Annotated in this window: 50 protein-coding genes (1 of these 50 running past the window's edge); 9 read left to right on the top strand and 41 right to left on the bottom strand. The window is 38.6% G+C overall.

Annotated elements, in window-relative coordinates; translation table 11 throughout:
• The 3 genes from J6O61_RS05510 to thrC all read right to left on the bottom strand — a co-directional run.
• On the bottom strand, positions 1–406 hold the 5' end (the start) of the coding sequence (locus J6O61_RS05510; RefSeq protein ID WP_292210570.1) for a citrate/2-methylcitrate synthase. 968 nt of this gene lie to the left of the window's left edge; only the first 406 of its 1,374 coding nucleotides appear in the window; it begins with the start codon at positions 404–406; the stop codon falls past the left edge of the window.
• 121 nt (positions 407–527) lie between these two features.
• Positions 528–869 (bottom strand): hypothetical protein, encoded by a 342-nt coding sequence (locus J6O61_RS05505; RefSeq protein WP_292210569.1) that lies wholly within the window; start codon positions 867–869, stop codon positions 528–530.
• Between the two features lie 4 nt (positions 870–873).
• A complete protein-coding gene (thrC, locus tag J6O61_RS05500) occupies positions 874–2,367 on the bottom strand; it encodes a threonine synthase (protein ID WP_292210567.1) in 1,494 nt (497 codons plus the stop codon).
• Positions 2,368–2,514: 147 nt separating this feature from the next.
• On the opposite strand from thrC, the gene J6O61_RS05495 reads away from it, so the two are divergent.
• Together J6O61_RS05495 and J6O61_RS05490 are read left to right on the top strand one after the other, a co-directional pair.
• Entirely contained in the window at positions 2,515–3,303 is a 789-nt protein-coding gene (locus J6O61_RS05495) for a hypothetical protein (protein WP_292210565.1), read from the top strand.
• A 208-nt stretch (positions 3,304–3,511) separates the two neighbouring features.
• On the top strand, positions 3,512–4,879 hold the full coding sequence (locus tag J6O61_RS05490; RefSeq protein WP_292210562.1) for an MATE family efflux transporter: 1,368 nt from the start codon (positions 3,512–3,514) through the stop codon (positions 4,877–4,879).
• A gap of 86 nt (positions 4,880–4,965) precedes the next feature.
• Here J6O61_RS05490 and J6O61_RS05485 read toward each other — a convergent pair whose 3' ends face one another.
• From J6O61_RS05485 to J6O61_RS05450, 8 genes are all read right to left on the bottom strand, one after another.
• Entirely contained in the window at positions 4,966–6,276 is a 1,311-nt protein-coding gene (locus J6O61_RS05485) for an MBL fold metallo-hydrolase (RefSeq protein WP_292210560.1), read from the bottom strand.
• 441 nt (positions 6,277–6,717) lie between these two features.
• Positions 6,718–8,040, bottom strand: coding sequence for an ABC transporter substrate-binding protein (locus tag J6O61_RS05480; protein WP_292210556.1), 1,323 nt, complete (start codon positions 8,038–8,040; stop codon positions 6,718–6,720).
• Between the two features lie 108 nt (positions 8,041–8,148).
• Positions 8,149–8,988: a carbohydrate ABC transporter permease gene (locus J6O61_RS05475; RefSeq protein WP_292210553.1), complete on the bottom strand. Its 840-nt coding sequence runs from the start codon at positions 8,986–8,988 to the stop codon at positions 8,149–8,151.
• A 16-nt stretch (positions 8,989–9,004) separates the two neighbouring features.
• Positions 9,005–9,877: a carbohydrate ABC transporter permease gene (locus tag J6O61_RS05470; protein WP_292210551.1), complete on the bottom strand. Its 873-nt coding sequence runs from the start codon at positions 9,875–9,877 to the stop codon at positions 9,005–9,007.
• A gap of 26 nt (positions 9,878–9,903) precedes the next feature.
• Positions 9,904–10,947 (bottom strand): ABC transporter ATP-binding protein, encoded by a 1,044-nt coding sequence (locus tag J6O61_RS05465; RefSeq protein ID WP_292210549.1) that lies wholly within the window; start codon positions 10,945–10,947, stop codon positions 9,904–9,906.
• A gap of 156 nt (positions 10,948–11,103) precedes the next feature.
• The gene (rhaB, locus tag J6O61_RS05460) at positions 11,104–12,531 is read right to left on the bottom strand and encodes a rhamnulokinase (protein WP_292210547.1); all 1,428 of its coding nucleotides are present in this window, start codon (positions 12,529–12,531) and stop codon (positions 11,104–11,106) included.
• A 12-nt stretch (positions 12,532–12,543) separates the two neighbouring features.
• Entirely contained in the window at positions 12,544–13,392 is an 849-nt protein-coding gene (gene rhaD, locus J6O61_RS05455) for a rhamnulose-1-phosphate aldolase (protein WP_292210545.1), read from the bottom strand.
• 30 nt (positions 13,393–13,422) lie between these two features.
• The gene (locus J6O61_RS05450) at positions 13,423–14,673 is read right to left on the bottom strand and encodes an L-rhamnose isomerase (protein ID WP_292210543.1); all 1,251 of its coding nucleotides are present in this window, start codon (positions 14,671–14,673) and stop codon (positions 13,423–13,425) included.
• Between the two features lie 188 nt (positions 14,674–14,861).
• Between J6O61_RS05450 and J6O61_RS05445 the strand changes: the two genes are divergently transcribed.
• Both J6O61_RS05445 and J6O61_RS05440 read left to right on the top strand, forming a co-directional pair.
• Positions 14,862–15,839, top strand: a complete 978-nt coding sequence (locus tag J6O61_RS05445) for an AraC family transcriptional regulator (RefSeq protein ID WP_292210541.1) — start codon at positions 14,862–14,864, stop codon at positions 15,837–15,839.
• A gap of 94 nt (positions 15,840–15,933) precedes the next feature.
• Positions 15,934–16,815 (top strand): YitT family protein, encoded by an 882-nt coding sequence (locus J6O61_RS05440; protein ID WP_292210540.1) that lies wholly within the window; start codon positions 15,934–15,936, stop codon positions 16,813–16,815.
• A 38-nt stretch (positions 16,816–16,853) separates the two neighbouring features.
• Here J6O61_RS05440 and J6O61_RS05435 read toward each other — a convergent pair whose 3' ends face one another.
• From J6O61_RS05435 to J6O61_RS05385, 11 genes are all read right to left on the bottom strand, one after another.
• Positions 16,854–18,224: a DUF4832 domain-containing protein gene (locus tag J6O61_RS05435; RefSeq protein WP_292210538.1), complete on the bottom strand. Its 1,371-nt coding sequence runs from the start codon at positions 18,222–18,224 to the stop codon at positions 16,854–16,856.
• A complete protein-coding gene (locus J6O61_RS05430) occupies positions 18,217–18,888 on the bottom strand; it encodes a DUF4956 domain-containing protein (protein WP_292210536.1) in 672 nt (223 codons plus the stop codon). Before J6O61_RS05430 ends, J6O61_RS05435 begins: the two co-directional genes overlap by 8 nt.
• Entirely contained in the window at positions 18,885–19,613 is a 729-nt protein-coding gene (locus J6O61_RS05425; RefSeq protein ID WP_292210534.1) for a polyphosphate polymerase domain-containing protein, read from the bottom strand. Before J6O61_RS05425 ends, J6O61_RS05430 begins: the two co-directional genes overlap by 4 nt.
• A gap of 23 nt (positions 19,614–19,636) precedes the next feature.
• A complete protein-coding gene (locus tag J6O61_RS05420) occupies positions 19,637–21,430 on the bottom strand; it encodes a CotH kinase family protein (protein WP_292210532.1) in 1,794 nt (597 codons plus the stop codon).
• Positions 21,431–21,477: 47 nt separating this feature from the next.
• Positions 21,478–22,923 carry an exopolysaccharide Pel transporter PelG gene (gene pelG, locus J6O61_RS05415; RefSeq protein ID WP_292210529.1) on the bottom strand — a complete coding sequence of 482 codons (1,446 nt, stop codon included), beginning with the start codon at positions 22,921–22,923 and terminating at the stop codon, positions 21,478–21,480.
• Positions 22,924–24,339: a GT4 family glycosyltransferase PelF gene (gene pelF, locus J6O61_RS05410; RefSeq protein ID WP_292210527.1), complete on the bottom strand. Its 1,416-nt coding sequence runs from the start codon at positions 24,337–24,339 to the stop codon at positions 22,924–22,926.
• A 3-nt stretch (positions 24,340–24,342) separates the two neighbouring features.
• On the bottom strand, positions 24,343–26,166 hold the full coding sequence (locus tag J6O61_RS05405; RefSeq protein ID WP_292210525.1) for a DUF2194 domain-containing protein: 1,824 nt from the start codon (positions 26,164–26,166) through the stop codon (positions 24,343–24,345).
• Positions 26,163–27,056: a hypothetical protein gene (locus J6O61_RS05400; RefSeq protein WP_292210522.1), complete on the bottom strand. Its 894-nt coding sequence runs from the start codon at positions 27,054–27,056 to the stop codon at positions 26,163–26,165. Before J6O61_RS05400 ends, J6O61_RS05405 begins: the two co-directional genes overlap by 4 nt.
• Positions 27,053–29,155 (bottom strand): NAD-dependent epimerase/dehydratase family protein, encoded by a 2,103-nt coding sequence (locus J6O61_RS05395; protein ID WP_292210519.1) that lies wholly within the window; start codon positions 29,153–29,155, stop codon positions 27,053–27,055. The genes J6O61_RS05400 and J6O61_RS05395 overlap by 4 nt, the downstream gene beginning before the upstream one ends.
• Positions 29,156–29,192: 37 nt before the next feature.
• The gene (locus J6O61_RS05390; RefSeq protein ID WP_292210517.1) at positions 29,193–30,482 is read right to left on the bottom strand and encodes a glycoside hydrolase family 3 N-terminal domain-containing protein; all 1,290 of its coding nucleotides are present in this window, start codon (positions 30,480–30,482) and stop codon (positions 29,193–29,195) included.
• A 696-nt stretch (positions 30,483–31,178) separates the two neighbouring features.
• Complete coding sequence (locus J6O61_RS05385) at positions 31,179–31,763, bottom strand: NAD(P)H-dependent oxidoreductase (protein WP_292210516.1); 585 nt, start codon at positions 31,761–31,763, stop codon at positions 31,179–31,181.
• Between the two features lie 251 nt (positions 31,764–32,014).
• Between J6O61_RS05385 and J6O61_RS05380 the strand changes: the two genes are divergently transcribed.
• Positions 32,015–33,016 (top strand): diacylglycerol/lipid kinase family protein, encoded by a 1,002-nt coding sequence (locus J6O61_RS05380; RefSeq protein ID WP_292210515.1) that lies wholly within the window; start codon positions 32,015–32,017, stop codon positions 33,014–33,016.
• 161 nt (positions 33,017–33,177) lie between these two features.
• On the opposite strand, the gene glyA is transcribed toward J6O61_RS05380, so the two are convergent.
• The 17 genes from glyA to argC form a co-directional block, all read right to left on the bottom strand.
• Positions 33,178–34,416, bottom strand: coding sequence for a serine hydroxymethyltransferase (gene glyA, locus J6O61_RS05375; protein ID WP_292210513.1), 1,239 nt, complete (start codon positions 34,414–34,416; stop codon positions 33,178–33,180).
• A 154-nt stretch (positions 34,417–34,570) separates the two neighbouring features.
• Positions 34,571–36,559, bottom strand: a complete 1,989-nt coding sequence (locus J6O61_RS05370; RefSeq protein ID WP_292210512.1) for a glycoside hydrolase family 31 protein — start codon at positions 36,557–36,559, stop codon at positions 34,571–34,573.
• Between the two features lie 72 nt (positions 36,560–36,631).
• Complete coding sequence (locus J6O61_RS05365; RefSeq protein WP_292210510.1) at positions 36,632–37,342, bottom strand: serine/threonine protein phosphatase; 711 nt, start codon at positions 37,340–37,342, stop codon at positions 36,632–36,634.
• Between the two features lie 145 nt (positions 37,343–37,487).
• Complete coding sequence (locus J6O61_RS05360) at positions 37,488–38,513, bottom strand: glycosyltransferase family 2 protein (protein WP_292210507.1); 1,026 nt, start codon at positions 38,511–38,513, stop codon at positions 37,488–37,490.
• 5 nt (positions 38,514–38,518) lie between these two features.
• A complete protein-coding gene (locus J6O61_RS05355; RefSeq protein ID WP_292210504.1) occupies positions 38,519–39,187 on the bottom strand; it encodes a DUF1653 domain-containing protein in 669 nt (222 codons plus the stop codon).
• 162 nt (positions 39,188–39,349) lie between these two features.
• A complete protein-coding gene (gene holA, locus J6O61_RS05350; protein ID WP_292210502.1) occupies positions 39,350–40,363 on the bottom strand; it encodes a DNA polymerase III subunit delta in 1,014 nt (337 codons plus the stop codon).
• Positions 40,364–40,423: 60 nt separating this feature from the next.
• Complete coding sequence (locus J6O61_RS05345; RefSeq protein WP_292210500.1) at positions 40,424–42,694, bottom strand: DNA internalization-related competence protein ComEC/Rec2; 2,271 nt, start codon at positions 42,692–42,694, stop codon at positions 40,424–40,426.
• 35 nt (positions 42,695–42,729) lie between these two features.
• On the bottom strand, positions 42,730–43,677 hold the full coding sequence (locus tag J6O61_RS05340) for a GerMN domain-containing protein (RefSeq protein WP_292210498.1): 948 nt from the start codon (positions 43,675–43,677) through the stop codon (positions 42,730–42,732).
• A complete protein-coding gene (locus J6O61_RS05335) occupies positions 43,674–45,188 on the bottom strand; it encodes a sensor histidine kinase (RefSeq protein ID WP_292210496.1) in 1,515 nt (504 codons plus the stop codon). The genes J6O61_RS05340 and J6O61_RS05335 overlap by 4 nt, the downstream gene beginning before the upstream one ends.
• Positions 45,189–45,203: 15 nt before the next feature.
• Positions 45,204–45,884, bottom strand: a complete 681-nt coding sequence (locus J6O61_RS05330) for a response regulator transcription factor (protein ID WP_292210495.1) — start codon at positions 45,882–45,884, stop codon at positions 45,204–45,206.
• A 23-nt stretch (positions 45,885–45,907) separates the two neighbouring features.
• Positions 45,908–46,525, bottom strand: coding sequence for a ComEA family DNA-binding protein (locus J6O61_RS05325; protein ID WP_292210494.1), 618 nt, complete (start codon positions 46,523–46,525; stop codon positions 45,908–45,910).
• 115 nt (positions 46,526–46,640) lie between these two features.
• Positions 46,641–48,011 carry a sugar ABC transporter substrate-binding protein gene (locus J6O61_RS05320; protein WP_292210493.1) on the bottom strand — a complete coding sequence of 457 codons (1,371 nt, stop codon included), beginning with the start codon at positions 48,009–48,011 and terminating at the stop codon, positions 46,641–46,643.
• The gene (locus tag J6O61_RS05315; protein WP_292210491.1) at positions 48,008–49,207 is read right to left on the bottom strand and encodes an aspartate aminotransferase family protein; all 1,200 of its coding nucleotides are present in this window, start codon (positions 49,205–49,207) and stop codon (positions 48,008–48,010) included. Before J6O61_RS05315 ends, J6O61_RS05320 begins: the two co-directional genes overlap by 4 nt.
• A gap of 30 nt (positions 49,208–49,237) precedes the next feature.
• Complete coding sequence (gene argB, locus J6O61_RS05310; RefSeq protein WP_292210490.1) at positions 49,238–50,128, bottom strand: acetylglutamate kinase; 891 nt, start codon at positions 50,126–50,128, stop codon at positions 49,238–49,240.
• 19 nt (positions 50,129–50,147) lie between these two features.
• A complete protein-coding gene (gene argJ, locus J6O61_RS05305; RefSeq protein WP_292210488.1) occupies positions 50,148–51,371 on the bottom strand; it encodes a bifunctional ornithine acetyltransferase/N-acetylglutamate synthase in 1,224 nt (407 codons plus the stop codon).
• A gap of 102 nt (positions 51,372–51,473) precedes the next feature.
• Entirely contained in the window at positions 51,474–51,917 is a 444-nt protein-coding gene (locus tag J6O61_RS05300; RefSeq protein WP_292210486.1) for a GNAT family N-acetyltransferase, read from the bottom strand.
• A 27-nt stretch (positions 51,918–51,944) separates the two neighbouring features.
• Positions 51,945–52,997, bottom strand: a complete 1,053-nt coding sequence (gene argC / locus J6O61_RS05295; RefSeq protein WP_292210483.1) for an N-acetyl-gamma-glutamyl-phosphate reductase — start codon at positions 52,995–52,997, stop codon at positions 51,945–51,947.
• A 197-nt stretch (positions 52,998–53,194) separates the two neighbouring features.
• Between argC and J6O61_RS05290 the strand changes: the two genes are divergently transcribed.
• The 4 genes from J6O61_RS05290 (at position 53,195) to J6O61_RS05275 (ending at position 56,414) form a co-directional block, all read left to right on the top strand.
• Complete coding sequence (locus J6O61_RS05290; RefSeq protein ID WP_292210481.1) at positions 53,195–54,421, top strand: argininosuccinate synthase; 1,227 nt, start codon at positions 53,195–53,197, stop codon at positions 54,419–54,421.
• A complete protein-coding gene (locus J6O61_RS05285; RefSeq protein ID WP_292210479.1) occupies positions 54,421–54,714 on the top strand; it encodes a DUF1294 domain-containing protein in 294 nt (97 codons plus the stop codon). Before J6O61_RS05290 ends, J6O61_RS05285 begins: the two co-directional genes overlap by 1 nt.
• 26 nt (positions 54,715–54,740) lie before the next feature.
• Entirely contained in the window at positions 54,741–55,484 is a 744-nt protein-coding gene (locus J6O61_RS05280; protein WP_292210476.1) for a hypothetical protein, read from the top strand.
• Positions 55,485–55,577: 93 nt separating this feature from the next.
• On the top strand, positions 55,578–56,414 hold the full coding sequence (locus tag J6O61_RS05275; protein ID WP_292210474.1) for a DegV family protein: 837 nt from the start codon (positions 55,578–55,580) through the stop codon (positions 56,412–56,414).
• A gap of 62 nt (positions 56,415–56,476) precedes the next feature.
• Here J6O61_RS05275 and J6O61_RS05270 read toward each other — a convergent pair whose 3' ends face one another.
• Positions 56,477–57,427 (bottom strand): hypothetical protein, encoded by a 951-nt coding sequence (locus J6O61_RS05270; RefSeq protein ID WP_292210471.1) that lies wholly within the window; start codon positions 57,425–57,427, stop codon positions 56,477–56,479.
• A 12-nt stretch (positions 57,428–57,439) separates the two neighbouring features.
• Positions 57,440–57,610, bottom strand: coding sequence for a hypothetical protein (locus J6O61_RS05265; protein ID WP_292210469.1), 171 nt, complete (start codon positions 57,608–57,610; stop codon positions 57,440–57,442).
• Positions 57,611–57,671: the final 61 nt, after the last annotated feature.

The following is a 57,671-nucleotide window of genomic DNA, read 5'->3' as shown; positions in this document are numbered from 1 at the left end:
GAACAAAGCTTGGTGGAAGGCTCTTATATATTCCCAATAGTTTTTCAAATTCAAAGAGCTCTTTTCCTGACGGAAGCTTATCAAAAAGCAGCAGATAAGTACATTCCTCAAATGCAAATCTGTTCTCTTTTACTGCTGCATTTATCAGTTCATGGACATCATATCCTCTAAAATAAATCTCGCCGTCTTTTGGAACCTCTTTTCCATCTACTACCTCCTTGGCAACAATCTCTGAAATTCGTGTAAGACCGGTAAGCACGCCTTTTCCGTTTAAATCTCGAAGGCCTCTTTTTACATCATATTTGATGAAAAGATCATTCTCGATCATGTCCGCTGTTTTCGAAAGCTTAGATAATTCAATAATCTCCGGTGTGTTTTCTGCGTAATATCCTTTTCCTAAATCCATCCGCACCTCCTCTAATAACGCAATTATATTATTTGTCTTATTCTAGTCGGATGCGGATACCGCAAAGGCAAGAAATACATGCTCAAGCGGTAACCAGCTCCTATTATATTATATAATTATTTTAATAAAATTTCTTTTTTCCTTTCTCAATGAAAAGATTACCAATGATATAAAAGGCGAGAACAATGATGTAAACAATCGCATGAAGATCTGCTCTTCCATACAGATCGCACCCTATTCCAACCATACCAAGGACAACGAGTACAAGTCCCTGCAAAAAATGTCTTGGGAAAGCATAGTTTTTAAAGCCTTCCCTATCCTTCATTTTCTTTACATTAACTGAAGGTGGCACCATTATCCCAACTTTGATAAGATCATTGGCCCTCATCTGCTCAGCGTAGTAAATAATCATCGCCCCGCCAAAAATAATCAAAATATCAAAAATATTGCTAAATGAATCCATTTTCTTACAGGCCAAGGAAATCCTTTACAGCCTTCTCCATTTCTGTTTTGTCTACTACTGTATTATGTAAAACTTCTGCTGTTCTGATGGATGTAACAGCTTCAGGTATTTCTACCTTAGATACTTCAGACAATTTATCTGCAAGTTCAAAATCATCTTTGCTGTCATCTCCCATAGAAAGAGCATTCATGACACTTCTGGTAAATTTGTAAGGGCTGGCAGTAGAAGCTATAACTGTAACTGTCTTATCTCCTGTCTCCTTTACATATTTATTATATACACAGCTTGCAACTGCCGTGTGAGTATCAATGAGATATCCTGTCTTATCAAAAAGATTTTTGATTGTTTCAAAGGTCTCTTCTTCTGTTGCATATCCGCCAAAGAAATCTACAAGTCTGTCTCTCATCTCATCAGTTATATCATATTTTCCATCCTTTGAGAGTCTGTCCATAAACTCTGCATCTTTTACTGCATCATCACCTGAAATATGATAGATAAGTCTCTCCAAATTTGATGAAATAAGAATATCCATTGAAGGCGAAGCTGTAAGTACAAAATCACGATTTCTGTCATACTCACCTGTCTTAAAGAAATCGAAAAGTACCTTATTTGAATTAGATGCACATATCAGTTTTGCAATCGGCACACCCATATTTTTAGCATAGTAAGCAGCAAGGATATTTCCAAAGTTACCTGTTGGAACCACTACATTTATGCAGTCACCATCTGCAATTCTGCCCTCTTTAAGGAGTTTTGCATATGAGTAAACATAATATACAATCTGCGGAACAAGTCGTCCAATATTGATAGAATTTGCTGAAGAAAACTGAAATCCCTTTCCATCCATCACTTTAGCAAGCTCAGGATCGGTAAATATCTTTTTTACGCCTGTCTGTGCATCGTCAAAGTTACCCTCAATACCAATAACACAAGTGTTTGCACCCTTTTGAGTTACCATCTGCTTTTCCTGAATAGGGCTTACGCCATGTTTAGGATAAAAAACAATAATCTTTGTACCGGGAACATCTGCAAATCCGGCAAGGGCTGCTTTACCTGTATCTCCACTTGTTGCTGTAAGAATAACGATCTCATTTTTGACATTATTCTTTTTGGCTGCTGTTACCATAAGATAAGGTAAAATTGATAACGCCATATCTTTAAATGCTATAGTTGAGCCATGATACAACTCAAGATAAAAAGCCCCGTCAGATTCAGATAAAGGAGCTATCTCTTCGGTATCAAATTTAGAATCATATGCATGTGAAATGCAATATTTAAGCTCTTCCTCTGAATAATCGGATAAAAACAGTTTCATTACCTCATAAGCTGTTTCCTGATAGCTTAATGCTGCGATTTCTCTAAGCGTTTTTTCAAGATGTGGAATATGATCCGGAACATATAGACCTCCATCACCCGCAAGACCTCTAAGGATTGCTTCAGACGCGTGAATATTCCCCTGCTCTCCCCTGGTACTACTGTACAAAACTTCCTTTGCCATTGCCTTCACTCCTTAATTGTTGGTAAAATAGTTATGTGATTTATAGTATAACATACTGCCAAACAGTATATCCATAGTAATTTAACACTTTGAATTAGTAAAGTAAATAGCGGGGGACTAGTTTTGAAGCAAGAAGCACACACAGGAGTGTATAAAACAGCTTTAAAAAACGGCACGATATCTTACAGAACTTCAATAGTTTACAATGGAAAACATATCTCACTTGGTTCCTATGACACTCTAAAAAAAGCCAGTGCAGTTTATGATGAGAGCTACTACATTCTTCACAGTGATAATTTTTCTATTACATCATATAAAAAGGGAATGAATATCCCCTTTGAAAAATGTGTTATACTCATAAATTTCAGGGATAAAGGCATATATATACCTACTCCTATTTATCTTGAAAAAAAATACTTTCTGTATTATTTATCCACTGACAAAATTCTTAAATTTGATATTGATGATTTATTTTACTACTCCTCTCATAAAATAATGCAAAGAGGAAGTCATTTATTTGTGGCAGATTACGGAAGTCAGCTTTCTGTCCTCCAAAGATATGGGATTAAAAGCTACGCTGTCCCCGGAAGAGACTATAGATTCGCCAATGACGATCCAAACGATCTTCGTTATGAAAACATTATTGTTTTAAACAGATACCACGGAGTAAGACAATTTGCCCATAAAGGCTTTATAAAATACAAAACCTATATTCATATAAAAAGTAATTACGTTGTGGGTGTATATGATTCCGAAGCTGAAGCTGCCATTGCCTATAATAAAGCAGCTGATATTCTGAAAAAGAACGGAGTAAATAAAAATTATCAACAAAATTACATTGAAGATTTAAGTGCTTCGCAATACGCCGATTTTTATATTAAGATAAAAATCGCGCCAAAGATATATCAGTTAAAATCCTCAAAAAAAGGCAAGTAATAAAAACTGTCACTTGGTAAAATATTATCCGCACCACAAGAAATCATAATTTTCAGCTGAGAATTCGTACATTTCAAGTAGATTTCTTTCAATTCTTTTACTATACTAAATACGCTGCCTGGGTTTTTCTTTCTTTCCCCACGGCAGCGTTTTCTCACCGGAATTTGTAGAATTTATTCCGTTTTACTTAATTTGGGAGTACATATAAATGGCTCAGACTATTTCTAAAAAGTATGCAAAAGATATGACTTCAGGCGATACCTTTAGTCTTCTGATAACCTTCATGATTCCAATGATGATAGGAAATATTTTTCAGCAGTTTTACAACATTGTAGATACTATCATCGCCGGTAAGTTTATTGATGCCAATGCCCTTGCCGCAGTTGGTTCAACCGGACATATTACCAATTTATTTTTTGCCTTGGGTAACGGACTGGCCACAGGAATCGGTATAATTGTTTCTCAGTTTTTTGGGTCCGGAGACCACAAAGGAGTGAGAAAGACTATAACCAACGCTTTTTTCATGGTAAGCGCAACTTCTCTTTTTGTAGGATTTCTTGGTGCATTTTTATCCCGCCCGGTTTTGGCTTACGGGTTGAAAACACCTGATGAGATTCTTGAAGATTCTGTAGTCTACATGTCTGTAACATGCATAGGCTTTATAGGAACAGCACTTTACAATACAATTTCTTATATTATGAGAGGGATTGGTGACTCCAAAACCCCTTTGTATTTTTTGATTATCTCAAGTTTTCTTAATATAATCATGGATCTTGTTTTTGTACTTTACTTTAATCTTGGTGTAAAAGGGCTCGCCATAGCAACTATTACAGCTCAGGCTTTATCTGCTGCTTTGTCAATAGGATATGCTCTTTTAAAAAATCCCGTCTTTAAATTTGAGAAAAAAGATTTCACATTGGACAAAGACATCATTATAAAATGCTACACTTTAGGCGGTTCAATGGCGCTTCAAAGCGGACTTATCGCACTGTCTTTCGTTATCCTGCAAAGAGTCATAAACTCCTTTGGAGCAGTTGTTATCGCAGCCTTTACTACCACCAGTAAAATTGAAAACCTTGTAAATATGCAATTTAAAGCTCTGGGAGATTCCCTGTCAACTTACTCAGGTCAGAACATAGGCGCCCAAAAGGTAGACAGAGTAAAAAAAGGCTACAAAATCGGAATGACCATGATGGGAGTATATGCACTTCTTATGATTCCTCTTATGTGGATATTCGGAGATTTCCTGATGAGAGTCTTTGTCAATGAACCTGAAGTAATAGCCTTTGGAAAAACAGCCATGAGGATTCTTTCAAGTTTCTATCTTCCGCTTGGGACTATATATGTTTGCCGCGGAATACTTAACGGTACAGGGGATGCCAAATTCCCACTTATTTCAGGAATATCTGAAATGGTCGGACGAATTGTTTTCCCTGCTTTGTTTTGCTCCCTTCCATTTCTTGGAGCCTGGGGACTATGGGTTGCTACAGGTGTTACATGGACTATTGTTGGTGTAACTGCATTCATACGTTACAGACAAAGAGCTCAAAAATCATGGCGTAAGGAAACAAATTAGTTCCTTACGCCATCTTTCCGGAGCATGTAGGGAGCACTACTCCCAAAACAGCCAGCTGGAAGTTTTTGATAATAACTCCAAAATTGTCAGAATTCTATCGTGTCTCCTTCATTTGGAAGTATAATCTGTCCTACACTCGCTGACTTAAACTGTTCAGGTCTGAAGCTGTGGAGTGGTATCAATGTCTTTGGTGCAATCTCATCTACAGTTTTTCTAAGGTAATAAGGCTCCGCATGTCCACCAAGACCACACTTTATACTTTTTAGTCCAAGAACAGATAAAAGATCATAGAATTTTTTAAATGAAGGATCGTAATCTCCAAGTGGTGCTCCATCCATATGCAGATATAAAGAAATGCACTCTTTAAGCTCAAAAAGTTCATATACGTTCTTATAATCCTGCTGAAGAATATATTTTTTAGGTGATTCCTTTATTTCTTTTCTGGTAACAACCTTTTTCCCCTTTAATAAAGGTGCTTTAAGCTCGCCGCCTTCAGGAAGATATACTTCAAAATAATCTTCAGGATAAAACGCAGCTACATAGTCTCCCTGCTCCGGTTCAAGAGCAAGAGTCCTACCGCGGTCTTTAAGCTCTGTGATCATGTGATGCACTCTTTCCACGTTGCGGTTGTAATTATTGATTACAATAAGTCCCTCTTCCTCGGCAGCATGCATCTTCATGTCCTCAAGTAATGTCCATTCACTTGTTTCCCTTACAGATCCCTCAAGAGAAAGCATATCTACATCACCAAAGCTTATGGTAACACCTTCGGTTATCATGTAATCAGCGCCTTTGCATTTCCTTGCAAATTCCCTGCTTATTTCAGGGTGATATCCATGATACCTGTAATCACCTGTATAGCACAGAGTTCCGTCCTCGGTTTCAATCAAAAATCCACATGCGCCTTTTACGTCATGGTCAACCTGAATGCATGTAACCTTAATGTCTCCAACTGTTACAGAGGCATCATAATCTATAGGAAGTACATTCTCATGTTCCCTGAGTTCAAGTTCTCCCATAACACCAAGTTCATGGTAAAGTATCTTTGATTCTCTGCTCATATAAACAGGAAGATTATTGGCAAGGCTCCCCAATCCGCCCATATGATCAATGTGCATATGAGATATTATTACAAAGACTTCCCTTTCTGTCTCCCCATAAGCTTTGAGTCCCAGTTCATGAGCATCTTTTTCTTCATATATTCCGTCAACTCTGTCAAGTACCCCAAGGTTTACCAGATCAGTAGTTTCCTTTCCGGGTCTGACTTTAACCTTGTCATCTATTCTGTCCGCATGAGCATAACCAAAATCAAAGATACAAATTGCCTTTTTGGTCTCAACAGCAACAACAGTACCGCCTATCTCACGTAATCCGCTATAAAACTTAAGTTTCGTCATACCACTTACTCCTTACCCTTTATACATGGCGCTTATACTCCACGAAGGCGCTCTCTAAAGAAAGCCTTTCTTACCCGGTGGAAGCAATTCCATCAGATAAGAAAAGCCTCCTACTACAAAGTAGAAGGCCTTGTTGATCATGTAATCATCTGCAATTTATTTCCAGGCAATCCCATTAATGATATGCGCCTTGGCTATCGCCAAGGCTACAAGAATTCGTAAATCGATATGCTCACTTTCGTTCGCATATCTTTTTTACTCATTCTGCAGGCAATCCCATTAATGATATGCGCCTTGGCTAACGCCAAGGCTACAAGAATTCGTAAATCGATATGCTCGCTCCGCTCGCATATCTTTTTTACTCATTCTTGTTATGGTCATGAAGTCACTAAGCGAAAAGCAAACAAGTTTGCCTCGCTTGTGACTTATGACCAAATATCATTAATACTGTGCGTTGATTGTGCTAAGGATTGTGTCAAACCATGTCTGTGCATCGGCCTTATCAAGAACAAGCTGCTCAAATGCAGGAGAAACACTGTTTCTGATATCGTTTGATGCATCAAATGTAGGTGAATAGAAGAAGTCCTTAGACTGCTCATAACAAGCTGCAGCACAGATATTTTCTTCCATGTAAGCCTTGTACTCAGCTGTCTCGTAAGCTGACTGTCTTACAGGAAGGTATCCTGTTGAAACAGCCCACTTTGATGTTGACTCTGTGCTTGTAAGGAACTTGAGGTATTCCCAAGCTGCAAGCTGCTTGTTTGTATCCTGTGAGAACATAACAATGTTTGTTCCTGCCATGTTTGCAGCATTTACTTTGTTTCCAGGAAGTGGAGCAACTCCAAGTTCCCAGCCTTCAGCTGTAATGTAAGAAACACCTGCTGAAGATCCAACGTAGCTGGCAATGTTCTGGTTGCTGATTACATTTGAAAAATATCCGTCCTCACCAACAAGACGAGCGTAGCCGTTGCTGTAAAGGTTTGAAAGGTACTCAAATGCCTCACGTCCACCGTCTGTATCGAATAAAGCGCCTGTCTCATCTACAAAGCTCTCACCATTCTGCTTAAGAGTAGCTTCGATTGCACCTGTGCTGTCATCATATCCGATGAAAGCAATTCCCTTTGCATCGCTTACAATCTTGGCGTCTGCTTCTACATCAGCCCATGTCTTAGGAGCTTCGATTCCAAGTTCATCGAAAAGAGTCTTGTTGTAGAAAAGAACATATGTTGACTTGTTGAAAGGTACTGCATGTACGAATCCGAATTCTGAGCACTCGCCACGATATGCTTCTACTATGTCATCCCAGTTATCGAAATCATTTGCTACAAAATCATCAAGGTGAACAATCTTATCAAGGTATGGTGTAAGCCAGTTGTTATATGCCTGTGTAAGATCCGGAAGTGCATCTGCTGCAGCACTTGCCTGAAGCTTTGTCTGAAGATCACTTGCATATCCCTGATTTACCAATGTTACTGTGATGCCATACTCATTTGTAGAGTTGAACTCATCTGTAAGAGCTGTAAGAGTCTCTTCCAGATTACCTGTCATGTAATGCCAAAATGTGATCTCTGTAGGCTCAATTGTCTTCTCGCCGGCTGTTTCACCAGCGGCTGTAGAAGCATCAGCAGCTACCTCTGTAGTCTCTGAAGCCTGTGCATCTGCTGAAGTTTCAGCTGTCTGGTTGCTGCTCTGTCCGCAGCCAGCAAGCATTGAAGCTGCCATGATAGTAGCAAGAATACTTGCACCTAACTTTTTCATTTTCATTAGAAAATTCTCCCTTCTTTGCCCATACGGGCGCTTAAAAATATATGTAACATTCTGAATCCTGACTCAGAATGTTATCATCAACGGCTTTTGCCAGGTTGACCGGTTTTATCCCTTAAGTCCGCTTCGAGTTACGCCCTCGATAATGTACTTTCTAAGGAACAGGTAAATAATAATAATAGGCATTACCAAAATACATGACGCTGCCATAATAAGCTCTGTAGATGATCCTGCTTCAGTCTGGAAACGAACAAGACCATTGGAAAGGACTCTCATTTCCTGTGAGTTAGTTACAAGCAGTGGCCATAAAAATGCATTCCATGAACTGATGATATTAAGGATGGCAATAGAGAAAATCGCCTGTTTGTTCATAGGAACCATAATCTTTATCATGTATTTGAAATCTGAACACTTATCAACCTTTGCTGCAAGATAAAGTGATTCAGGTACCTGCATAAAGAATCTTGTAAGCAGATAAATATAGAAAGCACTTGAAATCCAAGGCACTATCATCGCTCTGTATGAATCAATCCATTTAAGTTTAATGATTGTTTCGTAGTTTGTGATAATAAGCATTTCACCGGGAATCATAAGTGTAGCCAAAAACAGTGAAAATACTGTTTTCTTTCCCGGAAAATTAAGTCTTGAAAATGCAAATGCAGAAAGAACTGTTGTCACAAGTACTCCCGCAGTTGTGCAGATTGTAACGATAATTGTATTTACAAGGTATCTGGCAAATGGTGCTGCTTCCCAGGCAGATTTATAGTTAAGCCACTGCGGTACCTCAGGGAAAAGAGCCGGTGGAACCTGAACAAGTTCAGCAGGTGTCTTAAGTGATGATGAAATCATCCATACGAATGGAAGAATTGTAAAAACCGAGCCGGCAATCAGGATTACATACTTAAGAACTTCAGCTATTATATTTGCTATTTTTCTATTACTCTTCATGGCGTCCTCCTTAAAATTATTTCTTACGTCCACCGGTTACTTTGAGCTGGATCTGCGTAAGTGCAAGTATTATCAGGAACAATACAACACTACCTGCGGCAGCAACGCCATATTTATAGCTGTTGTAAAACTTATCGTAAATGTAGTAAACAATTGTCATCGCACTGTTCGCAGGACCTGCTTTTCCCTGGAAGAGTGAAAATACTTCATTGTAAACTTTAAATGCACCAATCATTCCAATAACACTTGAATAAACGATCATAGGCGCAAGTGAAGGAACTGTAATTCTGGTAAATACACGAAGACGTGGTGTTGAATCTATTCTGGCTGCCCTGTAGAGATCTTCCGGAATTGTCTGAAGCCCCGCAAGGAATATCAGAATGTTAAATGCCATGCTCTTCCAAATAGCAAAGATTATAAGGGCAGGCATCGCATATTCGGGAAGATTGAGCCATTGGATAGGTTCAACTCCAAAAATGCTAAGTACATAATTGATAAGACCGTAGTTACTGTTAAACATCCATCTCCATACAATACCTATGGCAATAACGCTTGTAACATACGGAAGGAAATAGATAGTCTGAAATAATGCCTTAAGCTTTTTACAGCTGTTAATAAGAACTGCAAAAAGAAGTGATAAAATAATTGAAGCAGGCACTACGCATACAACATAAATTGCTGTATTTATAAGTGACTTGCCAAAATCAGGATCTGAAAACAGAGCCTTGTAATTTTCAAAGCCAATTGAATTATAGCTGTCATTAATAATACTGTAATCGCCCAAAAAGCTCATGATGATTGCTCTTACCAATGGATATAAAGTAAAGCAAACCATAATGATTATTGACGGAAGGAGATAGAGATACCCCTTAAAACTCTTTTTGTCCATGATATTGATATTCTCCCTTCTCCAAATCAGAATCTGCCAATAAGTACTTCTTTATCGTCAAATACAAGGATATGCTCATCACGAACAGATACACCGAGTTTATCACCAACACCGATCTGCATATATGAATGCACCAATACTCTTACATCTGTGCTTCCAAGCTTTGTAAAAAGAAGAAGATCACGACCTGTCATACGAATGTTGCTGACTTCAAGCGCCGCTCCGTTTTCATCTACATAGAATGATTCAGGTCTGATGCCTGCTTTGTAATGCCCATCAGCTAAAGATGCACCTTTTCTGAGAATATTTCCGTCTGCTGAAATTACTCCACCCTTAACATCAATCTCTATATTGTTGATCTCAGGCATACCAAGGAAATTAGCAACAAAAGTATTAGCAGGATTTAAATACATTGTCTGAGGAACTTCGTACTGCTGAAGGACTCCTTCCTTCATAACGGCAATACGGTCTGAAATACTCATAGCCTCTTCCTGATCATGTGTAACGAAAATTGTTGTTATCTTAACTTCCTGCTGAATACGTCTGATTTCTTCTCTGGTAGCAACACGAAGTTTAGCGTCAAGATTGGATAAAGGCTCATCCAAAAGCAGAACCTGTGGTTTCTTAACAAGAGCTCTTGCAATAGCAACTCTCTGCTGCTGTCCACCTGAAAGCTCACTTGGACGTCTCTTCATATACTGTTCAATTTTAACAACCTTGGCAATCTCAAAAGCCTCTTCGCGGGCCTGAGCTTTTTTCATGCCTCTGTTTATTAAAGGAAATGTGATATTATCCTCTACTGTCATATGCGGATACAATGCATAGTTCTGGAACACCAGACCAATTTCACGATCCTCCGGAGGAATTGATGTAACATCCTTATCACCAAAATATATTTTTCCTTCTGTTGGAGTTGTAAGTCCGGAGAGCATGAAAAGAGTTGTTGACTTACCGCAGCCTGATGGTCCTAAAAGACCTACGAGTTCACCGTCATTAATGCTTAAATTCATGTGATCTACAGCATTAAGGTTGCCATATGTTTTTGTTAAGTTTTCAATTCTAATATCCATTTCTACCTACCCTAATTAAACTAAATTTACAGTGCAGCCTTTCATTATACATTAAAACCTATAAAAATAAAAACTTTATTAATAAAAAATTAAAAAAATATTTAGTGGCAAATTTAAAGCCCATCATAAAAGCTGATGGGCTTTGAAAAAAATTGATCATTGATATTTAGTTACGCCAAAGGACTGATATACACACTTCCTAAACTCTGAAAGGCTTGTAAATACACCATCTGAAAGCATCTGTGCACCAATGTTACCTATAGCAGTGGCTTCTCCGGGGCCGGCATTAACCTTTCGCCCTGTTTCTGCAGCTGTAAGTTCATTGAGATAAACTGCATTGGATCCACCTCCGACTATATTTACAGATTCAAATTTCTTACCTGTTATTTTTTCTATCTCTTCAGTAGTCTCTTTATAGCAAACAGCAAGGCTTCTGTAAATTACTCTTGCTATCTCCCATGGAGTCTGCGGAACCTGCATATTGGCTTCTTTGCAGGCGTTTTGTATCTCGCCTGTCATGGAAGCGGGATTTAAAAACCTGTTATCATTGGCCTGAACAAGTGATGATATCTTTTCATTTTTTGCTCTGTCACAAAGATTTGCAAAAGAGTAATCATCATCCGGCTGCTTTCCCGGATACTCGAATCCTGCTTCGAACTCTTTTTTCACAGACTGTATCATCCAAAGACCCATGATGTTTTTGAGGAATCTGTACCTTTTTTCATAGCCACCCTCATTGGTAAAGTTGGCTTCTTTGGCTTCTTTTGAACAATTCGCCTTGGAAAGTTCGCATCCCATAAGAGACCATGTTCCGGATGAAATATAAAGAGTATTCTCTTCTGTGCAGGGAACGCTCATTACTGCGGATCCTGTGTCATGAGTCGCAGGAAGTACTACTTTAAGGTCATAGCCCACCTTTTCTGCAATATCTTTTTTCAGAGGTCCTACAACTGTTCCGGGCATTGAGAGTTCTCCAAAAAGCTCATCGGGAAATCCAAGCTTTTTTATCAGGTCATGATCCCAATCACCGGTGGTCGCATCAAGAAGCTGGGTTGTTGATGCATTGGTATATTCCTGTTTTCTTACGCCTGTCAAAAGGAAATGGAAATAATCAGGAACCATCAGAAGTGTTCTTGCTTCTTTTAATTTTTCCGGCTCTTTGGTCTTAATAGCCATCAGCTGGTAGATAGTGTTGAAAATCGCTTTCTGAATTCCTGTTCGTTCATAGAGCTCATCTTCTGAAATGATCTTGTATACTTCCTCATCCATTCCGGATGTCCTGTCATCACGGTAAGCTACAAGGTCTCCGATTCTTTTGTCATCTTTATCCAAAAGACAAAAATCCACACCCCAGGTATCGATTCCCATAGTTGCAGGAATCTTTCCGATTTCTTTACACTTCTTCATTCCCTCCAGAATGTCTTCAAACAATTTCTCCGCATTCCAGACTTTATGACCATTTTTATCTTCCATTCCATTGTAAAAACGGTACACCTCTTCAAGTACTATCCTGCCGTTTTCCATGTGCGCCAGAATATGCCTTCCGGATGACGCTCCGATATCAACTGCTAAATAGTATTTCATAGTAAGTCTCCATTAAACTTCGCCGATTATATTGCTCTTTTTAGTATAAAGACATTCTTCATTAACCTTGATTCCAAAGGGTTCATTTAATGCTCTGAAATCATCAGGTTCAATTGTCTGTCTCTTTTTATCTGTCATGGACATAACTTTAACAAGAACCTCTGCAGCCTTTTCAACTGTGTGCATAAGTCCAAAGGCAATGTCAAAATCTGTTCCGCAGGCAAACATTCCATGATGAGCCCAGATAGCAACATCCTGCTTTTTCATGATCTCAGAAGTTGCAACGGCAATCTCTTTTCCGCCCGGAACCATCCACGGCACAACACCGATTCCATCAGGGAATACTACCGGACATTCGGTTGCCATTTCCCAGATTTCTCTTGTAAATACTTTTCCATCGAGAGGAAGTACATATGTAAGTGCAATCGTATTTGCAGGATGGCAATGGTATACCACTCTGATTTCAGGATTTCTTTTCTTGCATACTTCCAGATTCATAAGATGTGAAGGAAGCTCTGATGTAGGTCTTCCGCCTTCCACAAGTCCCCACAGGATTTTGTAATTCTCACCCTTATCGTCAACCTTGATAATGCAAACATTAGCTGCAGGATCAATCTCAACATTTCTGAAATACTTGCCTGATCCTGTAACCATGAAGTACTCACCTGCAAGATCCTTTACTGTTGTTCCGATAGGCTTCCACTCTGAAGACTCATCGAGTTCTTCCTTTACAGATTCAATTTCTTCATCCTTGATTCTGTAGCTTAAATTACCGCCGTTTCTCTCATGCCATCCCTGATAAAAACCGTCTACGCACATGCGGCAGAATCCTTTGGCAAATTTAGCATCCAATACTTTCATTTCTAAAATCTCCTTAATTCAAATATTTACTTATGCTCTCTTAGAAAGAACATTTTTCTCATATTCCATGCAGTCTTCAAACCAGTCTTCTTCAAGAGCCACACCGTTTTTCTCGCAGTAATAATTCCATACATCGCCAACAGGAAGCATCTTGATCTGCTCTGTAAGAGACATAAGTTCTGTGAAGTTTCCGGCATTTTGAAGTTCTGTAAACTTCTCCGTTGGCTGAAGTTCAGCATATAAAAGTGCCTTCAGGAAGTTTCTCATACCATTTGTCCATGCAGAAATACGGTTAATGCTTGCATCAAAATAGTCCATTCCGATGTAGAATCTGTCAGCACCGTTTCTTACGATTTCCTGAGCAAGATCTCTTGCATCATCATTGAAGATAACTACATGATCTGAATCCCAGCGAACAGGACGTGATACGTGAAGAGCCATCTTATCATAGAAAAGAAGCATTGAGCTGAGCTTATCCGCTACATTTTCTGTCGGATGGAAATGTCCTGTATCAATAAGGCACATTACATTATTTTTGGCAGCATAATTCATATAGAATTCATGGCTTCCAACTGTATAGGACTCTGCGCCAATTCCAAACACCTTTGACTCAACGGCAACAGCGACCTTATTCTTGTCATATGGTGTTGCAAGGATTTCATCAAGAGATGCTTTAAGTCTTTCTCTTGGAGCTTTTCTGTCTCCCGGAACATCCTTAAGTCCGTCGGGAATCCAGATGTTCATCATACATACCTGACCGGTTTCAGAAGCAAGATACTCTGAAATCTTAAGGCAGGCCTGACCGTGTCTTATCCAGAATTTTCTTACGTCCTCATCTGCAGCTGAAAGTGTTCCGTTGTCAGACTTTGGATGACTGAAATATGTTGGGTTAAAGTCAATTCCAAGTCCTCTTTCTTTTGCAAATTCAGCCCATTTTTTGAAATGCTTTGGTTCAAGAGCATCTCTGTCAGCCCACTCTCCGTCTTCAAAAATTGCATAAGAAGCATGAAGATTAATCTTGTGCTTACCGGGAACAAGGCTTAATGTCTTGTCTATATCAGCCATAAGTTCCTCAGGTGTTGTTGCCTTGTAAGGATAGTTACCTGTTGTCTGGATTCCTCCTGTAAGAGGTCCCTTCTGATCAAAACCGATAACATCATCTCCCTGCCAGCAGTGCATTGAAAGCTTTATCTTTGATAGCTCATCAATTGCTTTTTCTGTATCCACGCCAATTTTTGAATAGCGCATTTTTGCTTCTTCATATCTTTCTTTTACTGTCATTTCCCCTTCTCCTTTTTGCTCTTTTAAAAGTGCTGTTTCGATATTGAATTTATTGTTTCAATACCGCTTTAGCACAACATTTACACTAATATTACGATACACGTAATCCATTTTAAAAATAAGGTCGTCATAAAACAAAAAATACGTCCTTTGTTGCAAATAACCGTCTTTTGTTTTAAAGTGTAACTATGGATAAAAAACTGATTGAAACCCTAAGTAAGATAACAGAAGAAGAGCAGGCTATTTTAAGCGGTGAAGAGCATATCAACCGCAATTTATATTACAGCGACGAAAAGACTTCTTCCCCACATAACGAAATAGATTCCTCCAGAGTTCTGCAGGACGGAAAATTAATAGATATGCGTCCTCATGTGCGCTTTATTCATTTCCCGCTCCACACTCATAATTATGTGGAATTTATTTATATGTGTCAGGGTGAAACAACCCATATAATTGACGGTCAGCGAATTGTCCTAAAAGAAGGAGACCTCCTTTTCATGAACCAGCATGCCAGACAGGAAATCCTTCCGGCCGGCGAGAATGATATAGCAGTGAACTTCATGATATTACCTGAGTTTTTCACCACTGCTTTTTCCATGATGGAGCAAAGCAAAAGTCCTTTAAGAGATTTTTTGATAAGCTGCCTTACCAAAAAAGATATGGATGGCAACTTTCTGTATTTCAAAGTATCCGACATTCCTCAGATACAGAATATAATGGAAAACATGATTTGGAACATGCTAAGAACAGACAGCCTTGATTTTCAAAATATCAATCAGGTGACTATCGGTCTTTTGTTTTTAAATCTTCTAAAACATACTGAATCCATCGGTGTATCAAGAAGTTCCTACGATCAGGAAATAATGTTCAGGCTCTTAAGCTATATCGACACAGATTACAGGGAAGCTTCTCTGACAAAATTTTCAAAAACCGTAGGTGAAGACCCTTATGTTTTAAGCCGCATAATAAAGAAAAACACAGAGAGCACTTTCAAAGAGCTTCTTCAATCAAAAAGATTAAATAAGGCAAAGGAGCTTTTAAAAAATACCGATATTTCCATTGCGGACATTTCAGTAATGGTCGGATATGACAACACAAGTTTTTTTCACAGGCTCTTTAGGAGAAATTTTGGGTGTAGTCCAAGAGATTTCAGGTTGAACTCGTAGATTTTTATGTATATACTATCTATGGCAATGTTATGTAAACCAAATTCATAAATCTATTTTGCTACATAATAATATACGTAAAGGGATTTCTTTCATGGCAGAGAAAAAAAAGAAAATTGTTTCCACTTTAAAATGGGACTTTATCAGACTTGTTGTGGTGCTTCTTGCAGCATTTCTAATGGCTGTAAACATCCAGACTTTCATCAACGGAGGAGAGCTTATACCGGGAGGCGCCCAGGGACTTACAATTGTCATCCAGAGAGCTGCCATTAAGTATTTTAATCTTCAGATTGCCTATACTCCTATTAATATTTGTTTAAATGCAATTCCTGTTTATATCGGATTCCGCTTTATAGGCAAAAAATTCACCATGTTCTCTATGGTTATGGTTCTTGCAAACGGTATATTTGTAGATCTCATTCCAATTCATGCAGTAACTCATGATACTCTTTTGGTTGCTGTTTTCGGCGGCATATTAAATGCCGTTGCTATAACAATGTGTCTTGAAGTTGATGCTACAAGCGGCGGAACCGACTTTATCTCTATATTTTTGTCCCAGAGAAAAGGAATCGACACATTTCCCATTATCCTTGCGGGAAACGTTATTGTTCTTACTATAGCCGGTGCTATGTTTGGATGGGAAAAAGCTCTTTATTCCATGATTTTCCAGTATGTTTCAACTCAGACACTGCATGTTCTTTACAGAACATATCAGCAAAGAACACTGTTCATCATAACAGATATGCCTGATAAGGTATGTTCAATGATCTATGCAACATGTAGTCACGGTGCAACACTTATTGATGGTGAAGGCTCATATGCCCACAAAAACAAGAAAATTGTTTATTCAATTGTAAGTGCATCTGATACCAGAAAGCTCATTCCAAAAATAAAAGAAATTGATCCAAATGCCTTTATCAATTCCATAAGAACAGAGGAAATAATGGGAAATTTCTATATGAGGCCAAGGGATTAAAAAAACAGCTCACACGAAAAAATGTGAGCTGTTTTAATTTACTTACTCCATAAAAGAGATTTGGTTTCTTCCCTCTCAGCCTGCATTGTCAGATAAACCGATGGTTCATCTTCCCCCGGCTCTTCTATTCCGACATATATTTTTGTTCCACTTTCTTTTAGCATATCCCCGGAAATTTTTACGCTAAACTGCTCTTCCCGGTCCTGACAAAGCTTCTTTAAATCTATAGAGATTAAGTGTTTCTCCAAAAGATTGCCATTTTCATCTTCTATATAAATGTACGGCATCAGATCAAAATACACAGGAGCAACACCGTCATTTACCATAGTCACAGTAATTTCAGTAGTTCCAAAACCTGCATTTTTCATACTAAAAGAGCTAACTCTATATCTATAGCCCACTCTTTTCAATACTTCCTGTATGCCTTCAGTCACATCTCCTGCCCTATTGCATTCAGGAACCATAGGGCCAATAAAGCTCATATGAGATTTTTCCAATAGCTCAAGTGTTTTATCAAGATCACTTCCAAGCATTGTGCTCATAGGAATTGAACTGGTAAACTCGCCGCCAACCGGTGCTATATTCCAAATGTCTTTAGCACTTCTAAGTCCGTTTTCTTCCTTGGTCTCATTGTAGATGCCGCCCTGTTCTATCCATTCAAGCCATGTATTAGTATCTTCCTCTGCCCCGGTCATATCATTGAACACACCGAACTCTTCCGGCATTTCAGCAAAAGGCCTTCTCATCAAAAGTCTGGCATAGGGAAAAGCTTTTGCATACTGCTTAACATAAATTCTTCTTGTTTCTTCAAGGGGCATTTTGGGTATCCCCGCCGGATAATAAGTATGCCATTCTCCCCAGTGTCCAAGGCTTCCAAGTTCTACATAAGAAAGAAAATCATCATCGGAAAAATGTCTTCCTATCTCATTTAACACATTCTCATGTGCACTGATAAAATCCTCATTGTTATAATCAGGACAGTAACCACATCCATACTCTATTTCATAAAACTCACCGTCTCTTGTTTTTTCATAGAGCCAGTCCGGAATATCCATATGCTCTTCTTCCCCGGGATAATCGCATACAAACCTAAGGACAAGGTGCTTGCCTAAAGCTCTGTAGTCATACAGATGTCCCTCACTTTCTATTTTATCCCAGTCATAGACACCTTCTAAAGGCTCAAGATCCCGCCACTTGATGTTCATGTAAACAAGCGTGCTGTCACTGCATAATTGCACACTGTCACAATCAGGCGCAAAACCCACATACGGGTTGGGATATACACCTTCATCTGCCTTATATGTATAAACTTTTCCTTTTCCGAAACAAAAGAACATATAACATGCTCCAACTAAAACCATCGCTGCCAATAGTGTAATCAGCAATGGTATCAGCTTGATTTTACGCATTATATTCCCCATTATACTGAATGAGTGTTACATCTTTTACTTTGTCGATATTTCTTATCTTCTCTTCAAAGAAGAAATCATCACCTTTGACATTAACTTCAACTGCAAGCTCTGTCACATCGCCTCTCATAGTTTTTGACTTAACAAAGTATTTCTTTTTACCAAGTGCTCTTAAAATTTCATCACCGGCCTCTGTTCCCTCATAATGAATAACAGCAATGTAAATCCTGCCATTTGATGATTTTGAATAAAAAATAGCAATCATTATTATCATGATAACAGCTGCTGCCAATGTAAGTGCATACATTCCGGCACCTGCTGTAATACCTGTGGTTATTGACCAAAACAAATACAGCAGATCCAGCGGATCTTTTACGGCAGTTCTGAATCTCACGATAGAAAGGGCACCTACCATACCAAGAGAAATAACCACGTTAGTGCTGATTGCCAGTGTAACCATGCACGTTAATACACACATACCAATTAATGTAACAGCAAAACTCTTGGAAAAAATAACACCTGCATAAAACCTTCTATAAACAAGATAAATAAGAATTCCAAGTAAAAGTGCAATAAAAAGTGCTATTGCAATGCTTCCAACGTCGTAAGTTGAATACGCATCGGAATTTAAAATTGATTTTTTTATCATGTCTTTAACGCTCATATAATGTACCTCTCATCTACATAATTATCGCTTCCGTTAAGGTAAGCGGTCTTATCACAACACAAAACATATTTGGATGCCGCTGTAAACTCACTTGTAGCCGGCGGACATAAATCCCTGACAAGCTGTGGCAAAAACTCCGTATACTTAACTTCCATTATAAGTTTATCCGCAGGAAGTGCATTTAATATAGGCAGATCCTTGTCAAAAATATCAAAGCCACCTACAGCCGCTCTTACTTTTTTATCAAAGGTAACTCTTACAGTACCTTCATCAAGGATGTATGGGGTTCTGTCATAATCGACAATAACTCTGGGACGCATCACGTTGCTCACACACTCAAAATAGAACTCCTTTAAAAGATTATTGTCTTTTTGCAAAAGGAAGTCTATGTCACCTTCAAGGATTTTATACACTTCATCTCTGGTAAGGCCTGCAGCTTCTTTATAAATATATTTATCGTTTTTTATTTTTCGTTCAAGCTTAATACTGCTGTCAGAATAATTGTAAATCCTGATTCTGTACTTTTTTCTAAAATACACACCCATATCTTTTTCTTCATAGGCACTGTTAAAATAATCGTCAAAATACAGGCTTCGTATTACGTACTCACCGTTTACAGCATTGGAATCAAGCTTAAAATACGGATGAAGCCTTGGCTTTAAAGCTTCAAATTCTCCGTAGCTTATCAAATACTTCCATTCATGTCTAAAATTCTTTTTCATATAAACACCACTTTTAATACCGGTCACTCTACGACAGTATACTCGTCTATTGTACCATCTTCGTTAATATAAAAACACATCACTCCATAAATTTTCCCCGAAGCATCATCTGTGTAATAATCAAAACAATCTTGAGAATTGCCGCTTTCATCATAAGCCTCTACCCCAAGAAAATATTTTCCCGGTTCAGGCATATCCGTGCTGAACTGCGACCATATTCCCTCATAGGTATCCACAACGTTTATCCCATCGTCATTTTTGGAAAGTACAGCCTTGTAAGTAATATCTTCATTTTGAAAATCATAGGAAGTATCCCATCCCATCACGAGTTTACCATCTTCTACTGTCGGTGTTCCAACAAAGAACGGTAAAGGCTTTTCCAGAGAACTAAGATACTTTTCATAGTTTTCTTCAATCTGCTCCGGCAGTTCCAAAGCCACACTCTCATACTCATCAGGTGTAAGACGCTCATAAGTGATATCAGGTGCCTGCCAAAGATACTTATCTACCACTTCACTGTACCCCGATACCATATCTGTCAACCTGTCAACAGTCAGGACATTTTCCTTAAGATCTATGATTGCATCATCAAGCTCTTTTCTAAAGCTCTCTGACTTTAAACATCTCTTGAATAATACATTTCCCCAATAGTTGCTGACTCCGGACTCCCAGCTGCTATAGTCGGAAATGCTTAAAATTTCGTTTTCATAGGTTCTGAAAGAGCCATCCAGATCCCAACTAATAAAATACCACAGATTCTCATTCTTGGGGCTGTAAAGATAACAATTTCTACTCTGAGTATCTACGTTTCCGGTCAAAATATTAAAAGCGAGCCAATATGTAAGGTTTTCCCTGTCAAAATGCTTATCCAGCACCTCATCAATAGAAATGCTGTAATCATTTACATCCTCAAGCATATCTATAAGCTTCGTATGGTCAGTGTCACCTTTAATTTCAAGATACTGCTGAAATTTAGCAGCATCATATTCAGGATCAGTCTCAGGCATAATTACATCTTCATATCTGTAAAATTCAAAAAAATTGACTTTATACAGCTGACCATATCTATCTAGGCCATGGGCTCTTAATGCCTTCTTATTAAGCTGTTCAACCTGCGTATAAAGACCATAATCTTCAAAGCCGTCATCATATCCATCGGTAAGATCATTAACATACAGATGAACAAACTGGGTTCTTAGACTCATCAGCTGATCAACATTTTTCAGAATATCAAATCCAAGTTTATTTCTAAACCTAAGCCCATCAGTCTGATGCTTGTTAAGAGCAATAGTGGTTTGCCCTCTCCAATTCCCCTGATTTTCTTTTAGTTCAATCTTATAGTTCTTTTGAGAGTTTCTGCTGGATGTCTGTCCTCTTATCTGAACAGTCGCATTGGGAGCAGTCCTTCCATATCCCAGATTACCTGCGGGGATTCCCTCTTCATTTCCCACCTGCAAAAGAGCTTCCACCTTATACCTTGGTATTCCAAGCTCATCATAATAATATGCAGAGTGAGTATTTACCTCTTCCCAGGTGTGGTCTGTTCCTTCAGACGAATTCCCCTTCCTGACAGTAAGATACATTGTAACAACGTCCATTCCGTCCTCTTCATAAAGTGCATCAATATCCCGAATATGACTTCCGGCAGCTCCATCTTCAGAAGTCACCTTATTATCAATTACCTGAATCAGCGTATTTGTTTCTGTCTGCGCCTGATTATCCTCATCAAAATAATAATTGTACAAATTACTTCCGGCAATTGCAGCCATAGCCAGAATAAATGCCCCAAATATCCATATACCTGTTTTCTTTCTCATAAATAAATACCTTCCTTATGAAGATTTATAATACGAAGGATGCAACGCTATTTAGCATGCTTTTCCATGAATTCGTAAAGTCTGCTTCCAAATCCATATTTTCTTTCTGCAACAATAGGCTGAGAGCTCAATATATGATAAGGGAGCTTTTTTGTGTAGTCCATAAGTCTGCTTAATGTAAAAACAAGATAAACAATACTGCTTATGGCAAATGCAAAACCGTAATATTTTGATTCAAACATAAGTGAAACAGCACTAAGAACAGTTGAAAGAGTTCCAAAAACAAAAGCGCTTCTTCTGGCATCCGCATAATCAGTAAAATACATCAAAATCAGCATTAATACATTTCCTACAGCATATGCACCATATCCAACACTAAGTATTCTGAAATACCCTTCCATCAATGAATCAAATCCCAACGGAAGCCTTTCCAAAAAGACCAGACCGATTGATAAAATAAGCGCTGTTGCATAGAACTGTATTCTGGCCGTATATGCAAGTTCATGCTCCAACACAGTTATCATTTCATTTTCAGCTGCTTCAATCTCTATGATAGAACCTGTTCCGTTGAACAGATCATAATATTTCCTGTATTTGGGATAGAAATTAACTTCTACTGAAGCCACAAAATTTATAGTTGTTATAAGTATGGTAATAAAGGCAAAAAGTGCTGCAACATCATGCTGCGGCGCTCCGTAGTAAAGCCCTTTTATATTGACACCGACATCGCTCATCCACGCAATTACTATGTGTGAAAAAAGACCTAAATTAGTAAAAAAGCCTATAAACATAAGATCTCTATATTCATCAAACCACGGCAGGAAAGCAAAATGATTTTCCATTGAATTGGGAAAATATTCATACAAAAGGATCATGTCATAAACAATCATAACTCCGTATCCGGCGCTTACACTTAACATGAGAACATACAAAGATGCTCCAAAATAAGCACATCCAAAAAGTGCTGTCAGAACCGACAAAATAATTGCGTAAACATATGATAAAAGAATTCCTTTATAATCTTTTACCGCCGTAAGATAATTCATCTGTGTCCATGCAACAATAAGCTCCATAAAAAGTATAAAATTGAGAATGCATAGCATGAGGTCAATTCCGGCAAATCCAAGGAAGATTATCCAAAATATACCTCCCAATGGCAGCATAATTCCCAGAATTCCTTCCATAGACGGAATTACATCCTTTTCTTTTTCCTCATACAAAAGATCTGCCACATATCTTGTCATTACCATGGAAAATATACTGTTTAACATCATAGATCCCAAAAGGCAATAGGTTATCATGCACACCAGTAAATCCTGGTCTGACTTATTAAGTCCTGCCATTTTTCCTATGTAATTGATACTAAGAAGAAAAATCACCCCAAGAAGCATGGGGCCTGCTGTAACCATGCCTGTATAGCCATAGGCCTTCAACATGGACAGGACGCCTGTAGCTCTAAAGAGCTTTTTTAATTCAAAACCTATACCTGCCATTTACCACTTAACTCCATAATAAATCTCATTGTACAACTGATTATATCTACTCATCATCTGCGGATGACGAAAAAATTTTTCTACTCTCCTTTTCCCGTTTTGTCCCATTTCAATACGCTTTTTTCTGTCGCTGCACATCCTGTTCATAGCCTTGGCAAGGCCTTCCCTATGCATAGGAGGTGCAATATACCCCGCGGTTCCAAAAAAATCACCGCTGGCACCCTCAATAAGTTCGCGGCAGCATCCAACATCCGTAGTTACAACAGGTCTTCCTGCCGCAAATGATTCCAAAACAGACAGGGGCTGACCTTCAGAAATACTTGTAAGGATAGTAAAATCAAGCTTTTCCATATATTTCACCACATCTACCTGCCCTACAAATTTAATTCCTTTTATATCAAGATTCTCAACAAGCTGATAACACTCCTGTGCATACTCTTCATCATCAACTCCTCCAAGAATATGTAATCTCACATTATCCCGCATTCCTGTCAGTTCATGAAAAGAGTATATTAGTGTCTTTACGTCTTTTATCTGAGCAAGTCTTATAACTGCGCCTATATCAACAAATCCGTCATCTTCTTTATAGGGAATATTACAAAATCTCTCATATCTTATTCCATTTGGAATAACCTTGCACTTTGAAGGATCTGCTCCCAATTCTATCTGTATCTTATTGGCATTTTCAAAAAGACAGGTGACAAAAGTTGCCCTTTTATACACCGCATCGGAAAGCATGTAAAAAAACCTGATCCACTGTCTTTTAAATGCCGGAATAACCCACTGGGCTCTTATTATTTCCTCTTCTCTTTCTCTTGAATAAATACCATGTTCAGATAGCATTATAGGATGTCCGGTAACGTAACTGGCAAGGGACGCCAAAAGCCCTCCATACCCTGTGCAGATTGTATGATATATATCAGCCTCGGGAACTTCTCTTCCCAGCAGATATAGCACAGGTAAAAGCATTGATCTGATAGTGTGAAAGGTTTCCGCAAATGCCACATAAGGATATTTCTCTTTACAAAGTCTGGTAAGTATATTAAGAAATTCCTCACTCATAAGAAAGCTTGCAGGATTGTAGCGGCGCCTCTGATACATATCAAAAAGTATTTCCCAGTTTGGACTTTCACAGTCAATCAGCCTTTCTATGGTCTCTTTTTCATCCTCAGTAAGCTTAAACTTATCCTTTTTACCGGCTCTTACCTTTAAAGCATCATCCAAAAAAACTTCATGAACTTCTTCAACATTAGGCGGAAGTTCATATTTGTAGTGTCCCTTATCCCTGGCATGAGCACCTATTACCCACAAAATAAAAGTATGCTCAGGAAGAGCCTGGATGTAACCGTGCATCCAGGTGGCAACTCCTCCATATGTGTAAGGATAACTTCCCTCAAGAATAAGACAGATTTTCATATACTATTTCCTTGTGATAGTTACTGTGTCATTTTGCGCTTTTAGAAGATATAGTGTTTCATTGAGTTTTGTGAGTTTCCCACCGCTCACATCTACAAGCTCTCCCTCGGAGACTCTTATAAAGTAATAAGCCTCATCAATCAGCCCATCAGTTTCGATTGTAAGCTGCGAATCAGAAACATAAGCATCCGGCATAACATTGACATAACGCTGTACAGCTCCAGCCATTCCAGAACCTGTCAGGTGTCTTATATCAGGTGCAGAATCATCAATCCATGTCATGTACTCATCAAGATTTTTACTAAGCTGCTCCCATCCGATAGCCGCTCCTCTATCTTCATCCAAAAGATCATCCGGATGCATGAAATGCGATGCAACAAAGTGAAAATTCAGCTCGGAAAAAGCCGCAAGCTTCATGTAATCATCAATAATACAGCTCGATACTATTCTGGGTGTCTCTACAATTCCGTCCCCGGATACTTCAAATTCCTGAGAATAGGCATCAGGACCTTCAAAATAAATACTGGCAATTGTTTTTATATTAGGAAATTCCTCGCCAATAAGGTCTCTTCCCTCTTTTGACAAAACATCCGAAGGAGGTACATAAACTGAAAGTTCGGTATTTGAGAAAATACCGGTAGAAAACTTTGTTAGCTCATCCAGAGAGTTATACATGGCTTCATAGCTTTCCCAAACCTTATATCCCAGATCTTCCTGGTAAACATAGTCAGGTCCGCACAAGGGCTGATGATTATATCCGTGGTAGCCTATTTCACCTCCCTTATTAAGAAGCATATTCCCATAATAGTAATAATCCGCAGTACTTTTATTAGTGGGGAGATCTTCACCTGTATCATCTTCATATGTCTCGATTATCAGACCTGTAAACGGAATGTTATGTTTGTCTCCCAATGAAAGAACCTTGGGCCACCAGACAGCCGAGTAAAACTGAGCAATGCCCATTCCATAGTCTCTTTTTATATATTTACCGTCCCCTGAAGGAGTCGGTGACGGAAAGTCATCCAGATAAAAAACCGAAGCATTAATTACAGGATATACAAAAATATCTTCCAAAAGCGTGTAAGCACTTGAATATATACCTCTGTAAGCCTTTGAAACATAGCTGAAATTACATACAACAAACTTTCCGGTTCCGTATATCTGACTCCACACTAAAGGTGCATTATCTGAAGTATGTGCAAATACGGTTGCAGATGAAGCAAGCTGAACTGCAAGTGAAGACTCATAGGGATCATCTATTTTGTATGTCTTGCCGGCTCCAAGCATATAGTTTTCGTCTGATACAAAATCATCTACAGTAATAAAACTATCGTCCATTTCCATAATGCCCAGCTTGGAACATATAAGATCAAAGCTTTCTGATCTTACAGGTGTTATACCGATTAAAAGTCTTCCTCCATTTTTAACCCAATTTGTTAAACTAAGAATATTTTCGCCAAAAACATCATAGTCATTTGTAGCAATAATTGCTGTTTCATATTTTTGGAGGTATTGGTCAAAGTTCTGACTGTCTGTAGAATATTTAGAAATATCAAATAAATCATATGCTACTCTCATGTCGGTAAGTATCTGCTCATACTCAGGAGTCACAAGTGCGCTTGTATCATTGTCATCATCTGATATCAAAAGACATTTCTTATTATCAGAAAGCTCTTTCATATGGACAACATTATCAGCCGGAAGCAGTGTTACATTATCCCCGCTCCCTTTGTATAGAATTCCCACTCTTTCAATAAACAGAAGCAGAAAAACAGCTAAAAAACCGATGGAAACATTTCCCAATACATAAAAGCGTTTCTTTTTCATGCATCCATCTCCTCTTTTTCCCACATTTCCACTATCTCTCTGATTTCTCTTGAATAATACCTTCCACTCTCGGATGTAGTCTTTATCATCTCTTTTATTTTGCTGCCGGCACCGGTCTCATAATAATATCTGAAACGAAGAAGCCAGTTTCTTTCATCCGTTGGCCAGTTTTCTTCCATGGTAGAAAGTGCTACATCTGCCCTTATATAAAGTTTGGAATCCAAAAGACTCTTTACAAGGCTTGCGTAGTCATCAATATTAGGATTAAGAGTCAGCTTGGTTATCAAAAGCTGATGGTAGGTATTTTTATGTATCTCAAGAAGCTGTCCCTGCACCATTCCACTTGATATGTACTGGGAAAGGAAAGAAGTATACTCATCAAGAAGCCCTTTTCTTCCCGGATTGCTTGCATATTCACTGCTGTACTCCTGAAGCTTTAATTCATATTCTTTTGACAACTCCACCATAGCAGTTGTTGCATAATGAACAACCTCCACATCATCATTCATTCTGGCCTGATTGATGACAGGAATATATTTTTTTACATCTGTCATCAAAACATCCATCATGACTGACCGCCTAACGGTTGGATCATTCATGATAAGTGCGTCCTCAAGGGGAACAATATTTTCGGACTCCGCCTCCTGTCTGGGCAAAAGAGACTGATCAAGCAAATTACTACGCATAAGCTCCAATTCGCTATTTTTATTGCCATCTTTCCCCAGTCTTATCATCAAAGTTATAATGACAGCACAAAGAGCCCCCCATAACGGAATGCATATTACTATAATCATCATAAGACTATCCACTTTAAGCACGCCCATTTTCATAAGAATAAAGACTAACAGGCAAACAGCTAAGTGAATAAGCAGAAAAACATGTACTATCATCCTACATTCTCCACTATATCGCACCTAAGTCCCATATTGGTAAACCTCTTAAGTACTATGGATTCACTGCTCTCATCCACCTGAGATGCCAGAAGATATATATTGCCATCGCTTCCAAGACCGATAATATCGTTATTACGAATTTTGGTCTGAAGCATCTCATCAAGTTCAGACAAAGATCTGTTATCGCGCATTATCCTGAACAATCTAAAGTCAGTCAGCTTATTTTCCGCCATTTCTTTTTGAATCTCATATTGCTGAAGGAAATATTCTGTTTTGGCAATCTGGGTGCCGCTTACATAGGTTTTGTCTGCAACAGCCTTTTGATATTCCCACGCTTTGATGATAAAGTTTTCCATAAGTCCGCTGAGGATTCTTATAAGGTTTGTATAGTATGTGCTTATCTGAATATATTCAACGTGATATATCATGATCAAAACATTTAAAACACCATCTGATTTGATGCCTGCCACATAGGTAGGAAAACCTTCTTTGACATCTTTATTAAACCAGATTTCTCCATCCGATACCGTTTCTATCACCTGTCTGTAATCATCCAGATTTATGGATTTTTTCAGAGAATTACTAATCTGCTCCGATGCCACGTTAAGTCTTGCAAATCTTGCGCCCTTATCATTTATCGTATAAATAGCAATTGATTTGTTATTGAGAACTTCTTCCATTACAGGAATAGACTCTGCAAATATTTCCTCCGGAACTGTGGTACTGAGCTTCTTTACGACATCAAATATTCTTCCAAAGCCGTCTCTGCTGCCAATAAGATCCTGTTTGTATTGATTTTTGTATTCCATTGCTTCTTCATAGAGCCTGCTTACAAAATTCTTCTCTTCCTTAAGAATCTTATTTTCATCGTTAATAAATGCAAGATTTTCATCCTTACTCTGTTTAATGTACCCACAAACAGCTGCCGCAACCATCAAAAGAATAAATGGAATCCAGTTACTTGGATCATAAAACAAAAGTATCCCATTGGTCCCCTGCCTGTAATACGCCGCAACAAGTGAAACTATCTCGATAAATGCAGTAATTCCGCCAATTCCCGTTCCATAAACAGATGACATGAGTACAACAAAAAGAAGTCTTGCGTCAATCATCCTGAACTGAACACTGCCATTGGAATAGTAGTTGAATACCTCAACCAAAAATGCTCCTAATATGAGTTCAACTACCATCATTACTTTTCCGTTTATCCTAAGTTTTTCTCTTAAAAAATCTGATATTTTTCTTTTAACATGGAAAACAGACTGATATTCCTCTACATATCTGTCAATTTCAGAAACCGCATCCTTTTTGGCAAACCATCCATAGTTTTCTCTTGCAATATCCTGTCCGTATTCCGGTCGCCCTTTTATAGTAGATCCGGCAAATGATACCTTGGAATTCTTATATATCTTTTTTATTATCTCAAAGGCCTCTTTATAGGTTGTCCTGGCTCCGCTCCTTAAGTATATTGTCTCGTAAAAATCATCTGCATCATTTTCATTCCAGGAGTCAAACATTCTGCTTAAAAACGCCGCAAGATCTTCAATACATAAAAAATCCGCTATTTCATCAGCCGAAGCCTTTATTTCCACAGCATCTCCCTTTTCAAAAGCAGCAAAAACACGACACCAGAAATCTTCTTTATAGTGTCCGCTTATCAAATGAGGAGAATATATAATTTTAACTGAAATTTGATAATGTTCTGCATAATACCTGCAGATTGATTCCACAGAACGATATATGATAGAGTCACTGTTTTCCACATCAAGCAGCGCCTCATCTGAAGTTATATAAACAAACTGTCTGACATTAGCTTTTCTGCAAAGAGAAAGAACATTTCGAAGCTGCTCAATTTCTCCCACATCAAAACTATCTTTATTTAAGAAATGTGACAAAAACACTACCCGCTCAAAACCATAAGTAAGAAAGAGCGTCTTAAATTCTTCCCCGATTATAGATTTACCAAACCACCTGACAGTACCATCTTTCTTACTCTCAAGATCATTGCCACATAGTATTATATTGTCTTTTCCAAAAGCAAGTTCAAGGGATTCCTTTGAAAAATAACCATTACTGCCTACTACAAGCGTATCCATTACGGTTTTTCTCCTAATAATACCTTTTCCCAATCTACTATTCGCCTTTTGTTATCTCCTCAACCCTGTCTACATATTTTACTCTGCAAATTCTGTAAAGAGATTCATCTATCCTGTCTTCAGATATTTCGCCGCTGTTTACAGCCTCTAAAAGACCGTTATAAGCAGTTTCAAAGTCTTCAGGTAAATAAATCATATCTGCTCCGGCCTCTATAGCTTCTATGGCAGCCTGATCAGATGTATAGTACTCTGTAATAGCCCCATCATCAAGAGCACCTGTTATTACAATTCCATCAAATCCAAGAACTCCTCTAAGCTCATCTTCTATCATTACCGACGATAAAGAAGCAGGAGTGTTATCCCCAATTACATTTGGAAATGACGAATTGGAAAGCATGATTGCTGTAACGTTTCCATCATCAATTACAGTCTTAAACAGAGAATATTCGCCGGTTGCAAGTGTTTCTGCCGTATCATCAAGCTGTTCCATACCACTTGATGTATCCCCTTGTTTTGGAAACGGATACGCACATGCAAGGACTCCTTCACCCTGAAGCGCTCCTGTAAATGAAGATGCAATCTCTTTTGCCGCATCTATATCAGCTCCGAATATTCCGTTTTCTGAAATATCCATATTGGGTGTTAGATCAAAATTAAAACCATATTTATATAACGTACCGGCAACAGTCACACCATTTTCCGATGCCGACTCAGAATCCGTAAAATCTTTTATCCCATCAAGCCCTATAGAAGAACTGATTGATCCCTTGCCCCATTCAGAAACAACAGTAAAAACAGGATACTTACTCATGGACGAAGTGGTTGAAAGCATCTCTGTTATCTGATCTTCAGACTTGATATTCTTGGCAGAATAAACTATTCCGCCAACCGCATATTTTGAAAGCGCATCCTGAGTACCACTCCCGGCCTTCACGGCTGTTTCCACACCTGTAAGCTGTTCCGGTGTAATGATAAAAAGTGCTGCCACTTTATCTTCTATAGGCATTTCATTAATAACCCCGGACACAACTTCATCCAGAATATCTTCTTCAGTCATTTCTTCAGGTTCTTCAACTGTTTCCGGTGTTTCGATAACTATTTCCTGCGAACTTTCAAGAGTTGCCGCCTCTGACTCCACGTCCGATGTCTCAACAGACTTTCCTGCACCAAATAAGCTCTTTAAAAAGAAAATTCCAAAAACCACTGCCACTACAATTACTATTATCGCAACTGCCAGTGAGATATATGCTATGAGCTGGCTCTTTTTCCTTCTGTTTCTTCGAGCCAATCTCTTCTCATCAAAATCCTGTTCATCTAATCTACTCATATATTCCCCGTATGATACAAAACTATTTCTATGCCCTATTTTATCATAATTTGCACTCCCAATGAATAATTAATACCTACAGAGTCCTACTATTCACAAAAAATTCAGAAAAAAAGCATAAAAATCAAGGGCAGAAGCTTCATCTTATTACCTGCTTCTGCCCTCATACCGAGTACTCATCATCTAAATTAAAATTTTCTGCGTCCAATGGACCTTTCCTCCAATTCCCAGCTCATCTTTCCATTTACTTTTGCATTCATATGCTGTGGTTGCAAAATTTAAATATGCCCTGACCACCAATCATGTACTTGAATTGCTGTCACTTTTACTTCTTTGAACTTCGAACTTAAAACTTTTTTTAAAAAACTAAACTTAGTATGCTGGTGGACCGTACCATCCTTTCTCTGAATATTTTAACTAACTATCCCTTTGGACCGTACCTGCCTTTCTTTCTCCCCATCACGATCTGACTACATATTGATTGGAGAAGTATTTATTTATGTTTCATTTCATGCTTTTATTATATTTATACCCACGTAATTTGTCAATACATTTTCCAAATACCTTTTATTTATTTTGAATTTTCATTTATAATTGTAAATTATTCTGCATATTATTGTAATTGTATATTCTTTTCACACAATTCTGCACATTACTCTCCTATACCAAAGAACACCTACATATTGTGGTCTGAAACTACATAACTGTGATTTTATCTATGCAGTCGTTAACAATACCATCGATATCTGCTCCGACTATGTCAAGTCCTACTGCCTCAATCTTCTCGCAATCCGAAATGCCATAGAAATTTTGGGCCAGAGCCTTAATGTATCCATATCCAAGTTCTTCAGGTACAAAGGCGCCTCCTGCTGTTGTAACATAATAAAGCTTATGAGCATTACAAAGCCCTCTGGGATATCCTTCTTCCGTATACTCAAAAGTTATGCCTCTAACATTGATATGCTCTACATACTGCTTAAGTAAGGCCGGAAATGATAAGTCATAGCAGGGAGCTGCAATCACAATTATATCCGCCTTTGCAAAGTTCCCGGCAAGGCTGAAATATTCATCCCGGAAGTTGGAACTTGCAATGCAATCGTCTCTGTATATAAGGAATTTCTCATCTGTTTTAGGAAAAGGAATATCTTCAAGCTTCACTTCCAAAATCTCAGCATCCTTATTTTCTTCAGATGCTTTTTTACCAAGCTTTTCTATAAGCTTATCAGCAATTCTTTTGGTTCTTGAATTCTCCCTTACACAAGCATTTACGAATAGAATCATTATGTGCCTCCTAAATTAAACAATATAAATTCACACATCCGTTTTTGCATTATTGCATAGTCTCATTACTTGTTTATGTATTTATTCTAGTAGATTTAACTGTCCGATTAAAGCTTTGTTTGCTATATTTCGCAATTTATTTATCAAGATTATATCAGCATTCCTCTGCAGACCTATAGAATATGAAGATGGTGTGGTTATAGCCTAATTGTAGTAGAATACATATATCATCTTTAAACAAGGAGACCGATATGTATTACTGCATAGTTAATCCATCTGCCCGTTCTGGCAAAGGAAAAGAGATATGGGAAAAGCTTGAACAAAAGTTCCTCAATAAAGGTATCGAATACACGACATATTTAACTAAAGGACCGGGGGACGGAACCAGTATTGCGAATATAATAACTTCAAATAACAATAAACACAGTTCATCTGAATCTGATAAAAGTACAGCAGGTAATGCGCCTGTAAAGCTTGTTGTTCTTGGTGGAGATGGCACATTAAATGAGGTCATAAACGGAATAGCGGACTTTAACAAAACACTGGTAGGTTATATTCCAATCGGCTCTTCCAATGATTTCGCCAGAGACCTTTCATATCCCAAAGACACTGATACTCTGCTTGATACTGTTTTACAAGGCAAAACAGTCAGAAAACTTGACCTTGGAAAACTCACCTTTAACACCATGACAAAGCCTTTGTCACGTTTACATGAAACAGAAGTTTCTAATACAAGAATATTCGATGTAAGCTGTGGGATTGGATTTGATGCCGCAGTTTGCGAAGAAGCATTATCATCAGGAACAAAAAATTTTCTTAACAAAATAGGACTTGGGAAACTTACATATGGTCTAATAGCTATAAGACAGCTCCTTAAAGCTGACAGAATTCCCTGTGATATTGAGCTGGATAACGGTCAGACAGTTCATTTGAAACATTTCATATTCATTGCCGCTATGATTCATCATTATGAAGGCGGAGGCTTTAACTTTGCTCCAAAGGCAGACTTAAGTGACGGAAAATTTGATCTTGTCTACGCCGGTGATATGCCCAAACTACGAATGATATTTGCACTCCCCTTCTCTTTCTTTGGTAATTACTATTGGATAAAAGGCATAGGACATCATGTTGCCGGGAAAGTAACTATAAAAACCATGCTCCCCATGTGGGTACACACCGACGGAGAAGTGTCTGTAAAATCAGATAACATAACTCTTGAATGTCTGAAAGAAAAGCTGCAGCTTATGTGTTAAATTCCCATAATCACCGGGCAGACTTTATAAGAATTCTTCTATCTCTGTAAATATAGTTTTTTTATAGAACAGCATGAAGGGGGATGGATTAAGGAATAGATATTTGAACGTTTTATCTTTATCTATTCCATAATCCATCCCCTTCATGCATCATTATAACATCAGTCAAGTGGATATTTGTCAGTAAGGCTCTTGATGATAGCTCTGGCTTCATCATTCTTTTCGCCCTTATTCTTAATAACAATGGCGATAGCCTCAGCAATCTTATCCATATCCTCTTTGTTCATTCCCCTTGTAGTAACTGCGGCTGTTCCTAAACGAATACCACTTGTTACGAATGGAGACTGCTGCTCGTTAGGAATGGTATTTTTATTGGCTGTTATATGTGCATCATCAAGCCATGTCTCAACTTCTTTTCCTGTAAGCCCAAAGTTTGTCAGGTCAACAAGCATAAGATGATTGTCTGTTCCACCTGAAACAATCTTGATTCCTCTCTGCATAAGTCCATCACAAAGAGCCTTGCAGTTTTCTACTACATCTGTTGCATATTTCTTAAATTCAGGAGAAAGAGCTTCTTTAAAACATACTGCCTTAGCTGCAATAACGTGCTCAAGCGGGCCACCCTGAATTCCAGGGAATACAGCCTTGTTGATCTTAAACTTATCCTGAGCTGACTGATTCCAGAGAATAAGTCCGCCTCTTGGTCCACGAAGTGTCTTGTGAGTTGTTGTGGTTACAACATCTGCATATGGGAATGGACTTGGATGAACACCTGCCGCAACAAGACCTGCAATATGTGCCATATCAACCATAAGAATTGCTCCACATGCATCAGCAGCCTCTCTGAACTTTTTAAAATCAATTGTTCTGCAATATGCTGATGCTCCGGCTATAATAAGTTTAGGTTTATGTTCTACAGCGAGCTTGTACATCTGGTCATAATCAAGGAAGCCGTTTTCATCAACTCCATAAGGAACAACATTAAAATATGTACCGGAAATATTTGCCGGGCTACCATGTGTGAGATGTCCGCCCTGATTCAGGTTCATTCCCATGATAGTGTCACCGGGCTGTAAAAGTGCAAACTGAACAGCAAGGTTTGCCTGAGCACCTGAATGTGGCTGAACATTTGCGTAGTCACACCCAAAAAGCTCTTTTGCTCTCTCAATTGCAAGCTTTTCTACTTCATCTACCACAAAACATCCACCATAATATCTTTTTCCGGGAAGTCCCTCAGCATATTTATTAGTTAACGGGCTACCCATAGCTGCCATAACAGCTTTGCTTGTCCAGTTTTCTGACGCAATAAGTTCAATGTGATCATTCTGTCTTGCAACCTCTTTTTCAATGAGTGATGCAATCTCCGGGTCAACTTTTCTGACTTCTTCCAGTGAATACATTTTTCGCTCCTCCTAAACATTTTTGCAATTTAATGTGTTAAAGCAAAACACATGGCATATCATAACATATAACCCATAAAAAATCTATATAAAAAAACTTCCAATATCTGGCATATAACCACATATTGGAAGTTTTTATATAGATTTCAGAAAATTAAAGTTTGCAGAACACAGGGATTGAATCGATAGGTGCTTTCGAAGTTATCACCTGACCACCATCATAAACTACATCATCGCGGATATCACGCCACTTACCTTCCGGAAGATATACTTCTCTTTCATATTGATTAAGATTCGTTACAGGTGCCACCAGATATCTGGAGCCAAACATGTACTCGTCATATGTATCCCAGCACTTTGCATCTTCTGGAAATTCATAAAAAAGAGTCCTCAAAAGAGGCGAACCGTTTTTACTTGTTTCTTCATATAATTCCCTGATATAAGGCTTAAGTTCAAGACGAAGGCGAAGCTGTTTTTTCAGGATTTCATATACTTCCTGTCCATAGCTCCACAATTCATTAGGATACCCTGTATGCATATACCCACCACCAAAGTCTCTGTTATCAAGAGGCTCTGTATCGTATGGTCCTCTGTCGCCATGCATTCGAAGGACAGGGGAGAAAACTGCAAATTCAAACCACCTTACCAAAAGCTGTTTAAAATCAGGATCACTTGCATCATCAGTCATAAAGCCGCCAATATCTGTGGTCCACCATGATATTCCGCAAAGCCCCATATTAAGTCCTGCAGCAATCTGATCTTTCAGAGATTCAAATGTGCTCGGAACATCCCCGGACCATACTACGTTTCCATATTTTTGGCTTCCTGCCCAGGCTGACCTCAAAAGATTTACCACAGGTTTATCCTGCTCTTTTCTCATGTTTTCATAAAAGAGCCTGCTATAATACTGAGGATAAATATTGCTGACCTCAAGTCCCTGACCCAGATAATACCTCAAGTTGTCAAAATCATATTTAACAAGATCCGGTTCCGAATTATCAAGCCAGAACATATCTATTCCAAGGTCATAGTAATTCTTTTTACAAACCTGCCAAACATACTCTCTGGTTTCAGGATTTGTTGCATCCAAAACACTGCAGTCTCCCTGATAGTCATAGTTTTGTAATCCGCCGCGTTCATTTCTTACAAACAGACCTCTCTCCTGCATTTCATAAAAATGCTCACTTCTCTTATCTACAGTAGGCCATACCGAAACCACAACCTTTATTCCCATACTATGAAGTTCATCGATCATAGCCTTAGGATCAGGCCAGTAGGTCTTGTCAAATTTCCAATCCCCCTGCACTGTCCAATGGAAAAAGTCGATAACTATGCAATCTATAGGAACACCCTCATCTTTACACTTATGAGCAACCTCTAGGACTTCCTTCTGTGTGCGGTAGCGAAGCTTACACTGCCAAAGCCCCATAAGGTCTTCGGGCATTTGCGGACTTCTTCCGGTCACCGAGGTGTAATTTTCAATAAGGCCCTTAGGAGTATCAGAAACAGTTATCCAATAATCCATTTCCTTTGTAGCTTCAGCAACCCATTCAGTATAGTTCATCCCGAAAGTTGCTCTTCCCACAGCCGGATTATTCCACAAAAAACCGTAGCCAAGACTTGAAACTTCAAACGGCACAGAAACCTGAGAATTTCTCTGTTCCAAATTAAGGATACATCCCTTTAAATTGGTATAAGGATGCTGGTACTGTCCCATACCAAATATTTTTTCATTGTCATTGCTTTCAAACTTAATTGCAAGATGATAATCGCCGCCAACAATTGGTCTGTAATCACGATTTGCATATTTTAGGCACCTGGACTCTTTGGACTCTGTTCCACCATAAAATCTAAAGTACTCCCTAAGAATCATGGAATCATCTCTATAAAAGGTGATCACACCGGCAAAATTTACTGTTGCCTTAATACGACCATTTGTGATTGACGCAAAGGGACAACCATCTCTTTCAGAAATGACAACCACTGACTTTGTCTCTTTTTTCTCCAATGCCCAGTCATTACCTGTGAAATCCGGATACATTGTGCTTCTTACTCTAAAAGCATCTTTTCCCCATCCTTCAATCTTAAGCGTTTCCCCTTGCCTTTTTGCCACTAATGCCCCATTTTCATCAGTAAAAATCATTTTTTGCCTCCCAACACATTATTTAAAAAAGACCTCAATTACCAACACATTTTTGGAAATTGAGGTCAAATTTTAATTATATCTGACGGCCAGTTCTTCTTCTCGTCTTTTACAAAAGGCTTCCAATATGGAAGTATGATACACAACAAGATAAAAAATAATAGCCATAATAAAAGCAGTTATAACATCATACATAGAATGCTGCTTGATAAACAAAGTAGAAAGGATTATCGAAACACCAATGATATCACTGACTGTTTTCCCTGTCTTATTAAAGCGTCTGCTGCGATGGATTGCTATCATAGATCCGATTGAATTATATACATGAATACTCGGCCATAAATTGGCAGATGTATCACTCCTGTATATAATAGCCACTAAATGTGTAAAAACATTATCCCTTGGCATAACAGCAGGTCTGAGCTGATGCATATTCGGAAACAAAGTTGAAATAATAAGAAATATGGTCATTCCGGTTGCTAAAAAAGCAAAATTTTTGTAGTAGTCCTCTACTTCGTAAGAAAACATGAAGAACAAAAGCGTAAGTGACACATACAAAAACCACATATAATACGGAATAACAAAAGCTTCAACAAAAGGAATTACATCATCTATTGCAGTATGGATAACCGCATAATGGGAAAATCTATGCTTCTCAATGCAGATAAACCACAGCAGATATATCGGCCCATAAACTAAAATCGGCGTTGAAAGCTTCAGCATATCGCGCCAATAATCCCTGTTCAGCGGCCTTCCTACCCACTTTTCGAACTTTTCTTTCATGTTTTCATAAACTCCTCAAAATAGAAAAAACCTTCGACACCGTATTATTGTATCACTTTATTTCTGTATTACAAGCCGAACAAATTATAAAGAATCTGTTAAGTCATACTACTGTTTGTTTCCCGGCGATAAAAAGCTCATCAAATTAATTGAAATGGAATATTTTCTGCAAAAGTCTGTACCCTGCCAGAGTAATCTTTCTCCCACCTTTTCCCGGAAGATAAATATATGTTCCCTCAATGCTGTACCTGATCTTTAAATACAGCCAGAAGTTCTTTTCTTTGATATATTCAAGCAGTTCTTTTCTCTTGGCCAGATTCTCTTTAGTATCTTCGGTTATAAGAAGAACAGATGAAATAGCTGTAACAATCTCAAGATAATTGAACATATATTTATGTCTTTCTCTTTGAGAACGGATCATTCCATAGTTTTCTACGTAATAATCTATCATTAGCTTATTCACACGAAGCTGCTGATCGATACGCGAAAGCATTATCTTCTGATTTACAGACTGATCCTCTCTGCCAATATAGTAATAATAGAAATTGATGTCAAGATAATACATTGTCTTAACAAAAGGAAGCGGATTGAACACATAGATGTTATCCACATAAAAAGTGTGCTCCGGAAGCTTTAATCCACAATCCTTCAATAGTTTTGTTCTAAAGATTACAGAATGCATTAAAAGGTAATGTCCCTTGGGAGTTCTCTTTATGTCTTTCCATGTAAAAAGCTCTTCAATAGGGAACATTGTATTATAGCGCATTACTTTATGACGTTTTTCACCGACTTTGTTATAGACAAAGTTACTAATCAGAAGATCAAGCTGTCTGTCTCCTCCTGCCAGTTCCTCCAAAGTAGAAAGAATTTTCCTATATGCAATTTCCTTTACCCAGTCATCTGAATCAACTACCTTGAAGAAAAGACCTGTAGCAGCCTGCAGACCTGCGTTAACGGCACTGCCATGCCCACCGTTTGGTTTGTGAATAGCCTTACAGATTGTAGGATACTTTTTGGCATATTCATCAGCAATCTCTGCTGTTCTATCCTTAGAACCGTCATCTACTATGAGAATTTCTACATCTTCGCCGCCTACAAGAAGGGATTCTATACATTTGTCCATATAGTTTTCAGAATTGTAGCACGGAATTGCAACAGAAAGTAATTTCATTTTTATTAACTCCTTAATCTGGTACTCTCAAATTTTTCAATTGTCGTAAGACAGGTTCGAAGATCATTGTACCTGTCATAAACATCTCCCTCTTTAACAACTACGCCAAGTGACATCGCCATGATGTCAATCATATCATTTGTTATCACGGGACGAAGTTTGGTTAAAATGTCATTTTTATCAACTGCAAGATCTGCATCCATAAACTCTATTACAAGAGGATTAAGATTCAACTCTTCTGCCTCGGAATCTATAGATTTATCCATAACTTCAGATCTCTTATATGGTTCGCTCCTGAACTGTTTTCGGATTTCATCTCTTTTAGTAGTTTCCTTTTCAGCTTTTGCTTCAGTTCGGACTACTTCATTCTTTTTATCTGAAAAACCGGAAGTTTCAACCTTTTCAGAACTTACTACTTTATCTTCTGTACTTTCTGAGTCTTTTTTTACTCTCTCAAAGCGGTACTTCTGCTTTACATTAGGATATTTATCATGATCAACCTCAGACATAAACATATCAAGCGGCCTTACATATACTTTATAATCACCATAAAGAGCCTGATAGACAACCATCTCTTCCCTTGTTTCAGAATGGATTGCTATAGAAACAATCTGATACATATTCCCCTTAAAATGCCTGAATAACTCATAAGGCACAGGTCTTTGTCTATCCATTCTCTCTTTCCTCCGACAACACAAACTTTATTGTCTGGCTGCACCACCCGGATGCCGATACAATAAAATGCATAAAGCAATTATCTAAATATAGTCCTATCAGTATTGTATCCAGCCAATATGTTGTATAGTATAACCCGAAAACCCTGTTTTTTCAAATTTTCACTTTCTGGTCGTTCCTATGATCACCATTTCAACACTAATTACATAGTCAAGTTTACCTGTTTTTACAGCTTCGTCATTGGATGCACACAGTTCCAACGCATCACGCAGCTGCTCAAAAGTATAGCCCCTTGCCCAGTTTTCATATTTGCCAACCAAAAACGGAGCTATACCCGCTCCGGAAGCTATCTGTGCTCTATCCTTATGGTTGGAACTCATTTCCTTGACCTGAAGCATAATATTAAACTGTCTGGTTATAAGTGCAAGTATCTTGGCAGGCGGCTCTTTTAATGCCAAAAGGTCATAATACAGATCAATGGCCTTTTTTTGTTCCTGAGAAGCTATGGCATCCGTCATGGCAAATATTCTGCTGGTAAGCCACCCTGCACATACAGCATTTATATCTTCTTCAGTTACTTCCTCTCTGTCCATACAATAGCACACAAGTTTTTCAATCTCTGTACTGATATTGGACATATCTGTGCCGACTCTCTCCAAAAAGAATGTCGCAGCTCTTGAAGTTATTTTTTTTCCTTCAGCCGAAAGCTTACCTGCTATCCATCTTTTTAAAGTATCTTCATCCTGCGTGTCGCAGTTCATTTCAAGACCTATCTTACTGACAGCCTTAAAAATATCTTTTCTCTTATCTACTTCTTTTTCTATAAAAATAAAGTAAGTAGTCTCAATTTTTGACTTTAAATAATCTGCAAGGAGCGGACAGCCGTTTTTAAAAAAGCCGCTGTTTTCAATAAGAATCACCCTCTTATCGGACAAAAATGGCATCGTTTCGGCCATATCTATAACTTCAGCAGGATTTATCTGATCACCTTCGTACCTGGTGAAATTCATGGAAGATGAATCACCACCAAGGGCCTTTACAAGCTTGTCTCTGTTTTGAAGTCTCAAATAAGCTTCATCCCCGTAAATCAGATAACACTGTTTAAAGGTTCCGTTTTTTATATCATCATTAAGTTGCCTCTGCTTAACAGGAAAGTCTGTAGTCTTTGTTGCCATAAAATCACACTCCGAAGTTTATTCTATCAGAAGCTATTGAAAAAAGCCATAACACACCGATCATCTGAATTTATGCACCGAAATTCTGCCCTTATGAAGCTCCACCCCGATTTCGCCGCATATATCTGTTCTATAGGTTTTCGCACCAATTATATCAAGTCTTTCTAACAGCTCTTTATGCGGGTGTCCATAGGAGTTTTCAAGGCCACAGCTTATAAGAGCTATCTTAGGATTTATCATATTCAAAAAATCCATGTCAGTTGTGTACATTGAACCATGGTGCGCAACTTTAAGAAGTGTCAGATTGTCAAAGATCTCAGGTCTTTGCTTCATTATTTCTTTTATGTTTTCCTGTCCGTTTTTTTCTACATCCCCGGTAAAAAGAGCTTTGAAATCATTATATTTCATAAAAAGAACTGTAGAATACGCGTTGGCTCCGTCAACAATCATATTCAAATCAGGATTAAGGCAAAAAAATTCTATTTCTCCAACCCTGAATGACTCACCGGAATTTATATAAAAAACGGGAATTCCAAGCTCCCCTGCCCTATCCTGCAATCTTCGGTAGTTATCCCCGCGGCAACTGCGATCAACTTCAGGAAGTATCATCTTTTTTATAAAGATGCCACCATCTTCCATATCATCCAATATATCAAGTATTCCGCTAATATGATCCGTATCTTCATGAGTAAGAACTACTACATCTAAAGTCCCAACCCCTTTATATTTAAAAAAAGGTATCATCTGATATTTTCCGACCTTTTTCTTACTGGTGCTTCCGCCATCAATAAGAATATTGTTTCTTCCTGAAGATATTAAGATGCCATCTCCCTGCCCCACATCAATCATATTAATTTCAAGTTCAGGCAAAATCCTGAAAGTAAGAACAAACACAGCAATAACAATAAAAAGATATTTTAAAACATCCAGCTTTAATAGTTTGTTTTGGGAAATTCTTTTACCGGATATATATACTCCAATATAATAAGTCCCCGATATGAAAGCAGCAATCATGATTGCATATATAAAGACCTGAATTTTCGAAGAATGCCCCATGTACCATGTAAGTCTCCCGGAAAACTTTGTAACATCGCATGACAGCTTATAAAAAAGTAAAATAATGTGTACAAAAGCCCCCAGGCTTTTCCCTATAATACCAACAGTTCCCATGGACATGCAGATAACACCTGCACTCATAAGAACTCCCATGAGTGGTAATACAAGAAGATTCAATATAATGGATCCAAGGGGATAAGTATAGTAAAATGACGCATACACAGGAAGAGTAATAATCATTATTGAAATACAGGTAATTACGGAATCCAGACTTTTCCTTAGCACATCACTTAACAGATTTTTATCTTTCTTTTCATCTGCAAACTTCATATCATAGTTCCGGCAGTTAAGAAAAAATGGCCTTAAGCTCGGTTTAAGCAGTGTGATCCCAACTATTGCTCCAAAAGAAAACAAAAATCCGCTGTTATACAAATATAATGGCTGATCTGGCAAAAGAAGAATAAAAGCAAAAGAAAGCCCGGTATAAATATCATAAGTTCTTCCAAACACCGGAGCCATAAGTCTTAAAGTAAACATCATGATAGCTCTAAATGCAGATGTGTTCATGCCACACATTGCGCCATAGCTAAACATAATAACAATACAAACAGCCACAATAAATACTTCAGGTAATCTTACCTTTTTGAGCAAGCGATAAATCCCCATACCAATTATAGAGATATGAAGCCCACTCACCGCGAGAATATGCATGATTCCGGAGTCTTTATACAGATCCTTTATTTCTTCATCCATAAAGGACTTATCCCCAAGAAGCATTGCTTTCATAATCGATGCGTCTTCTTCAGGCATGCATTTATCAAGATTTTTTTCAAAAATAAACTTTATGTCATATAAGCCCTCTTTGAAATAATCTGTTTTTCCGTCTGCTTTTTTGACAGAAGCATTTTTTAACCTATATGCAATTTTCAATGTGGAATAATAGCAGCGAGAGTCAAATTCACCGGGATTTCCGGGGGCTGAAAAAGTAACAGTTTTCCCCGCAATAAGAATAGTTTCACCTATAGATGGCTCATATGAGTCAGCAGATAAATAACATTCGATATACTTAAAATTTCCTTTTAATTTCTTTCCGGGAACAAGGTAAAGAACTGTGTATACTTCGCCCAAAGAGTTCTGTTTTTGTTCCTTTTGGACCACTACTCCAAAAACAGAAGTAACTTCCTTAGGACTCTCTTCGGGCTCATATACTATGATTTCAGAATAAAAAAACTCCAGATAAATATAGACAATCGCCGCCATAAAAAGTGCTAACACACACAGCGGCCTCTTCATAATATAATTTCCTCTTATTATTCAATAATATCAAGATTTCTCTCGTAAGAACCTGAAATTACGAAATCCATAAATGTAAAAGCAGTCTCTCCCTCTACCGAAAGTACTACTTTATTTACATCCGAAAACTCGGTAATAGTGTTTACTATGGAGTAAAGTGCAACTTCAGCCGAAACATTTTGCGTCTGATTTAAAATAGTCTGATCAAAATCAACATAGCATACCCCGTCTTTAATATTCACACTTTTAACCTTGGTATCCTTGTTGATTGTAGGAAAAGCAATGTCCGTATTTGGTCCGCTTATTATCTGTTCAACCGCAAGCCTTTCCATTGAAATATTACTGTTATAAACAACTGACCTGTATACAGGAATAAGCTTATCTCCGGTTTCATTGGCAAAATACAGCTTTAACTCTATTTTTTCATATGTACTGATTTCTTTACCGACATTATAGATAAAAGTATCTGCAGACATATTACCGATAACATTTCCATAATGGTCTGTAAGCGGTGCCCCTTCTACCTGAAAAGTAACGTAATCAACATCTTCAAGCTGAGAAAATGTCCTTACGATAGCTGCTCTGTCAAGTATCTCTATCGTCCTTCCAAGCTCACTGTACTTGCCATCAAAGTTAAGCGTCAACAGCTTATCCTTAAGCGTATAATTCAGCAGCTTTATGTCGCCGGCAATCGGAGCTTCATACTGAAGTCTGTCGGGAATAGTTGCAAGAACCTGTAAAAGTTCATCTATTACCGCTCTGCTATCCGATAAATCAGACTCAAGAGCATAGTTTTCTGAGATAATCCCGGTTTCTGAAGTATTTACATAGTAAACCTTAAATGCACCGGAATCAGCCTGAGATTTCTTTTCGCATCCCACTAATGCAGCAATTAGCAGTAAAACCGATAAAACCGGAATTATTCTATTTTTCAACAATAACACTTTTTTAATAATTCTAATCATTTTGTACCTATACTGATAAGTGGAATTCTGACCGTAAAAATCGTACCTTCTCCCAAGGTGCTCTGAACATCTATTGATCCTCTGTGCATAAGCACTGCATTTCTCGCAATAGAAAGACCTAGCCCTGTACCACCTATTTCACGTGATCTTGACTTATCGACTCTGTAAAACCTCTCATATATATGATCAAGACTATCCTGCGGAATACCTATTCCGGTATCAATAACTTTTATGGAGAAGTACTGATGATCCGCATCAAGTTCAACTTTGACAGTACCATTTTCCTTGTTATACTTAATGGCATTCTCAACAAGGTTCATGATCACAAGTGATATTTTAACCTCATCAATTTCGGCTGTAATCGCTCTGTTACTTTCAAGTGTAAGGTCAATGTTATGCTTTCTGGCAATCGGTCTCATTCTCTTAAGTACCACTTCGGTAAGACTAACAACATCTACAGAAGTGATTGTAAGTCCGGAAGCTTTTTTATCCATCTTAACAAGAGCCAGAAGGTCATTGATAATCTTATCCTCTCTGTCTATTTCTTCACCAATGTCTGTCATAAACTCTCTGTACACTTCATTAGGTACATCTTCCTGAGACAGCAGTGAATCAGCCAGAACCTTGATTGATGTGATAGGAGTTTTAAGTTCATGTGACACATTGGAAACAAATTCCTGTCTTGAGTCATCAAGTACCTTCATTCGTCTCAAAAGAGCATTAAAGGCATTTATGATCTGCTCGGTTTCCAGATAATTCGGACCAACAACCGGTTTATCGGTATATCCCTCTTTAACATCATTTATAGCAGATGTAATCCTGTCAAATGGCTTAAGAAGTGCATATGAAACCAATGCTGCAAAAACAAGAATGATAAGTACAATAAGAGTTTCTAAAGTTGTAGCTCTCTGACTTAGAATATCAAGTGTATTATCAATAGTCTCCGTCGAAACGCTTGTCAAAAGAACTCCCCTGACAACTTCATTGGAATTCCTCCCCATTGAGATGTCGCCCTCCTCGATTACTTCCGACGTAACAATGGGGGTTATCATTTCAATATATCCATTTGCACTGTCATATTTTGATATAGCGCCCTTTGATCCGGTCTTTAGACAATTGACAACTTCTTCGGAAATAATTGTCTTTCCCTGACTAATGTTGTAGGTATCTTTTACAACTTTCAAATCATCATTTATGACCATAACACGACCGTCATAAAGATTTGCCAACATATCAATTTCTGCGTTGATAAGCTCCGAAGAGGTATCCTGCAAATAATTATATGTTATCAGGTGATTGGCCAATATCCTTAGCTGAGTCTGAACTTCCGTTGATTTAACGTTGACAGCACGATCTTCATAGCTTTGCAAAATCAGGGCATGCATAACCAGACAGGAAAGGAGTCCCGTAACAGAAACAACTATGAAAAATCGTACTCTTAGACTTTTGAATATATTTCTTATTTTTAGCTGAATAGCTAAATCTCTTATTTTTGATACAAAAAGGTTCATATTATACTTTTTATTTTATCCTTGGAAATAATAGCCACTGCCCCATTTGGTTCTTACATATCTTGGCTCACTAGGGTTACTCTCAAGCTTTTCACGAAGTCTTCTGATGTGAACATCAACTGTCCTTTCATCACCCGGATAATCTGTCCCCCATATCGTATGCAAAAGCTCTTCTCTGGAATAAACCCTGCCGGCGTTGGATGCGAGCAGTTCCAGCAGTTCATATTCCCTGCTGGTAACATTTATTTCCCTATCTTTTACAAACACTCTTCTATAAGCCTCATTAAGCTTCAGCTCTCCGAAAGAAAGCGTTCTCTCAGTAGTTGTTGTTCTGCTGGTTCTTCGTATAATCGCTTTGATTCTGGCCTTGACCTCCAAAATATTAAAAGGCTTGGTCATATAATCATCTGCGCCATATTCCAGTCCGAGAATCTTATCCATATCATCACCTTTAGCTGTAAGCATAATGATAGGAACATTGGAAAACTCACGAATCTGCTGACAAACCTCAAAACCATTAAGTCCCGGAAGCATCACATCAAGTAAAATAATGTCATAGTCACCTGCCTTAGCCATATCAAGAGCAGTCTGTCCATCATATGCACAGTCACAAACTATGTCATCCTGCTCCAGACTAAACTTAATTCCTTTAACTATTGCTTTTTCATCGTCTACTACAAGTGCTTTTTTACTCATTACTTCTCCGCTTTCTAAAACTATTAAACTGTAATAAATTCCTTAATCTTGGAAAAGAGCTTATCCTTAATTCCCGACACTTTCATAATATCTTCAATACAAGTAAACTTACCATTTTGTGTTCGGAAATCCACGATCTTTCCAGCAACTTTCTCCCCAATCCCCGGAATAGTCTTAAGTTCCTCCTTTGTGGCAGTATTAATATTGACCAGGCCATTACCCGAAGAGCCGGCTGCAGCGCCACTAAACTCATCTGCAATGCCATTCATAACTTCATCTTTTGTTGGAATCATGAGTTTGGTGCCATCTTCAGCTTTGGCAGCCAGATTTACAAAAGTTTCATCTGCGCCTTCAGCAAAACCACCAGCCGCATCTACCGCATCACCCACTCGCGAAGAGGGAGGTAGTTCATAAACACCCGGACATACAACTGCACCACAAACATACACCACAACATTTTCCTGCTCGGGCAAAGCGGTTGTGATGTCATACCCCGTGCTACAATTCTCATCAGAAATACCTTTAGACCCCTCAACATCCAAAGTATCATTTAGAACAATATCTGAATCAGATCCGACATTGGTACACCCTGCCAGAAAAACTCCCATCAGACAACAAAAAAGAAATAATATCTTACGCATGTTTTCCTCCAAAGAGGAACCCCGCCATGCTTTCTTATTCTAGTCGATAAAAAAAATTTACGCAAGCCGGAAATAGAAAAATAATCATTGCAGGTCGTAAACCTGGCAGTAACAATTAATCACTGTCTTCCGTAAGCCCATCCGTAATATCCAAATCTGTAGGATCAGGAATAGTCTCTTCTTCAAAAGCCTCTCCCGTAACCTGCGTCATAATACTCTCAGAAACATTTTTGAGTGTTGTATTACAATCTTCTCCGTTCCAAATCCTGGTAAATGCTATTTCAAGCTCCATCCATAGATTACTTGTCTCAATAGTTTTGGGCATCGGAACAGAATCCGCATATACATCAGTAAAAGTATCCAGATTGCTGTTTCCGTAGTTTACTCCAAAATGAGCAGCCATTTTACCGCTTAAGCTATAGATATCACCGGAGTTATCATTAAGAAGATACCGGGCAAAAGAATTAGCTTCAGAAATATGCTCGCTGTAACCGTTAACTACAATACAATCAGTTACAGACATTGTTCTTGTTTTATAATTCTGAGTGATATCGGGAATATCAGCTACCGCAAACTCATAGTCGCATTCACCTGCCGCTTTTGCAGCCTCAATCTTGGAAAGAACATCAGTCGTAGCTACTGTAAATACTATTTTTCCGTCAATAAAGTCCTGTACCACGCTGTCGTAATCAATTTCCTTGGCATCAATGGCAAAAAACTGATTAAGCTGCTGATATATCTTCATACAGCTGATGGTGTCTGAGTTATAAATATCGATAAGACTAACATCATCTCCGGCCTTACCGCCTACATTCATGTAATTTCCCACAAAGAAATAATTGTAAAAAATATCAGTTACATCCCACTTGAATACAGCTTCAACCTGATCGGGAGCATTGTAACTTTGAGCGAATTTCAGAATATCAGCAATTGTATGAGGAATAAGGTCTTCTACTTCTATGTCAAGCTCCTCGTCAGCTATCATATTTTCAAGATAAGTCTTGTTATATATAAGAGAACTGGTCTCATAGTAAAAAGGATAAGCAACCAGTCTGTCATTGTAAGTTACTGAATTGATGGCTGAGGCAGGGAAAGTTTCCTCATCAAGAAAGTCAACCCCATTGTCTATTTCAAGCGCAAGTCCAGCAAGATAAGCCTTTTCAAGCGAATCATTTGTTATTATATACAGGTCGGGATAATTGTCTTCTTCAAGAGAAGCTTTGTTAATTGCTTCGAGATATTCAAGACCTGACACCAGAACCGGCTCAATACGTATCCTGTTCCTTGACTCTGAAAAGGCTACTGCCTTGTTCTGTAGATAAGGAGTAAGGGCATCATCCGTATACCATATTCTAACTGTGGTCTTATTTAACGAAAAGAGGGAACGATCCTCAAAAGCGCTCTGTTTAGACTGCGCATAAAGAATCGTCCCTGATAACATGCATAATACTAAAAGGATAGAAAAAATTTTAATTCTCAGTCTCATAAACTCCCTAGACACGAATCAAGTATACTGATCATGTCATCCACATTCTTCCTGGTTATAACAAGAGGAGGTACAAAGCGGATTATATCAGAGCCTGCATTGATCAAAATAAGTCCCTTGTCAAGTGCCTTGTTAATGACCTCTGCGACCGGCCTGTCAAAAACAAGTCCCTGCATCAGTCCCATTCCTCTTCTGAATAAAATGAAGTCATAACGCTCTACAAGCTCGTTTAAGCGTTCCTCTAAATAAGGTGCCACCTCATTCACATTCTCTATTATATTGTCCTGCTTAAATAAATCAAGAACTTTGTTAATTGCCGCACACGCCAAAGGATTGCCTCCGTATGTAGTGCCATGATCTCCGGCAACAAGGGAATTTGCAGCCACTTTTTCATTTAAAAGAAATGCTCCTACAGGAACTCCGCAGCCAAGAGCCTTTGCTGTTGTCATTATATCCGGCTTTACGCCGTATTTCTGCCAGGCAAACATAGCACCGCAGCGCCCCATTCCGCATTGTATCTCGTCCAAAATAAGAAGAATATCTCTTTCATCACAGAGCTTTCTGATCTGTTCAAGAAACTCCTTTTCTGCAGGAAAAATTCCGCCTTCACCCTGCACTGTTTCCATTATGATAGCACATGTTTTTTCATTAACCTGAGAAAGAACACTTTCAAAATCATTTAAATCTGCAAATCTGATATTTCCTATCATTGGTCCAAAGGCTTCTCTGTAATGAGGATTGCCTGTAACCGAAAGAGCTCCGAAAGTTCTTCCGTGGAAGGAATGATTCATCGCAATTATTTCATGGTCAGTCTTCCCGTCTTTAAGGAAGGCGTATTTTCTGGCTGCTTTAAGAGCCCCCTCTATAGCCTCGGCACCGCTGTTGGTAAAAAAGACTCTGTCCATACCTGAGACTTCTTTAATCTTTTTGGCAGCTTCGATGGCCGGAACATTATAATAGTAGTTGGATGTATGAAGTACTTTATCTATCTGTGCTTTAAGTGCATCATTATATTCCTTGTTATTATATCCAAGGGCAAACACCGCAATACCGGCAACAAAATCCAGATACTCTTTTCCGTCTATATCATATAAATAAACTCCGTCTCCTTTATCAAGAACAATCTGGTATCTGTTGTATGTGTGCAAAAGAGCATTTTCCGCTTCCTTGATATAAGTCTCCATCATCTCGCTCATGACAATAATTCTCCTCTGTAAATGTACTGTTTATACTGCTTCGTTTTCGTCATCTGCTGTAAACATGGTTCCAACACCCTTGTTGGTAAAGATTTCCAAAAGCAGACAATGTGCTATTCTTCCATCCAGAATATGGACACTGTTAACACCTTCTTTTATGGCGTCAATACAATTTCCAAGCTTGGGAAGCATTCCACCACCTATATTTCCGCTGTCAATAAGCTCTTGTGCTTCTGAACATGTAAGCTTTGAAAGGAAGGAAGATGGATCATTTATATCCTTATAAACGCCTTCAATATCCGTCAAAAAAGCCAGCTTATCTGCACCAACAGCCTTGGCTATTGCACAAGCCGCATCATCTGCATTGATATTATATGTATCAAAATTATCATCAAATCCTACAGGCGCTATCACAGGAAGATAGTCATTATCAATAAGGTCAAACAACACCTTTGGATCCACCTTATCAATTTCCCCAACGTATCCTATATCTTTACCGTCTGAAAACTTCTTTTTAACATGCAAAAGGCCTGAATCTTTTCCGCTGATTCCTACAGCTTTTACCCCAAGCTCCTGAACCATTGTAACAAGCTGCTTATTAACCCTTCCGAGGACCATTTCTGCAATTTCCATAGTCTCAGCATCTGTTACCCTAAGCCCGTTTACAAACTCTGCCTCTTTTCCGACCTTTGAGACCCATGAGCTGATAGCTTTTCCGCCACCATGAACAATTATTGGTTTAAGTCCTACAAGTTTCAAAAGAGTAACGTCCGTTATTACACTTTTTTGAAGTTCTTCGTTACTCATGGCACTTCCGCCATATTTAACCACAATAACCTTTTTGTTGAATTTCTGAATGTACGGAAGAGCCTCAACCAGAACCTCTGCTTTTTTTAACACACTTTCCATATCCTTATCCATAATAGACCTCCTCTTCCAATCATGACCTGTAATCAGCATTAATCTTCACATAGTCATATGTAAGATCACATCCCCATGCTGTCGCCGACTCATCGCCCTCATGCATGTCCACAAGTACTGTTACAGCATCTGCCTTCATTATTTCAAGTGCCTTAGCCTCATCAAAATCAAGAGGTGTTCCCATATGGAAAACTTCTATCTTGCCATTTGCGCTTTCAAAGAAAAGTTCCACATCGTTCTGATCAAAGATAGCGCCGGAATATCCCATGGCACAAAGAAATCTTCCGAAATTGGCGTCGCAGCCGTAGATAGCTGCTTTTGAAAGATTTGATCCAACAATTGCTCTCGAAAGAGTTCTTGCGTCTGCTTTACTTTTTGCATTTACAACTTTTGCTTCAAAAAGCTTTGTTGCTCCCTCGCCATCGGAAGCCATCTTCTTGGCAAGAAATGTGCAAACGTAGGAAAGAGCTTCTTTAAACTTTTTATAATTATCGTTTTTCTCGCTAATGCAGTCATTTCCTGCAAGACCATTTGCCATACACAAGAGAGTATCGTTGGTTGAGGTATCACCATCAACTGTTATCATATTAAAAGAGTCTGCTACTACGTCTTTTACCGCTTCCTGAAGCAGAGATTTCTCAATCTTAAGATCGGTAGATAAAAAAGCAAGCATGGTGCACATATTAGGATGGATCATTCCTGAGCCCTTGCTCATGCCTCCAAGAGTGATCTCTTTTCCATCAATATCAAAGGTTACGGCAATCTCTTTGTTAACCGTATCAGTTGTCATAATGGCCTTTGAAGCTGCTGTCCCTGCTTCAATACTGTCATCAAGGCTTTCACTCATCTTAGATACGCCAAGTGTCATCTTATCTACAGGAAGCTGCATTCCAATTACACCGGTAGATGCGACGCCAACTGACAAATAAGCAACTCCAAGGCTCTTTTCCACTGCCTTTGCCACTGCCTCGCATGCGTCAAATCCCTCTTTTCCCGTACATGCATTGGCAATTCCTGAATTGATCACAACTGCCTGCATTGTACTACCGGATTCAACTATTTTTTTATCCCACTGGACACATGCAGCCTTTACTACATTGGAAGTAAAGGTTCCTGCACACACACAGGGCTCTGTGGAATATATAAGTGCCATATCAGTCCTGTCTTTATACTTGATACCTGCTTCGCAGCTTGCCGCCTTAAATCCTTTTGCTGCTGTAATACCACCTGTTATCTCTTTCATATATCTGCTCCACCTCTAATAACGATATTTTATTATCTGACTATATCTGCTCGGATGCGGATACCGTAACCGACCAAAATACGGTCGCTAACGGTAACCAGCTCATTTATTAAATATAGTCAGATTACCTTCATTTAAAGCAAAATCGTAATAATTGAGATCAGTTCTGAATGTCCATCCCATTTTCTGCCAGAACTTATTGCCGACTGTATTTGTAACAAAAGCATTCAGGCAGACCTTATTGATCTTTTCTTTTTTTAGCTGCTCACAGCAAAATTCAACCATCTTTTTGCCGATTCCATGCATTCTGTACTCTTCACTTACGCATACATGATAAAGACAGGCCCTTCTTCCATCATGTCCACATAAAATAGCACCGACTATCTTTCCATCCTCCACATCAACTGCGCTTGTGGTGGGATTTCTTTTTAAAAACATCTCTACGCCTTCTTTAGTATCGTCAATTGAACGGATACCAAAACCATGTATCGACATCCAGAGCGCGTATACTTCATCGTAATCATCAATCGTCATTGTACGAACCATAGTTTCACCAGCTTTTCTTTTTATTTATTATGGGAAGCAGGGAACAATCTCAAGTCCCATACTTTCTTTAAGACCAAAGGCAATATTCATATTCTGAACTGCCTGCCCTGCAGCACCCTTTACAAGGTTGTCGATGGCCCCCATCATGATTATTCTTCCGGTGCGCTCATCGATCTTAAATCCAATATCTACAAAATTACTGCATTCTACCCATCTTGTTTCAGGATAAACGCCATCCTCAAGAAGTCTTATAAAATACTCATCTTTATAATACTTTTCATATGCAGCTCTAATATCCATAGCGCTTGGAAGCTTGCCGTCCTTCTTTATAAGAGATGCGTACTCTGTTGCAAGTATTCCTCTGTTCATAGGAACAAGGTGAGGTGTGAAGTTTAACACAAGCTCTTTTCCCGCAGCGTATCCCAACTGCTCTTCTATCTCAGGAGTATGTCTGTGAGTAGCAACTCCATATGGCTTGCAGCTCTCATTGGCTTCACAGTAGAGATTTGCAACCTTAGCGCCCCTTCCAGCTCCAGAAACTCCACTTAAGGCATCAATTATCAGAGAATCCGGATCAATAAGTCCTTCTTTAATAAGAGGATATGCTGTAAGGATCGAACAGGTCGTATAGCATCCCGGATTTGCAATTATCCTTGCATTTTTTATCTTATCCCGATTTATTTCGCACAGACCATATACAGCTTCATTTATATATTCAGGAGCTTTATGTTCTATCTTGTACCATTTCTCATATATAGATACATCTTTTAACCTGAAATCAGCTGACAGATCTATTACCTTCACCTTATTTAATATAGTTTCATTGATCAGTGATGCACAAAGCCCCTGAGGAGTTGCTGTGAAAATAACATCCACCTCATCTGAAAGCTTATCCATGTTGTCGTCCATGCATTTTGCATCTACCAATTTAAAAAGGTTTCCATATATACTACTGTACTTCTCATCTATGTAGCTTCTGGACCCATACCAAACAACTTCTGCTTCAGGATGTCCCTGCAGTAATCTCACAATTTCTGCGCCTGCATATCCGGTTGCACCAATGATTCCTACTTTTATCATCTTCTTGAAACCTCCTATAAACTTTTTTCAGTATACGACCTATAAAAAAAATATGCAACAGAAAATATAAATATTTATGCATATTTTTAATTATTTTTAAATATTTATACATTTTTGGTTGCATTTTGTGCATAAAGGGTTTATATTATGATAAAACAAATTCGTGAAAACATAAAAGAAAGACGAGGAGAGAAAAAATGGCAAAAGAAAAGGTTATTCTTGCATATTCAGGCGGTTTGGACACTACTGCTATCATACCCTGGCTTAAGGAAAACTTCGATTATGAAGTTGTATGCGTCTGCATAGATTGCGGTCAGGAAGAGGAACTTGATGGTCTGAATGAAAGAGCTTTAAGTTGCGGAGCAAGCAAACTCTATATATTAGATGTTGTTGATGAATTTTGTGATGAGTACATAGTTCCATGTGTAATGGCTCACGCAGTTTATGAGAACAAGTACCTTCTTGGCACATCAATGGCTCGTCCTCTCATTGCTAAAAAGCTCGTTGAAGTAGCAAGAAAGGAAGGCGCTGTAGCTATCTGCCACGGAGCAACAGGAAAGGGCAATGACCAGATTCGTTTTGAATTGGGAATAAAGGCTCTTGCTCCTGATATAAAGATCATCGCAGCCTGGAGAAATGATAAGTGGACAATGGATTCACGTGAATCTGAGATTGAATACTGCAAAGCTCATGGCATCAATCTTCCATTCTCTGCAGATTCAAGCTACAGCCGTGACAGAAACCTCTGGCACATTTCACACGAAGGTCTTGAACTCGAAGATCCTTCTTTAGAGCCAAACTACAAGCATCTCTTAGTACTCGGCAAAACTCCTGAAGAGGCTCCCGACACACCAACAACTGTAACAATGACATTTGAAGCAGGTGTTCCAAAGTCTGTTAACGGAAAAGAAATGAAGGTTTCAGACATCATCCGCACTCTCAACAAGCTTGGCGGAGAAAACGGTATCGGAATCGTTGATATTGTTGAGAACCGTGTAGTTGGAATGAAGTCCCGTGGCGTATATGAGACACCTGGCGGAACAATTCTTTATGAAGCACACCAACAGCTTGAGGAGTTGATTTTAGATCGCGATACCTATACAATGAAGAAAGATATGGGCAACAAGTTTGCTGATATAGTTTATGAAGGGAAATGGTTTACTCCTCTTCGTGAAGCTGAACAGGCATTTATTGAATCCACTCAGAAATATGTTACAGGTGAGGTTACTTTTAAGCTTTATAAAGGCAATATCATAAAGGCAGGAACAACTTCGCCATACTCACTTTACAATGAGAGCATTGCATCATTTAAGACAGGTGATCTCTATGATCATCACGATGCAGAAGGCTTCATAAACCTGTTTGGTCTTTCTTCAAAGGTTCGTGCCATGAAGATGCAGGAAGCCGAAAAAAATAAAAATTAATGAACTCATTTAGCATTTTGATCTGTTATATCATATTAGTAAACATATTAGGGTTTGCCTTAATGGGAATAGATAAACGAAAGGCGCGTAAAAACGCCTTTCGTATTCCTGAGGCAACCCTTTTTTCGGTTGCTGTAATAGGCGGAAGCCTTGGTTCTATACTTGGTATGCAGTTATTCAGACACAAAACCAAGCATCTCTCATTTAAAATCGGTATGCCTGTTATTTTTATTCTTCAGGTATTGATTGCGGTATTGTTAGTTGTAGGTCCTATTGGGATAGATTTCATTTAATTTTTTCGGGGTATGGGGAGGCAAAAATGCATATAGCAGTATGTGACGACAACATTGCGGACAGAAAGCAGACAGAAAGGCTTCTTGGTCGCCAATCAGACAGATTTTTTAAAGAAATCGGAGAAAGGCTGTATATAGATTCCTTTGGAAACATAGATGCATTTATGCAGCATCCGCAGATGTATCACGGCTTATTTGTCGATATGGTAAGCGGAGATGTTGATGGATGTCAGCTGGCAAAAATGCTCATAGCAGACGGCGTAACCAGTCCTATAATTCTCTGCTCTTCTTCTATCGACTACAGAAAAAGAATAAGTGAAGAAGGCCTGAATGAGCCAAATATTCTTTTCCTTGATAAACCAATTAAAGTAGCGGATCTCACAGCTATTATGGATGAAATAAAACGCTTCATGGGTGATCCGATTCAGACTTTGGAGTTACGGGGACAACATGGAACAATCTACGCCAAAGGCGACGATATTGTTTATGTACTAAAAAAGGGTGCCGAGCTTAGCATATATTTGGCTGATGGCCGCATTCAGGTCATAATGGATGATATTTACAATTTTTATGATCAGTGTGCTATTTTTCCACAAATATGCCCAATTACCGATACTACACTTATTAATATAAACCACATTTCCAGGACATCATTTAAAAGAGTGACTATGGATACCGGTAATTCTTTTCCTATTTCTTTCACCTACATAAATGCCATTAAGCAGGCAAGAGAAATATGTGATCGATTGTCAAAAGAAAACAAGTTTTAAATCCGTTTATTTACTGGCAAGGCAGCACGTGGTATCATCATTATGTAGTAATAAAAACTACATATTGTATTATGAACATTTTTTGGAGGTTATATGAGTTATAAAATTGTAGTGGATAGTTGTTGCGACCTGCCGGTTGAATATAGAAAAAATCCAAACTTTGAGGTAGTTCCTCTTATTTTACAGATTGACGATAATGTAATTGTAGATGACGATACTTTTGACCAGGCAGATTATTTAGCCAAGGTTGCTGCTTCTAAGTCCTGTGCCAAAACAGCATGCCCTTCACCTGAACTTTACATGGAGGCTTATGATTGCCAGGCCGATGATGTTTATGTTGTCACACTCTCATCCAAGCTCAGCGGCAGCTACAACAGCGCACTTTTAGGCAAAGATCTTTACCATGAAGAAAAAGGCGAAAAGAACATACATATATTTGATTCACTTTCTGCCTGCTGCGGAGAAACAAATATAGCCCTCAAGGCAATGGAGCTTGCAGAGTCCGGTCTTTCTTTTGAAAAAGTAGTTGAGGAAGTAGAAAAATACCGCGACGAAATGGCTACATATTTTGTACTTGATTCTCTTGAAACCCTTAGAAAAAACGGTCGTCTATCAGGTATGAAGGCTCTTGTGGCAACCACACTGAATATTAAGCCTGTATGTATCGGCTCAAAGGGAGAAATCCTTCAGAAAAGCCAAGGCATCGGTATAAGAAAGGCTCTTGTCAAAATGACTGACATTGTAGCTTCCGAAATAAAAAATTCACAGGAAAAGCGCCTTATGATTACCCATGTAAACTGCTACGAAAGAGCCTGTGTCGTGCGCGATCTGATACTAAAGAAAGTTCCTTTTAAGGATGCCATAATTGTGGACGCCGCAGGTGTTGCCACCACCTATGCAGGAGATGGCGGAATTGTGGTGACATTTTAAAAACAGCAGGAGAATGTACTATTTACACTCTCCTGCTTCTTTTTGTCTTTAACTATCTTTATTTATCTTTCCTTATTTTCAAAGAATGTCCCTACATACAAAAAGCCTGCATAGTCTGTATCTCCACATAAGGTATCGGGTGTTACTGTTCCGTCTGTTGTGACTGCCCCGGCAGGGATGGTGAGTTCATAGGCTTTTCCCTTGTATTTGTAATCTACGATAAGTGTGACGTCGGGTCTTTGAGCGAGGGCTTCGTATACTGACCTGTGGAAGCTGTAGTAATTACCTGTATTTATGTTTACGGCCATTCCACTTCCTGCCGCTAAAATCGCTGCTTCTGCACTTTTATTTACAGTATAGAAAGCCATTCTCCTGGCTCTTGCCTCTGCCTTTTCTTCAAAGGTTGTTTCTGCTCTGTTTTCATCATTATCGTTATCATCATCACTTGAATCTGATGAGTCAGAGGTGTTGATAGCTGCGCTTTCGGAGGAAGAGCTTGAATCTGAGGAAGGTGCTCCGGTATAAAAGGTTCGGGTGATGTTGTATATATCAATTTGAGTTGTTACACCCTCTCGCAATATGTAAGCAGATGAACTACCATTTTCTTCATCAACTATTGTAGCACCTAATGGAACTGTAACATTCGAATCATTGGCAGCAACTCCATTGATTTTATATAATGACATATATTCTTCGTAAAAATCACTAGGAATATAGGTCTCACCCTCCGCTTGTGCCGCTATAACCTTTGCAGCTTCTGTCGCATCCCACGCAGCCTTCCGTTCATTATATTCTGCAAGATGTGCCTCCTCGTCTTTTTTTTCCTGCTCCAAGTCATCAGTTGTTTTCACTGTTCCTGATGTGCCGTCCCACTCCTCATCGCTTTCCTGGGTTGTGATCAGATACTGAAACGTATCATCTGCTCCTGCAAAAGAAATCACCGGAGTCCCAAGAACAGCTCCTGCCAACATAATAGCTGCAAAATGCTTAAATACCTTCTTACCTAAAATCATGTAATGACCTCCTTATATTGTGTCAGAATCAAGCAAAGAAGAACTCCCAAAGTGCCCTATCCATCTGCATTTTCTCCTTATAGTGTACCCCCCCCGAATGATTAATAGGCTCTCGGAATCTCTAGCCCAGATTCCAAGGGCTTTTTCTTTTTTTCTTTTTTCCAAATCCCCCCAATTTCCCATAAAATTTTAAAAATAGGGGTTGACAAACCCTCCAAAATCTGCGGCCGCTTCGCGGCCTATT

The sequence above is a fragment of the Butyrivibrio sp. genome (genome assembly GCF_017635265.1).
In the GTDB taxonomy this organism is placed as follows: Bacteria; Bacillota; Clostridia; order Lachnospirales; family Lachnospiraceae; genus Butyrivibrio.
Note: the sequence above shows the minus strand (reverse complement) of the source record. Positions and strands in the feature narration are given on the sequence as shown.

What these genes read in the sequence shown, in the direction of transcription:
- J6O61_RS05485 (WP_292210560.1), bottom strand. Translation starts at nt 6,276, where the DNA reads ATGACGAAACTTAAGTTTTATAGCGGATTACGTGAGATAGGCGGTACT.
- J6O61_RS05395 (WP_292210519.1), bottom strand. Translation starts at nt 29,155, where the DNA reads ATGGATACGCTTGTAGTAGGCAGTAATGGTTATTTTTCAAAGGAATCC.
- J6O61_RS05470 (WP_292210551.1), bottom strand. Translation starts at nt 9,877, where the DNA reads ATGGACAAAAAGAGTTTTAAGGGGTATCTCTATCTCCTTCCGTCAATA.
- J6O61_RS05430 (WP_292210536.1), bottom strand. Translation starts at nt 18,888, where the DNA reads ATGAGCGTTAAAGACATGATAAAAAAATCAATTTTAAATTCCGATGCG.
- pelF (WP_292210527.1), bottom strand. Translation starts at nt 24,339, where the DNA reads ATGAAAATCTGTCTTATTCTTGAGGGAAGTTATCCTTACACATATGGA.
- J6O61_RS05405 (WP_292210525.1), bottom strand. Translation starts at nt 26,166, where the DNA reads ATGAAAAAGAAACGCTTTTATGTATTGGGAAATGTTTCCATCGGTTTT.
- J6O61_RS05450 (WP_292210543.1), bottom strand. Translation starts at nt 14,673, where the DNA reads ATGACAGTAAAAGAAAGATATGAAGAAGCAAAAATGCGCTATTCAAAA.
- J6O61_RS05365 (WP_292210510.1), bottom strand. Translation starts at nt 37,342, where the DNA reads ATGAAAGAAAAGTTCGAAAAGTGGGTAGGAAGGCCGCTGAACAGGGAT.
- J6O61_RS05320 (WP_292210493.1), bottom strand. Translation starts at nt 48,011, where the DNA reads ATGAGACTGAGAATTAAAATTTTTTCTATCCTTTTAGTATTATGCATG.
- J6O61_RS05285 (WP_292210479.1), top strand. Translation starts at nt 54,421, where the DNA reads ATGAACTCATTTAGCATTTTGATCTGTTATATCATATTAGTAAACATA.
- argJ (WP_292210488.1), bottom strand. Translation starts at nt 51,371, where the DNA reads ATGAAAGAGATAACAGGTGGTATTACAGCAGCAAAAGGATTTAAGGCG.
- J6O61_RS05360 (WP_292210507.1), bottom strand. Translation starts at nt 38,513, where the DNA reads ATGAAATTACTTTCTGTTGCAATTCCGTGCTACAATTCTGAAAACTAT.
- J6O61_RS05465 (WP_292210549.1), bottom strand. Translation starts at nt 10,947, where the DNA reads ATGGATATTAGAATTGAAAACTTAACAAAAACATATGGCAACCTTAAT.
- thrC (WP_292210567.1), bottom strand. Translation starts at nt 2,367, where the DNA reads ATGGCAAAGGAAGTTTTGTACAGTAGTACCAGGGGAGAGCAGGGGAAT.
- J6O61_RS05355 (WP_292210504.1), bottom strand. Translation starts at nt 39,187, where the DNA reads ATGGATAGACAAAGACCTGTGCCTTATGAGTTATTCAGGCATTTTAAG.
- J6O61_RS05265 (WP_292210469.1), bottom strand. Translation starts at nt 57,610, where the DNA reads ATGGGAAATTGGGGGGATTTGGAAAAAAGAAAAAAAGAAAAAGCCCTT.
- J6O61_RS05325 (WP_292210494.1), bottom strand. Translation starts at nt 46,525, where the DNA reads ATGCGTAAGATATTATTTCTTTTTTGTTGTCTGATGGGAGTTTTTCTG.
- glyA (WP_292210513.1), bottom strand. Translation starts at nt 34,416, where the DNA reads ATGTATTCACTGGAAGAAGTCAGAAAAGTTGACCCGGAGATTGCATCA.
- J6O61_RS05385 (WP_292210516.1), bottom strand. Translation starts at nt 31,763, where the DNA reads ATGATTCTATTCGTAAATGCTTGTGTAAGGGAGAATTCAAGAACCAAA.
- J6O61_RS05505 (WP_292210569.1), bottom strand. Translation starts at nt 869, where the DNA reads ATGGATTCATTTAGCAATATTTTTGATATTTTGATTATTTTTGGCGGG.
- J6O61_RS05435 (WP_292210538.1), bottom strand. Translation starts at nt 18,224, where the DNA reads ATGCGTAAAATCAAGCTGATACCATTGCTGATTACACTATTGGCAGCG.
- J6O61_RS05445 (WP_292210541.1), top strand. Translation starts at nt 14,862, where the DNA reads ATGGATAAAAAACTGATTGAAACCCTAAGTAAGATAACAGAAGAAGAG.
- J6O61_RS05400 (WP_292210522.1), bottom strand. Translation starts at nt 27,056, where the DNA reads ATGATAGTACATGTTTTTCTGCTTATTCACTTAGCTGTTTGCCTGTTA.
- J6O61_RS05420 (WP_292210532.1), bottom strand. Translation starts at nt 21,430, where the DNA reads ATGAGAAAGAAAACAGGTATATGGATATTTGGGGCATTTATTCTGGCT.
- J6O61_RS05425 (WP_292210534.1), bottom strand. Translation starts at nt 19,613, where the DNA reads ATGAAAAAGAATTTTAGACATGAATGGAAGTATTTGATAAGCTACGGA.
- rhaD (WP_292210545.1), bottom strand. Translation starts at nt 13,392, where the DNA reads ATGAAAGTATTGGATGCTAAATTTGCCAAAGGATTCTGCCGCATGTGC.
- J6O61_RS05315 (WP_292210491.1), bottom strand. Translation starts at nt 49,207, where the DNA reads ATGAGCGAGATGATGGAGACTTATATCAAGGAAGCGGAAAATGCTCTT.
- J6O61_RS05440 (WP_292210540.1), top strand. Translation starts at nt 15,934, where the DNA reads ATGGCAGAGAAAAAAAAGAAAATTGTTTCCACTTTAAAATGGGACTTT.
- J6O61_RS05390 (WP_292210517.1), bottom strand. Translation starts at nt 30,482, where the DNA reads ATGAGTAGATTAGATGAACAGGATTTTGATGAGAAGAGATTGGCTCGA.
- J6O61_RS05380 (WP_292210515.1), top strand. Translation starts at nt 32,015, where the DNA reads ATGTATTACTGCATAGTTAATCCATCTGCCCGTTCTGGCAAAGGAAAA.
- J6O61_RS05475 (WP_292210553.1), bottom strand. Translation starts at nt 8,988, where the DNA reads ATGAAGAGTAATAGAAAAATAGCAAATATAATAGCTGAAGTTCTTAAG.
- rhaB (WP_292210547.1), bottom strand. Translation starts at nt 12,531, where the DNA reads ATGAAATACTATTTAGCAGTTGATATCGGAGCGTCATCCGGAAGGCAT.
- argB (WP_292210490.1), bottom strand. Translation starts at nt 50,128, where the DNA reads ATGGATAAGGATATGGAAAGTGTGTTAAAAAAAGCAGAGGTTCTGGTT.
- J6O61_RS05480 (WP_292210556.1), bottom strand. Translation starts at nt 8,040, where the DNA reads ATGAAAATGAAAAAGTTAGGTGCAAGTATTCTTGCTACTATCATGGCA.
- J6O61_RS05270 (WP_292210471.1), bottom strand. Translation starts at nt 57,427, where the DNA reads ATGATTTTAGGTAAGAAGGTATTTAAGCATTTTGCAGCTATTATGTTG.
- J6O61_RS05280 (WP_292210476.1), top strand. Translation starts at nt 54,741, where the DNA reads ATGCATATAGCAGTATGTGACGACAACATTGCGGACAGAAAGCAGACA.
- pelG (WP_292210529.1), bottom strand. Translation starts at nt 22,923, where the DNA reads ATGGCAGGTATAGGTTTTGAATTAAAAAAGCTCTTTAGAGCTACAGGC.
- argC (WP_292210483.1), bottom strand. Translation starts at nt 52,997, where the DNA reads ATGATAAAAGTAGGAATCATTGGTGCAACCGGATATGCAGGCGCAGAA.
- J6O61_RS05275 (WP_292210474.1), top strand. Translation starts at nt 55,578, where the DNA reads ATGAGTTATAAAATTGTAGTGGATAGTTGTTGCGACCTGCCGGTTGAA.
- J6O61_RS05340 (WP_292210498.1), bottom strand. Translation starts at nt 43,677, where the DNA reads ATGATTAGAATTATTAAAAAAGTGTTATTGTTGAAAAATAGAATAATT.
- holA (WP_292210502.1), bottom strand. Translation starts at nt 40,363, where the DNA reads ATGGCAACAAAGACTACAGACTTTCCTGTTAAGCAGAGGCAACTTAAT.
- J6O61_RS05335 (WP_292210496.1), bottom strand. Translation starts at nt 45,188, where the DNA reads ATGAACCTTTTTGTATCAAAAATAAGAGATTTAGCTATTCAGCTAAAA.
- J6O61_RS05290 (WP_292210481.1), top strand. Translation starts at nt 53,195, where the DNA reads ATGGCAAAAGAAAAGGTTATTCTTGCATATTCAGGCGGTTTGGACACT.
- J6O61_RS05330 (WP_292210495.1), bottom strand. Translation starts at nt 45,884, where the DNA reads ATGAGTAAAAAAGCACTTGTAGTAGACGATGAAAAAGCAATAGTTAAA.
- J6O61_RS05300 (WP_292210486.1), bottom strand. Translation starts at nt 51,917, where the DNA reads ATGGTTCGTACAATGACGATTGATGATTACGATGAAGTATACGCGCTC.
- J6O61_RS05490 (WP_292210562.1), top strand. Translation starts at nt 3,512, where the DNA reads ATGGCTCAGACTATTTCTAAAAAGTATGCAAAAGATATGACTTCAGGC.
- J6O61_RS05370 (WP_292210512.1), bottom strand. Translation starts at nt 36,559, where the DNA reads ATGATTTTTACTGATGAAAATGGGGCATTAGTGGCAAAAAGGCAAGGG.